The organism is Stutzerimonas tarimensis (genome assembly GCF_042648805.1).
Classification (GTDB): Bacteria; Pseudomonadota; Gammaproteobacteria; order Pseudomonadales; family Pseudomonadaceae; genus Azomonas; species Azomonas tarimensis.
In genome coordinates this window covers 166227-222825 of the sequence record NZ_JBHRXZ010000017.1, presented here as the reverse complement: position 1 = coordinate 222825, position 56599 = coordinate 166227, and the positions used below count along the sequence as shown (strand labels likewise).

At 65.0% G+C, this 56599-nt stretch carries 54 protein-coding genes (2 of these 54 only partly in view); 26 read left to right on the top strand and 28 right to left on the bottom strand.

Annotated features, from left to right (window positions below; all coding sequences use genetic code 11):
* The 6 genes from ACFOMF_RS08005 to nudF all read right to left on the bottom strand — a co-directional run.
* Positions 1-460: the 5' end (the start) of an esterase-like activity of phytase family protein gene (locus ACFOMF_RS08005; RefSeq protein ID WP_386363364.1), read on the bottom strand. It extends 533 nt beyond the left edge of the window; the window shows 460 of its 993 coding nt (coding positions 1-460); it begins with the start codon at positions 458-460; its stop codon lies off the left edge, out of view.
* A complete protein-coding gene (gene parE / locus ACFOMF_RS08000) occupies positions 457-2343 on the bottom strand; it encodes a DNA topoisomerase IV subunit B (RefSeq protein WP_386363362.1) in 1887 nt (628 codons plus the stop codon). Before parE ends, ACFOMF_RS08005 begins: the two co-directional genes overlap by 4 nt.
* A 17-nt stretch (positions 2344-2360) precedes the next feature.
* Complete coding sequence (locus ACFOMF_RS07995) at positions 2361-2978, bottom strand: YqiA/YcfP family alpha/beta fold hydrolase (protein ID WP_386363359.1); 618 nt, start codon at positions 2976-2978, stop codon at positions 2361-2363.
* A gap of 170 nt (positions 2979-3148) precedes the next feature.
* The gene (gene cpdA / locus ACFOMF_RS07990; RefSeq protein ID WP_386363356.1) at positions 3149-3955 is read right to left on the bottom strand and encodes a 3',5'-cyclic-AMP phosphodiesterase; all 807 of its coding nucleotides are present in this window, start codon (positions 3953-3955) and stop codon (positions 3149-3151) included.
* A gap of 125 nt (positions 3956-4080) precedes the next feature.
* Positions 4081-4533 (bottom strand): DUF1249 domain-containing protein, encoded by a 453-nt coding sequence (locus ACFOMF_RS07985; protein WP_386363605.1) that lies wholly within the window; start codon positions 4531-4533, stop codon positions 4081-4083.
* Positions 4524-5141: an ADP-ribose diphosphatase gene (nudF, locus tag ACFOMF_RS07980; protein WP_386363353.1), complete on the bottom strand. Its 618-nt coding sequence runs from the start codon at positions 5139-5141 to the stop codon at positions 4524-4526. The genes ACFOMF_RS07985 and nudF overlap by 10 nt, the downstream gene beginning before the upstream one ends.
* 210 nt (positions 5142-5351) lie before the next feature.
* Here nudF and ACFOMF_RS07975 point away from each other — a divergent pair, with 210 nt between their 5' ends.
* The 11 genes from ACFOMF_RS07975 to ACFOMF_RS07925 all read left to right on the top strand — a co-directional run bounded on the left by ACFOMF_RS07975 (position 5352) and on the right by ACFOMF_RS07925 (position 12580).
* The gene (locus ACFOMF_RS07975) at positions 5352-6089 is read left to right on the top strand and encodes a DUF3298 domain-containing protein (protein WP_386363350.1); all 738 of its coding nucleotides are present in this window, start codon (positions 5352-5354) and stop codon (positions 6087-6089) included.
* 97 nt (positions 6090-6186) lie between these two features.
* Positions 6187-6957, top strand: a complete 771-nt coding sequence (ubiE, locus tag ACFOMF_RS07970; RefSeq protein ID WP_386363347.1) for a bifunctional demethylmenaquinone methyltransferase/2-methoxy-6-polyprenyl-1,4-benzoquinol methylase UbiE — start codon at positions 6187-6189, stop codon at positions 6955-6957.
* Positions 6957-7580 (top strand): ubiquinone biosynthesis accessory factor UbiJ, encoded by a 624-nt coding sequence (locus ACFOMF_RS07965; protein ID WP_386363344.1) that lies wholly within the window; start codon positions 6957-6959, stop codon positions 7578-7580. The genes ubiE and ACFOMF_RS07965 overlap by 1 nt, the downstream gene beginning before the upstream one ends.
* The gene (gene ubiB, locus ACFOMF_RS07960; protein ID WP_386363341.1) at positions 7577-9190 is read left to right on the top strand and encodes a ubiquinone biosynthesis regulatory protein kinase UbiB; all 1614 of its coding nucleotides are present in this window, start codon (positions 7577-7579) and stop codon (positions 9188-9190) included. Before ACFOMF_RS07965 ends, ubiB begins: the two co-directional genes overlap by 4 nt.
* A gap of 49 nt (positions 9191-9239) precedes the next feature.
* Entirely contained in the window at positions 9240-9635 is a 396-nt protein-coding gene (gene hisI, locus ACFOMF_RS07955) for a phosphoribosyl-AMP cyclohydrolase (RefSeq protein ID WP_386363338.1), read from the top strand.
* Positions 9628-9960, top strand: a complete 333-nt coding sequence (locus ACFOMF_RS07950) for a phosphoribosyl-ATP diphosphatase (RefSeq protein WP_386363336.1) — start codon at positions 9628-9630, stop codon at positions 9958-9960. The genes hisI and ACFOMF_RS07950 overlap by 8 nt, the downstream gene beginning before the upstream one ends.
* 18 nt (positions 9961-9978) lie before the next feature.
* The gene (tatA, locus tag ACFOMF_RS07945) at positions 9979-10209 is read left to right on the top strand and encodes a twin-arginine translocase TatA/TatE family subunit (protein WP_386363333.1); all 231 of its coding nucleotides are present in this window, start codon (positions 9979-9981) and stop codon (positions 10207-10209) included.
* Positions 10210-10215: 6 nt separating this feature from the next.
* A complete protein-coding gene (gene tatB / locus ACFOMF_RS07940) occupies positions 10216-10581 on the top strand; it encodes a Sec-independent protein translocase protein TatB (RefSeq protein ID WP_386363331.1) in 366 nt (121 codons plus the stop codon).
* On the top strand, positions 10578-11399 hold the full coding sequence (tatC, locus tag ACFOMF_RS07935; protein ID WP_386363328.1) for a twin-arginine translocase subunit TatC: 822 nt from the start codon (positions 10578-10580) through the stop codon (positions 11397-11399). Before tatB ends, tatC begins: the two co-directional genes overlap by 4 nt.
* Positions 11396-12103 (top strand): 16S rRNA (uracil(1498)-N(3))-methyltransferase, encoded by a 708-nt coding sequence (locus ACFOMF_RS07930; RefSeq protein WP_386363325.1) that lies wholly within the window; start codon positions 11396-11398, stop codon positions 12101-12103. Before tatC ends, ACFOMF_RS07930 begins: the two co-directional genes overlap by 4 nt.
* A 60-nt stretch (positions 12104-12163) precedes the next feature.
* The gene (locus tag ACFOMF_RS07925) at positions 12164-12580 is read left to right on the top strand and encodes a UPF0158 family protein (RefSeq protein ID WP_386363322.1); all 417 of its coding nucleotides are present in this window, start codon (positions 12164-12166) and stop codon (positions 12578-12580) included.
* 3 nt (positions 12581-12583) lie between these two features.
* Here ACFOMF_RS07925 and dtd read toward each other — a convergent pair whose 3' ends face one another.
* The 6 genes from dtd to ACFOMF_RS07895 form a co-directional block, all read right to left on the bottom strand.
* The gene (dtd, locus tag ACFOMF_RS07920) at positions 12584-13021 is read right to left on the bottom strand and encodes a D-aminoacyl-tRNA deacylase (RefSeq protein ID WP_386363319.1); all 438 of its coding nucleotides are present in this window, start codon (positions 13019-13021) and stop codon (positions 12584-12586) included.
* Positions 13021-13992: a prolyl aminopeptidase gene (pip, locus tag ACFOMF_RS07915; RefSeq protein WP_386363316.1), complete on the bottom strand. Its 972-nt coding sequence runs from the start codon at positions 13990-13992 to the stop codon at positions 13021-13023. Before pip ends, dtd begins: the two co-directional genes overlap by 1 nt.
* A gap of 165 nt (positions 13993-14157) precedes the next feature.
* Complete coding sequence (locus ACFOMF_RS07910) at positions 14158-14412, bottom strand: hypothetical protein (RefSeq protein WP_386363313.1); 255 nt, start codon at positions 14410-14412, stop codon at positions 14158-14160.
* 67 nt (positions 14413-14479) lie between these two features.
* Positions 14480-15082, bottom strand: coding sequence for a DUF924 family protein (locus tag ACFOMF_RS07905; protein WP_386363310.1), 603 nt, complete (start codon positions 15080-15082; stop codon positions 14480-14482).
* A 3-nt stretch (positions 15083-15085) separates the two neighbouring features.
* Positions 15086-16099, bottom strand: coding sequence for a class 1 fructose-bisphosphatase (locus tag ACFOMF_RS07900; protein WP_386363307.1), 1014 nt, complete (start codon positions 16097-16099; stop codon positions 15086-15088).
* 105 nt (positions 16100-16204) lie between these two features.
* Positions 16205-18670: a glycogen/starch/alpha-glucan phosphorylase gene (locus tag ACFOMF_RS07895; protein WP_386363304.1), complete on the bottom strand. Its 2466-nt coding sequence runs from the start codon at positions 18668-18670 to the stop codon at positions 16205-16207.
* Between the two features lie 152 nt (positions 18671-18822).
* Here ACFOMF_RS07895 and ACFOMF_RS07890 point away from each other — a divergent pair, with 152 nt between their 5' ends.
* Positions 18823-19218, top strand: a complete 396-nt coding sequence (locus ACFOMF_RS07890) for a YkgJ family cysteine cluster protein (protein ID WP_386363301.1) — start codon at positions 18823-18825, stop codon at positions 19216-19218.
* Positions 19219-19231: 13 nt separating this feature from the next.
* Complete coding sequence (locus ACFOMF_RS07885; protein ID WP_386363298.1) at positions 19232-19681, top strand: YiiD C-terminal domain-containing protein; 450 nt, start codon at positions 19232-19234, stop codon at positions 19679-19681.
* Between the two features lie 14 nt (positions 19682-19695).
* Here the strand turns inward: ACFOMF_RS07885 and cysQ are convergent, their stop codons facing one another.
* Positions 19696-20529 carry a 3'(2'),5'-bisphosphate nucleotidase CysQ gene (gene cysQ / locus ACFOMF_RS07880; RefSeq protein WP_386363295.1) on the bottom strand — a complete coding sequence of 278 codons (834 nt, stop codon included), beginning with the start codon at positions 20527-20529 and terminating at the stop codon, positions 19696-19698.
* Positions 20526-21092: an ADP compounds hydrolase NudE gene (gene nudE, locus ACFOMF_RS07875; RefSeq protein ID WP_386363292.1), complete on the bottom strand. Its 567-nt coding sequence runs from the start codon at positions 21090-21092 to the stop codon at positions 20526-20528. Before nudE ends, cysQ begins: the two co-directional genes overlap by 4 nt.
* 142 nt (positions 21093-21234) lie before the next feature.
* Here nudE and yrfG point away from each other — a divergent pair, with 142 nt between their 5' ends.
* From yrfG to ACFOMF_RS07860, 3 genes are all read left to right on the top strand, one after another.
* Complete coding sequence (yrfG, locus tag ACFOMF_RS07870) at positions 21235-21903, top strand: GMP/IMP nucleotidase (protein ID WP_386363289.1); 669 nt, start codon at positions 21235-21237, stop codon at positions 21901-21903.
* A gap of 84 nt (positions 21904-21987) precedes the next feature.
* On the top strand, positions 21988-24171 hold the full coding sequence (locus ACFOMF_RS07865; RefSeq protein ID WP_386363286.1) for an ATP-binding protein: 2184 nt from the start codon (positions 21988-21990) through the stop codon (positions 24169-24171).
* A gap of 141 nt (positions 24172-24312) precedes the next feature.
* Positions 24313-24780, top strand: coding sequence for a YMGG-like glycine zipper-containing protein (locus ACFOMF_RS07860; protein WP_386363283.1), 468 nt, complete (start codon positions 24313-24315; stop codon positions 24778-24780).
* An 87-nt stretch (positions 24781-24867) separates the two neighbouring features.
* Here the strand turns inward: ACFOMF_RS07860 and ACFOMF_RS07855 are convergent, their stop codons facing one another.
* From ACFOMF_RS07855 to ACFOMF_RS07845, 3 genes are all read right to left on the bottom strand, one after another.
* The gene (locus tag ACFOMF_RS07855) at positions 24868-26412 is read right to left on the bottom strand and encodes a phosphoenolpyruvate carboxykinase (protein WP_386363280.1); all 1545 of its coding nucleotides are present in this window, start codon (positions 26410-26412) and stop codon (positions 24868-24870) included.
* Between the two features lie 174 nt (positions 26413-26586).
* Complete coding sequence (gene hslO, locus ACFOMF_RS07850; RefSeq protein WP_386363277.1) at positions 26587-27474, bottom strand: Hsp33 family molecular chaperone HslO; 888 nt, start codon at positions 27472-27474, stop codon at positions 26587-26589.
* 94 nt (positions 27475-27568) lie between these two features.
* Complete coding sequence (locus ACFOMF_RS07845; RefSeq protein ID WP_386363274.1) at positions 27569-27961, bottom strand: RNA-binding S4 domain-containing protein; 393 nt, start codon at positions 27959-27961, stop codon at positions 27569-27571.
* Between the two features lie 266 nt (positions 27962-28227).
* Between ACFOMF_RS07845 and rimB the strand changes: the two genes are divergently transcribed.
* On the top strand, positions 28228-28683 hold the full coding sequence (rimB, locus tag ACFOMF_RS07840) for a retropepsin-like aspartic endopeptidase RimB (RefSeq protein WP_386363271.1): 456 nt from the start codon (positions 28228-28230) through the stop codon (positions 28681-28683).
* 97 nt (positions 28684-28780) lie between these two features.
* On the top strand, positions 28781-29686 hold the full coding sequence (gene rimK, locus ACFOMF_RS07835; RefSeq protein ID WP_386363268.1) for a 30S ribosomal protein S6--L-glutamate ligase: 906 nt from the start codon (positions 28781-28783) through the stop codon (positions 29684-29686).
* Between the two features lie 2 nt (positions 29687-29688).
* Here rimK and ACFOMF_RS07830 read toward each other — a convergent pair whose 3' ends face one another.
* Positions 29689-30075 (bottom strand): PaaI family thioesterase, encoded by a 387-nt coding sequence (locus ACFOMF_RS07830; RefSeq protein WP_386363265.1) that lies wholly within the window; start codon positions 30073-30075, stop codon positions 29689-29691.
* Entirely contained in the window at positions 30072-32375 is a 2304-nt protein-coding gene (locus ACFOMF_RS07825) for a Tex family protein (RefSeq protein ID WP_386363262.1), read from the bottom strand. The genes ACFOMF_RS07830 and ACFOMF_RS07825 overlap by 4 nt, the downstream gene beginning before the upstream one ends.
* 189 nt (positions 32376-32564) lie before the next feature.
* Here ACFOMF_RS07825 and ompR point away from each other — a divergent pair, with 189 nt between their 5' ends.
* The 3 genes from ompR to gshA all read left to right on the top strand — a co-directional run bounded on the left by ompR (position 32565) and on the right by gshA (position 36390).
* Positions 32565-33296: an osmolarity response regulator transcription factor OmpR gene (ompR, locus tag ACFOMF_RS07820; protein ID WP_386363258.1), complete on the top strand. Its 732-nt coding sequence runs from the start codon at positions 32565-32567 to the stop codon at positions 33294-33296.
* Between the two features lie 93 nt (positions 33297-33389).
* Positions 33390-34703, top strand: a complete 1314-nt coding sequence (locus ACFOMF_RS07815; RefSeq protein WP_386363255.1) for an ATP-binding protein — start codon at positions 33390-33392, stop codon at positions 34701-34703.
* A 109-nt stretch (positions 34704-34812) separates the two neighbouring features.
* Positions 34813-36390: a glutamate--cysteine ligase gene (gene gshA / locus ACFOMF_RS07810; protein ID WP_386363253.1), complete on the top strand. Its 1578-nt coding sequence runs from the start codon at positions 34813-34815 to the stop codon at positions 36388-36390.
* A gap of 63 nt (positions 36391-36453) precedes the next feature.
* Here gshA and argA read toward each other — a convergent pair whose 3' ends face one another.
* The 4 genes from argA to ACFOMF_RS07790 form a co-directional block, all read right to left on the bottom strand.
* Positions 36454-37755 carry an amino-acid N-acetyltransferase gene (gene argA, locus ACFOMF_RS07805; RefSeq protein WP_386363250.1) on the bottom strand — a complete coding sequence of 434 codons (1302 nt, stop codon included), beginning with the start codon at positions 37753-37755 and terminating at the stop codon, positions 36454-36456.
* A gap of 14 nt (positions 37756-37769) precedes the next feature.
* Positions 37770-38930 carry an acetylornithine deacetylase gene (gene argE / locus ACFOMF_RS07800; protein WP_386363246.1) on the bottom strand — a complete coding sequence of 387 codons (1161 nt, stop codon included), beginning with the start codon at positions 38928-38930 and terminating at the stop codon, positions 37770-37772.
* Positions 38931-39035: 105 nt separating this feature from the next.
* Positions 39036-40298, bottom strand: coding sequence for an inorganic phosphate transporter (locus ACFOMF_RS07795; protein WP_386363243.1), 1263 nt, complete (start codon positions 40296-40298; stop codon positions 39036-39038).
* Positions 40299-40334: 36 nt separating this feature from the next.
* A complete protein-coding gene (locus ACFOMF_RS07790; protein ID WP_386363240.1) occupies positions 40335-41012 on the bottom strand; it encodes a TIGR00153 family protein in 678 nt (225 codons plus the stop codon).
* 88 nt (positions 41013-41100) lie between these two features.
* Here ACFOMF_RS07790 and ACFOMF_RS07785 point away from each other — a divergent pair, with 88 nt between their 5' ends.
* Positions 41101-42459, top strand: a complete 1359-nt coding sequence (locus ACFOMF_RS07785) for a CYTH domain-containing protein (RefSeq protein ID WP_386363237.1) — start codon at positions 41101-41103, stop codon at positions 42457-42459.
* 42 nt (positions 42460-42501) lie between these two features.
* Entirely contained in the window at positions 42502-44283 is a 1782-nt protein-coding gene (locus tag ACFOMF_RS07780) for a GspE/PulE family protein (protein ID WP_386363234.1), read from the top strand.
* A 51-nt stretch (positions 44284-44334) separates the two neighbouring features.
* Here ACFOMF_RS07780 and ACFOMF_RS07775 read toward each other — a convergent pair whose 3' ends face one another.
* The gene (locus ACFOMF_RS07775; protein WP_386363231.1) at positions 44335-45024 is read right to left on the bottom strand and encodes a murein L,D-transpeptidase catalytic domain family protein; all 690 of its coding nucleotides are present in this window, start codon (positions 45022-45024) and stop codon (positions 44335-44337) included.
* A 119-nt stretch (positions 45025-45143) separates the two neighbouring features.
* Here ACFOMF_RS07775 and ACFOMF_RS07770 point away from each other — a divergent pair, with 119 nt between their 5' ends.
* From ACFOMF_RS07770 to ACFOMF_RS07760, 3 genes are all read left to right on the top strand, one after another.
* Positions 45144-46730 carry a L,D-transpeptidase family protein gene (locus ACFOMF_RS07770; RefSeq protein ID WP_386363228.1) on the top strand — a complete coding sequence of 529 codons (1587 nt, stop codon included), beginning with the start codon at positions 45144-45146 and terminating at the stop codon, positions 46728-46730.
* Between the two features lie 157 nt (positions 46731-46887).
* Positions 46888-50565, top strand: a complete 3678-nt coding sequence (locus tag ACFOMF_RS07765; protein ID WP_386363225.1) for a PAS domain-containing protein — start codon at positions 46888-46890, stop codon at positions 50563-50565.
* Positions 50566-50579: 14 nt separating this feature from the next.
* Positions 50580-50882, top strand: coding sequence for a DUF2388 domain-containing protein (locus ACFOMF_RS07760; protein WP_386363222.1), 303 nt, complete (start codon positions 50580-50582; stop codon positions 50880-50882).
* 117 nt (positions 50883-50999) lie between these two features.
* Here the strand turns inward: ACFOMF_RS07760 and gcvP are convergent, their stop codons facing one another.
* The 4 genes from gcvP to ACFOMF_RS07740 form a co-directional block, all read right to left on the bottom strand.
* Positions 51000-53873 carry an aminomethyl-transferring glycine dehydrogenase gene (gene gcvP, locus ACFOMF_RS07755; RefSeq protein ID WP_386363219.1) on the bottom strand — a complete coding sequence of 958 codons (2874 nt, stop codon included), beginning with the start codon at positions 53871-53873 and terminating at the stop codon, positions 51000-51002.
* Between the two features lie 81 nt (positions 53874-53954).
* A complete protein-coding gene (gcvH, locus tag ACFOMF_RS07750; RefSeq protein ID WP_386363216.1) occupies positions 53955-54338 on the bottom strand; it encodes a glycine cleavage system protein GcvH in 384 nt (127 codons plus the stop codon).
* Between the two features lie 28 nt (positions 54339-54366).
* Positions 54367-55449 (bottom strand): glycine cleavage system aminomethyltransferase GcvT, encoded by a 1083-nt coding sequence (gcvT, locus tag ACFOMF_RS07745; RefSeq protein ID WP_386363213.1) that lies wholly within the window; start codon positions 55447-55449, stop codon positions 54367-54369.
* A gap of 113 nt (positions 55450-55562) precedes the next feature.
* Positions 55563-56599, bottom strand: the 3' portion of a protein-coding gene (locus ACFOMF_RS07740; RefSeq protein WP_386363210.1) for an ABC transporter permease. 577 nt of this gene lie beyond the right edge of the window; 1037 of the gene's 1614 nt are visible here — the last part of the coding sequence; its start codon lies off the right edge, out of view; it ends in the stop codon at positions 55563-55565.

The window sequence follows — 56599 nt, the reverse complement described above, 5'->3', positions numbered from 1 at the left end:
GCAGCAGGCTCCGCGGGAGATCTAGCCATTGCGCATCACCGGTGGCCGAGACCCGCAGCACCGCCGCGTGACCTTCACTGAGCAGGTAACGATTGCCCAGCGCGTCGCAACTCAAGCCCTCGAAATCCAGGGAGCCACCACGCAACGGCGAGATCGCCAGGGTGCGCATGCGCAGCCCCCAGGGCAGACCGCTGTCAGGTACCGGCGGAGGCTCGAGACGCTCCGCTTCGGCCTGCCAGACTGCTTCTCGCATATCGAGTCGGTACAGATGGTGATCGTCACGATCGGACACGGCCTGCAAGCCGTCGCCGCACCAGGCCAGCCCGGAAAGGTTGCCGCCAGGTATGCCTTCCACCGGATGCTCGCTTACCAGTACCAGCTCGGGTGGTGGCGGCGACGTTTCCGCGGCGCTGTACAGCGGCAGTGCCAGCAAGGCGATAACCCCCAACGCGCGGATCAAATCAGAACCTCGGCGAGGTTACCTTTGGCTTCAAGCCAGCTCTTGCGATCACCGGCGCGCTTTTTCGCCAGAAGCATGTCCATGACCTCGCGGGCCTGGTCGAAGTCGTCCAGCGAAAGTTGCACCAGTCGCCGGGTGTTGGGGTCCATCGTGGTCTCGCGCAACTGCAACGGGTTCATCTCGCCCAGCCCCTTGAAGCGGGTGACCTGCAGCTTGCCGCGCTTCTTCTCGGCCGCCAGTCGCTCGAGAATGCCGTCGCGCTCGGCCTCATCGAGGGCGTAGTGGATGTCCTTGCCCTGGTCGATCCGGTACAGCGGCGGCATCGCCACATGCACGTGCCCGGCCTCCACCAGCGGGCGGAAATGGCGTACGAACAGCGCGCAGAGCAAGGCCGCGATGTGCAAGCCATCGGAGTCGGCATCGGCGAGGATGCAGATCTTTCCGTAGCGCAGCTGGGACAGGTCGCTGGAACCCGGATCGATTCCGATCGCCACGGCGATGTCGTGTACTTCCTGACTGGCGAGCACCTCGCCGCCATCGACCTCCCAGGTGTTCAGGATCTTGCCGCGCAGCGGCATGATCGCCTGGAACTCCTTGTCGCGGGCCTGCTTGGCGCTGCCGCCAGCCGAATCGCCCTCCACCAGAAACAGCTCGGAACGGGCGCTGTCCTGGCCGGCACAATCGGCCAGCTTGCCGGGCAGGGCCGGACCCTGGGTGACGCGCTTGCGCTCGACCTTCTTGCTCGCCTTGAGTCGGCGCCCGGCGTTGCTGATGGCCAGCTCGGCCAGTTGCAGCCCCAGCTCCGGGTGCGCATTGAGCCAGAGACTGAAGGCGTCCTTGACCACCCCGGAGACGAATGCCGCAGCCTCGCGGGACGACAGTCGCTCCTTGGTCTGCCCGGAAAACTGCGGCTCCTGCATCTTCATCGAGAGCACGAAGGCGATGCGCTCCCAGATGTCCTCCGGCGCCAGCTTGACCCCCCGCGGCAGCAGCGTACGGAACTCGCAGAACTCCCGCATGGCATCGAGCAGCCCCTGGCGCAAGCCGTTGACATGGGTGCCGCCCTGCGCCGTCGGGATCAGGTTGACGTAGCTCTCCTGCACCGCTTCGCCGCCTTCAGGCAGCCAGAGTACTGCCCAGTCGACGCCTTCCCGGGTCCCGGCCAGGCTGCCGATGAAGGGCGCCTCGGGCAGGCGAGGAAATTCGCTTACCGCTTCGGCGAGGTAGGAGGTCAGACCCGCCTCGTAATGCCACTCGAGCTTCTCGCCGGCGTTCTTGTCCTCGAAGCTGACCAGCAGACCGGGGCAGAGCACAGCCTTGGCCTTGAGCACATGCTTTAGGCGCGTCACCGAATAGCGGGGCGAATCGAAGTATTTGGGATCTGCCCAGAACTGCACGCTGGTGCCGGTGTTGCGCTTGCCGACGCTGCCGATCACCTCCAACTCGCTGGCCTTGTAGCCATCGACGAAGCTCATGCGGTATTCGCTGCCGTCGCGCCGGACGGTGACCTCGACCCGGGTGGACAGCGCGTTGACCACCGAGATGCCCACCCCATGCAGGCCGCCGGAAAACTGGTAGTTCTTGCTGGAGAACTTGCCGCCCGCGTGCAGCTTGGTGAGGATCAGCTCGATGCCGGAGATCCCCTCCTCGGGATGGATGTCCACCGGCATGCCGCGGCCATCGTCGATCACCTGCAGGGAATTGTCGGCGTGCAGGATTACCTGCACGGCGCGCGCATGACCGGCCAGTGCCTCGTCGACGCTGTTGTCGATGACCTCCTGAGCCAGATGGTTCGGTCGGCTGGTATCGGTGTACATGCCCGGACGCTTGCGCACCGGGTCCAGCCCGGAGAGAACTTCGATGGCTTCTGCGGTGTAAGACATGGCGTCTTGTGCGGTCCTTACAAATCGGAAAAATCGACGTCGCGCCAGCAGGCCGGATCAAAGCCGGCGAATGCCAGCAGCTCTGCCAGCCTGTCGACGAACCCCTGGTAAGCGTGATCCCCGCCCTCTTCGATGCGGAGGGCACAGCCCTGGTAGAAGGTTTCAGCCTCCCGGTAGTCGAGGGTCTCGTCGCCGGTCTGCAACCATACCTGATAGCGCAGGGCGTCGCCGGGTGGTGGGACATCCAGCGCGGCGAGCGCCGCCACGTGCCCCTCGTCGAGATTCCAGACCTCACCGGTATGGAAATTGGTCTGCGGCCCCAGATATGCCCTGAACCGGCGATGCGGCCGTACTGCCGGATTGATCAGCAGCGCCTTCAGGCCATGGCGTTCGGCGAGGCTCGTCGCATAGTAGCCGCCCAGTGAGCTGCCGACCAGCAGAGGCCGGCCCAGCTCGCCCAGCGCGGTCTGCAGTTGCGCCATCGCCTGGGTCGGATGGTGATGCAGGGCGGGCACCCGCAGCTGGTCACCCAGGCCCGCGCGCTGCATGGCGGCAGTCAGCTGGCGAGCCTTGTGCGACCAGGGAGAGCTGTTGAATCCATGGATATAGAGGACGGTCGGCTGATCGTGGAGCATGCTGGCTCGAGACGACAGAGGAAGGGAAAAAGGCTACAGGGCCAATACCTGCCGCGGCAAGCCCGCAACCCAGCGCGCCGCTAGTGGCCTGTTCGGTTAGTCGATTTCGGCGCTCACGGCCCCGATACTGCGTTGCCGCTCCTCGCCATAGCCTAGCCATGACAAGGCCACTAGTAGCCCTTTACGCCATCTTCAGGTTCGAAAACCAGACCGGCGACCCGCGACACCGCGGTCTCGATCTGGCCATCGGGGTGCAACCGCAACCAACGGTAGCCCGGCGCCTCGGCGCCGATCTGGAAATCCTCGCTGCCAGGCTCGAACTGCATGCAGGTTGAAGGGGATGCGAGCAGGCGAACACCCTCGCGCTCGGCATCGAAGGCCTGATGCACGTGTCCCCAGATCAGCCCGCGCACCTGGTGATGCTGCCGAATGACGGCGAACAGCCTGTCGGCGTTGCGCAGGCCGATGGCGTCCATCCAGCGGCTGCCAATGTCGACCGGATGGTGATGCAGGCAGATCAGGCAATGCCGCCCGGCCGCCCCGGTCAGCGCGCTTTCGAGCAGTTGCAACTGGTCGTCCTCGAGCTGGCCGAACACCGCGCCGGGTACCAGCGAATCGAGCAGAATGATCCGCCAGCCGTCGAGATCAACCACCGGCTGCATCAGGTCGCTGCCCCGGGAGGCCTCGAGCATGGCGGCTCGATCGTCGTGATTGCCGGGACACCAGCGCTTCGGCGCCCCGATGCGGCGGGTCTGCTCGCGAAACAGCTCGTAGGAACGGGGTGAACCGTCCTGGGAGAGATCGCCGGTGGCGAGTACCAGGTCGATGCGCGGCCGTTCCACAAGTACCTGATCGACCACCCGCTCGAGGCTGTAGCGGGTCTCGAGACCCAGCAGCTTTTCATGGGCGTCGGCGAACAGGTGGCTATCGGTGATCTGCACCAGTTCCAGTATGCGATTCGCCTTCGACACGGCCATGCTCGCCAAGCCCCTGCCCCCAGATTCGGATATGCCCCGATTATTGACGGCAGCGGCTTATCGGTAAACCAGCGGAAGCGGTAATCCTTCACAAAGCCTGAAGGCGGGCTTGGCACCGCTGGCCTTCAGAGCACCGACTCCATTTCATGCCCGCAAGCCAGGCAATGGCGGAGCCACTCGCCGAGGAACAGGTTGAGCTGGCTTTTCTCGTCGGGTTGGTGCATCAGCGCATTGGGATAGTTGTAGATGCCGAGGAAACGGCGAGCGTTTTCCGTGCCCACGACCTCGGCCATGCGTGCATCATGGTAGACCCGCACCTCGAGGCGCGGCACGGGCAGCCAGGGCATGCACAGCTCCTGGCGGACCTGCAGGGTGGTGGTGTAAGGGCAAAGTTCAAGCACTTCCAGAACCAGCACGCCCAGCAGGCGATCGCCCTGGCTCAGCGCGATGCGTCGCACCTCGGGTCGCTCGCGCATCCCTGGCAGCAGCCGAAACAACAGGGCGTAGTTGGCTTCACAGGCCGCCTGCAATTCCTGCAGATCGACTCGGTAGCGTTCGCGCAGCAACTTCATGACCAGGCCTCACGGACCGCCGTACGGTTGAGCGCCAGCCATTGAAGGGCAATGATGCTGGCGGCATTGTCGATGCGCCCGTCGCCGATCGCCGCCAGGGCCTCGTCGAGGCTCCAGACGTGAACCCGGATGTCCTCACCCTCGTCAGCCAGGCCGAACACGCCACCCGCCCCGTCGCTGTCGCAGCGACCGACATACAGGTAGACCCGCTCGTTGCTGCCGCCCGGCGAAGGGAAATAGCTGGTGACAGGCCAGAGGGCGCCCAGCTCGAGGCCTGCTTCCTCCACCGCTTCGCGGCGGGCCACCTCTTCGGGCTGTTCGTCCTTGTCGATCAGGCCGGCCACCAGCTCGAGCAGCCAGGGATTATCGGACTTGCCGATCGCACCGATGCGGAATTGCTCGATCAGTACGACCTTATCGTTGACCGGGTCATAAGGCAGCACGCACACCGCGTCGTGGCGCAGAAACACCTCGCGATCGATCTCTGCGCCCATGCTGCCATCGAACAGGCGATGGCGCAGATGAAGCCGATCCAGGCTGTAGAAGCCACGAAAGCACTGCTCGCGCCGCAGGATCTCGACGTCGCCCTCGACAGGCTTGAAGGTTTCGCTCATGGATACTCGCTGGGTTGAGCCGTGGGCACTGCCGCCGCACGGAGAAAACTGAAAGACCGCCGCGGCTGAACGCGGGTCGTCTATTAGGCATCCTAACCCGCTGCCGGTTCGGCTGCAGCCCCTGCTCGACAGGCGAGGGTCCATGGAGGACTTGACCTGAGCGCGCCGAACTTGAAGCATCACCCCGCCCCAACCGCCACAAGGTAAACCATGTCATCCAGCCCTTTCATCCCACTTCTCGGCCTGGTGGCCCTGGCGCTCTCGCTGGCGGCCTGCCAACGACCGCCCGCCGACCAGCCCCCCGTCGCCTTTGAGCGCTCGATCAGCGAAACCCGCAGCGAAGGCTGCGACGGAGAACATTGTCCCCTGGTCAATATCGACGTGCTGCGCTTTCCGGGTGAGCCGGAACTGGAAAGGCTGATCGACCGCCGCCTGCGCCAGTTGGCCCGTCACGGCGACGAGCCGATTCCACCTTCGCTGGAGGCTCATCGCCAGGCCTTTCTGGCCAGCGCGCGCGACGACTGGAGCAGTTGGCTACAGGCGGCGATCCGCGACTGGCATGGCCAGGTACTGGTGATCGAACTGTCCAGCTATCGCGACCTGGGCGACACCACAGGTCACCCGGGGCGGGGTTTCATCAACTATGACCGTGCCGCCAAGCGCGAGCTTCGGCTGCAGGACGCCCTGCTGCCAGGCCGCGAAGGCGCCTTCTGGCGATTGGCCGAACAGGCCCATCGTGACTGGGTTCGCCAGCAGCACCCCGAGCGTATCGTCGAGTTCCGCGCGGCGTGGCCTTTCCGGCCGACACCACACATCGCACTGCTGCGTGATCGCGTTCTGCTCAAATACGACGTCAGGCAGATTGCGCCCTACGACAATGGGCATCCGGAAATCAGCGTGCCACACAGCCGCCTCACCGATATTCTGCGGCCTGAATTCCTGCGCTGAGAATGCAGCCCGACCACCTGGAAGCATCGCATCAGGCCGCTTCAGCGGTGTAATTGCGTTTACAATGCCCGGCAGACCTTATCCGGTGGACTTGACCATGACCGACTCTCGCAACGAGCGTGACGCAGAACCGACCACCCACTTCGGTTACCAGAGCGTTCCGGAAAGCCAGAAGGCGCAGAAGGTGGCCGAAGTGTTTCACTCGGTCGCCGCCAAATACGATCTGATGAATGACCTCATGTCGGGTGGCGTACACCGGCTGTGGAAGCGTTTCACCATCGAATTGTCTGCCGCCCGCGCAGGTAATCGCGTGCTTGATATCGCCGGCGGCACAGGCGACCTGACCCGCCAGTTCTCGCGCATCGTCGGCCCCACCGGCGAAGTGGTACTGGCCGACATCAACGCATCGATGCTCAAGGTCGGCCGCGACAGACTGCTGGACCAGGGCATCGCCGGCAACGTCAAGTTCGTTCAGGCCGACGCCGAAAAGCTGCCCTTCCCGGACAACCATTTCGATGTGGTCACCATCGCCTTCGGGCTGCGCAACGTCACCCACAAGGAGGACGCCATTGCGTCCATGCTGCGGGTGCTCAAGCCCGGCGGCCGCCTGCTGGTGCTGGAATTCTCCAAGCCCACCAACACCCTGCTGTCCAAGGCCTACGACAGCTACTCGTTCAGTCTGCTGCCGTTGATGGGCAAGCTGATCACCAACGACGCCGACAGCTACCGCTACCTGGCCGAGTCGATCCGCATGCACCCGGATCAGGAAACCCTCAAGGGCATGATGGAGGCGGCCGGTTTCGAGCGCGTCACCTACCACAACATGACCGGCGGCATTGTCGCCCTGCATCGCGGCATCAAGCCCTGATGCTCACCACTGCCCTGCTGGCCGGCGTGGAACGCGGGCTGAACGCTGCCCTTCGCCTGGACGCCACGGCACTGCCGCGGCTGGCCAGGCTGTCCGGCCAACTCATCGAAGTGAACGCCAGCGCCCCTGCGTGGCGCCTGTTCGTTCTGCCGGACAATGAAGGCCTGCGCCTGGCATTGCATTGGGAGGGTGAAGCCGACTGCGTGTTGCGCTCGCCCTCCGCCAGCCTGGTCCGACTGATGCTCAGCCGGGACAAGCCTGCCGTGCTGCACCGACCCGAGGTGAGCATGGAAGGCGACAGCCAGGTGCTGCTGTCGCTGGTGGGTGTTCTGCAGGATCTCGAACTGGACTGGGAATACGAGCTGTCCCGCTGGCTCGGGCCGGTTGCCACACCGCTCCTGGGCAACTTCCTGCGCAACCAGGCGCGCTGGGCGAAAGACAGCGCCGACAGCATGCGACAGAACCTGATCGACTATCTCAGCGAAGAAGCCCGTGGCCTGATCGGCCAGGCCGAGGCCAACGCCCGCTTCAACGAACTGGACGATCTCAAACTTGCCCTCGACCGACTCGAGGCGCGCGTCCAGCGCCTGGATCGGTCCCCTAGCCTGCCGCCCGCCGCATGAAGCTGTTCGCCGCCTCCGTCCGTCTCCTTCGCATCCTGCTGGTGGTGATCCGCTACCGCATCGACGACCTGCTGCTGGACCTGCCGATGCCCTGGTGGCTGCGCCCTGCTCGCTTTCTCCTTCCCTGGCGCTGGATCCCGCGACGCAAGGCCCGACTCTCCCGCGGAGCGCGGCTGCGCCTGGCGCTGGAGGGGCTGGGTCCCATCTTCATCAAGTTCGGTCAATTGCTGTCCACCCGTCGTGACCTGCTGCCACCGGACATCGCCGATGAGCTGGCGATCCTCCAGGACCGGGTGCCGCCGTTCAGCTCGGACATCGCCACAGCGTTGATCGAGCGCCAGCTCGGCGCACCCATCGACACCCTGTTCGCACGCTTCGATCGCAAGCCGCTGGCCTCCGCGTCGGTGGCTCAGGTCCACGCGGCCCGCCTGCGCACTGGCGAGGAGGTCGTGGTCAAGGTGATCCGGCCAGGCCTCAAACCCATCATCGATCAGGATGTCGCCTGGCTGTACCTGCTGGCCAAGTTTGCCGAGCGTGCCTCGGCCGAAGCACGCCGGCTGCGTCCGGTGGAAGTGGTCGACGACTACGCCAAGACCATCTACGACGAACTGGATCTGCTGCGCGAGGCCGCCAATTCCAGCCAGCTCAAGCGCAACTTCGAGAAATCCCAGTTGCTCTATGTGCCGCAGGTCTACTGGGACTACTGCCGTCCGCAGGTGCTGGTCATGGAGCGCATCTACGGTGTGCCGGTCACCGACCTGAAGGCCCTGGCCGAACAGCAGACCGACATGAAAGTGCTTGCCGAGCGCGGCGTCGAGATCTTCTTCACCCAGGTGTTCCGCGACAGTTTCTTTCACGCCGACATGCACCCGGGCAACATCTTCGTCAGCACCCGCCAGCCCTGGAGCCCCCAATACATCGCAATCGACTGCGGCATCGTCGGCAGCCTGACCCCGGAAGACCAGGACTATCTGGCCCGCAACCTCATGGCTTTCTTCCGCCGCGACTACCGCAAGGTCGCCCAATTGCACATCGACTCGGGCTGGGTGCCGGCGGAGACCAAGGTCAACGAATTCGAGGCGGCGATCCGCACCGTCTGCGAACCGATCTTCGAGAAACCGCTGAAGGATATTTCCTTCGGCCAGTTGCTGGTGCGACTGTTCCAGGTGGCCCGACGCTTCAACATGGAGGTGCAGCCGCAACTGGTGCTGCTGCAGAAGACGTTGCTCAACATCGAAGGCCTCGGCCGGCAGCTCTATCCCGATCTCGACCTGTGGGCCACCGGCCAGCCTTACCTCGAGCGCTGGATGCGCGAGCGGCTGAGCCCCAAGCGACTGCTCAAGGACGTCCAGGCCCAGGTGGAGCAGATCCCCCATCTGGCAGGCATGACCCGCGAGCTGCTCGAACAGATGTCCAATCCCCATCGCGACAATCCGCCCGGACCCTGGCAGCGTGAACGGCGTGATGAATGGCCGCTGCGCCTGGCTGGCGCGGCGCTGCTGGCCGGAGGCGTGGCCCAGGCCGCCGTCGCCGCACCGCTGCTGGCGGTGGAAGCCTGGCCGGCCGGGCTGATGCTGGTGACCGGCTTGTACCTCATCGTGCATAGATAGCCAGCAGGCGGTCAGGCTGGCACACTGGATTGAAGAGGTGGAGAAACCGATGAACTGGCTGGACGAGATCAACTGGAACGAAGACGGGCTGGTGCCGGCAATCGCGCAGGACCACCAGAGCGGGCGTGTGTTGATGATGGCCTGGATGAACCGTGAGTCGCTGGGCCTTACCGTTCAGGAGAACCGTGCCATATATTGGTCACGTTCCCGTGGCAGACTCTGGCGCAAGGGCGAAGAGTCCGGCCATGTGCAGAAACTGCATGAACTGCGGCTGGACTGTGACGCCGACGTGATTATCCTCATGGTGGAGCAACTGGGCGGAATCGCCTGCCACACCGGACGGGAAAGCTGCTTCTATCGCCTTTACCGCGACGGTGGCTGGCAGACGGTGGACGCCGTGATCAAGGACCCACACGCGATTTACAAAGAGCATACCCATGAGTGACACCTTCACCCGCCTGGCCGAGGTGCTCGAAGCCCGCAAGGGCGCCGAGCCGGACAGCTCCTACGTGGCCAGCCTGTACCACAAGGGCCTGAACAAGATTCTCGAGAAGGTCGGCGAAGAATCCGTGGAGACCATCATCGCGGCCAAGGATGCCGCGATCAGCGGCGACTGCGGCGATCTGATCAAGGAGACGGCCGATCTCTGGTTTCACAGTCTGGTGATGCTGGCCAAGCTGGACCAGCACCCGCAGGCAGTACTGGACGAACTGGACCGGCGTTTCGGTCTATCCGGGCACGTGGAAAAAGCCGCGCGCTCCCAATCCTGATTTCTGGAGATTACGACCATGGGTTTCGGCGGTATCAGCATTTGGCAACTGGTCATCATCCTGCTCATCGTAGTCATGCTTTTTGGCACCAAACGGCTGAAAAGCCTGGGCAGTGACCTCGGTGACGCGATCAAGGGTTTCCGCAAGTCCATGGGCACAGAGGAAGAAAAGCCCGGCATCGAGGAAAAGCGCAACCACACCATCGATGCCGAGGCGCGCAAGGTCGACGAACCGGCGAAGAAAGACTGACCCGCGATGTTCGATATCGGTTTTACCGAGCTTCTGCTGACGGGACTGGTGGCCCTGCTCATACTCGGCCCGGATCGCCTGCCTGTGGCTGCGCGGGTTGCTGGCTTGTGGATCGGCCGGCTCAAGCGCAGCTTCAATTCGATCAAGGCTGAGGTGGAGCGTGAGATCGGCGCCGACGAGATTCGCCGCCAGTTGCACAACGAGCGCATCATGGACCTGGAGCGGGAGATGAAGCAGAGCATCCTGCCGCCCACCAAGGCTGACCAGCCCGCAACGATGGACAAGCCCGCCCAGATGACGGATCAGTCCTCCGAAACCACGCCAGCCTCCGAGCAGCCCGCCGCCCCTCGCCAAGACAAGTCCTCCGAATGACCAACCCTTCCCACGACGACCAGGAAATGCCGCTGGTCGGTCACCTCGCCGAGCTGCGCAGCCGCCTGCTTAAAAGCATCGCGGCAGTGCTGGTGGTGTTTGCCGGCCTGTTCTACTTCTCCCAGGAGATCTACACGCTGGTCGCCGCGCCGCTGCGCGTCTACCTGCCGGACGGCGCCAGCATGATCGCCACCGGGGTCGCCTCGCCGTTTCTCACGCCGTTCAAGCTGACCCTCATGGTGAGCCTGTTCATCGCCATGCCGATCCTGCTCTATCAGATCTGGGGCTTCATCGCGCCCGGGCTGTACAAGCACGAGAAGCGCATGGCGGTGCCCCTGCTGATTTCCAGCATCATCCTGTTCTACGCCGGAATGGCGTTCGCCTATTTCGCGGTCTTTCCGATCATGTTCGGCTTTTTCGCCAGCGTGACGCCCGAGGGCGTGGCGATGATGACCGACATCGGCCAGTACCTCGATTTCGTCCTGACGATGTTCTTTGCTTTCGGCCTCGCCTTCGAGATCCCGATCGCCACCTTCCTGCTGATCTGGGTGGGCATCGTCGACGTCAAGGGCCTGCGCAAGAATCGCCCATACATCATCGTCGGCTGCTTTCTGGTGGGCATGGTGCTGACCCCGCCGGACGTGTTCTCCCAGACGCTGCTGGCGGTGCCGATGTGGCTGCTGTTCGAAGCCGGTGTGCTCGCCGGCAGCCTGGTGCGCCGCGAGCAGGTCCAGGAGCAGGACGCTCCAGCCGAGCCGGAGCGCGCTCAGGAATCCGAGCCCCAGGGCGGTAGCCAGCCTCCGACCCAATCTTCGTGAACCTGCTGCTGCTCGAGCCGAGCGACTTTGTCGGCGAGGACCGGGTGATCCTCCGCGACCGGCGCCTGACGCACCTGCAGCAGGTACACCGCGCCGAAGCCGGTGACCGGATCAGGGTCGGGCTGCTCGGCGGGCTGATGGGTGAGGCCAGCCTGCTGCGGCTGGCGGCTGCCGAAGCCGAATTGCAGGTCAGGCTGAGCCAACCTCCGCCGGCCAAGCTTCCGATCACCCTGCTGCTCGCCCTGCCCAGACCGAAGATGCTGCGCCGCGTATTGCAAGGCGTGGCGGCCATGGGCGTGCCGAATCTTGTGCTGCTGAACAGCTACCGCGTGGAGAAGAGCTTCTGGCAGACGCCGTTCCTGGAGCCGGCCAGTGTGCGCGAGCAACTGCTGCTCGGTCTTGAGCAAGCCCGCGACACCGTCCTGCCGCAGGTCAGCATCGAGACCCGCTTCAAGCCTTTCGTCGAAGACCGTCTGCCAGCGATCGCCCGCGACACCCTGGGCCTGGTCGGCCACCCGGGGGAGTTCCCGCCCTGCCCGCGTGCCGTCGATGGCCCGGTGACCCTGGCCATAGGCCCCGAGGGCGGCTGGATTCCCTATGAGGTCGAGAAGCTCGCCGATGCCGGCCTTACCCCAGTGCAACTGGGAGAGCGCATCCTGCGGGTCGAAACGGCGGTCACTGCGCTGCTGGCGCGGCTGTTCTGAGCGCACACTCATCGCGGACCGTGGTCACAGCAATCTGATCAACCGCGGCAGGATCGGCCCATGCAGTCCATGACCATCGACCTCGAGCGCCTTGACCAGGCCCTGAACGCCCCCGACGCCCTGCATTTTCTCGACCTCGACAGCGGCAGAATCCTCGCTGTCGCGCCCGGGCAGGCGTTACCGGGAACGGATGACAAGTACGATATCCAGCCGGATCGTTATCTGCATATCGAGCCGCTGGGACTTTCCGAGGCCATTGCCATGCGCGAGGCCTTCCTGCTCACCCAGCACAATCCGCATGCCCATGCAGTGCTCACCACCGCGCTGGGCAGTCGCCGCCCGCTGCGCACCTTCGATTACGAACTCGAAGCCTTCCCGGACATCCGGGAAGCCTGGCGTCGCTACCAGGCGACTCAGCTCAGGGAGCACGCCTACGCCTGGTTGCTCGACCAGGGCATCGAGCCGTCGCGGCGCTGAGACTCAGCTCTCCAGCAGAAAGGTCACCGGGCCATCGTTCTGCAAGTGCACCTGCATGGCGGCGCCAAAGCGGCCTGCGGCAACCTGTGGATGACGGTCACGGGCCTGTTCCAGCAGATAGCGATACAAGGCTTCGCCCTCCTCGGGCGGGGCAGCACTGGAAAAGCTCGGCCGCAATCCACTGCGGGTATCGGCGGCAAGGGTGAATTGCGAGACCAGCAACAGACCGCCACCGATATCCTGCAAGGACCGGTTCATCTTCCCCGCATCGTCGGCGAACACGCGATAGCGCAACAGCTTGTGCAGCAACTTGTCGGCGCGCGCCCGGTCATCTCCCGCCTCGACCCCCACCAGCACCAGCAATCCCTGATCGATAGCGCCGAGCAATTCGCCGGCGACCTCCACCCGCGCATGGCGTACCCGCTGGATCAGCGCTTTCATCAGGCATCGGCCGGCGGCAGCTCGAGCAGGCGGCTGGCCATCTCCATGGAGGCGCGTACCAGAGCATCGGTGATTCCCGGCTCGCTCGCCGAATGGCCAGCGTCGCGAATGATCTGCAGCTCGCTGTTGGGCCATGCCTGGTGCAACGACCAGGCGTTGTCCAGCGGGCAGATCACGTCATAACGGCCATGTACGATGATGCCCGGCAGGTGGGCGATGCGGTTCATGTCGCGCAAGAGCTGGTTGGGCTCAAGGAACGCGTCGTTGACGAAGTAGTGGCATTCGATGCGCGCAATGGACAGTGCCCGGTGGGCGTCACTGAAACGGTCGACCACCTTCGGATTCGGTCTCAGCGTGGCCGTGCGCCCTTCCCAGCAGGACCATGCCTTGGCCGCGCCCATCTGGGCAATCTGGTCGCTGCCGGTGAGGCGCCGGTGATAGGCCTGCATCAGGTCAGCGCGCTCGTCGGTGGGAATCGGCGCCAGGTAATCCTGCCAGTAATCCGGGAACAGCCGACTGGCGCCCTCCTGATAGAACCAGTGGAACTCTTCCGGCCGGCAGAGGAAGATTCCGCGCAGAATCAGGCCATGCACGCGTTCCGGATGCGCCTGCGCATAGGCCAGCGACAAGGTCGAGCCCCAGGAGCCGCCGAACAGCACCCACTTGTCTATGCCGAGGTGCTGGCGAATGCGCTCCATATCGGCGATCAGGTCCTGGGTGGTGTTGTTCTCCAGGCTGGCATGGGGTACGGAGCGACCGCAGCCGCGCTGGTCGAAGGTCACGATGCGATAGAGCGTCGGATCGAAGTAACGGCGGCTGGCAGCGTCACAGCCGGCCCCCGGGCCGCCATGCACGAACAGCACCGGCAAGCCGTCCGGAGATCCGCTCTCGTCCACATAGAGCACATGCGGCTGATCGACCGCCAGCTCGTGCCGGGCGTAGGGTTTGATCTCCGGATACAAGGTGAACATTGGCAAACTCCTGATCGGCTACCGGGGCTCAAGGGCGAGCGCGAGACATGACCGCATCATAGCGAGGATTCTTGCCGCCGGCATGCTGCAGGTCATGTCGGTGGCAGGCCACCGGATTCGCGCGGACGCGGTCTGTCGCGGCTTTGTGCAGAGGCGGCGGATGGGTCAATCGAGCCCCTTGGCGGAAAACATCATGACCCGATCGTTTTCGAAGTGGACCTGAATGAAGCGCTCGGTATTGCCCCAGCGGCAACTCGGCCGTGTCAGGGCGCCGGCGCACTCGGTGGGCCGACCCAGCAGGGCGATCACCTCGGGGCGCGGCATGCCGACCTCCAACTCGGCCAGGTCTTCCACGCTCACCTGGCCACAGGCGGCCAGCAGCACGGCGGAAGCGATGAGCAGGGCAGGACGCGGCGACATGACAGGATCCTTCGTCAGGAGCAAAAAGCGACGCCTCTATAGAGCCGCAAAATGCCGCTTAGTGCGTTCAGAAGCGCGATCCGGGCTGGGCGAGAAACGCCTGTTCGGCATCGGTCGAAGGGCGGTCGAGTATCTTGTTGCGATGGGGGAAACGACCAAAGCGCGCGATGACATCCCGATGCCGCAGTGCAAAGTCGGCAAAGTCGTCGAAAAGCGGTTGCTCAGCCGGCTCGGCGATATCGCGCAACATGGCGAAGTAGGCCAGCGCCTGCTCCTGGGCGGCCAGGTTCTCGCTGTGCTCCAGCACGAGGTAGACGAAGACGCGCTGGATGGGCGGCAACAGCATATCGCCACCCTGGACCAGGCCATCGCGGACCAGTTGCTGGGCACGCTCGTCTCCGGCAAAGGCAGCCGGCGTCCCGCGATAGATCATGCGTGGCAGTTGATCGAGCAGCAGAATGAGAGCAAGCCAGCCCTGGGGGGCCATGGTCCAGTCATCCAAGCCGCCGGCCAGTGCCTGATCGGTGAGCGCGGCGAAGTGCTCGCGCGCCTCGGCATCCTGCTCGGGCCGGTAGCCAAACCAGAGGCGCTGTTTTTCAGCGGCGATCTCCACCGCCGTGGCACCCTCGCCAAACCACCAATCCAGCAAGGGCTGCCAAGGCGTGAGCACCGGTCAGGCCTGGTTGTGGTAGCCGGTGACGCGTTCGACTTCTTCTTTCGACCCGAGGAACACCGGCACGCGCTGATGCAACGCCTCAGGCTGGACGTCAAGAATCCGCTGGGTGCCGGTAGTGGCCGCCCCGCCGGCCTGCTCGACGATGAAGGCCATCGGGTTGGCTTCGTACATCAGCCGTAGCTTGCCCGCCTTGTCCGGCTCGCGGGCATCGCGGGGATACATGAACAACCCGCCGCGGGTAAGGATACGATGGACGTCGGCCACCATGGAGGCAATCCAGCGCATGTTGTAGTTCTTGCCCAGCGGGCCGTCCGCACCTGCGAGCAATTCGCTGACGTAGCGCGTCACCGGGGGCTCCCAATGGCGCTGGTTGGACATGTTCACAGCAAATTCGGAGGTGCTTGGTGGAACCTGCATGTGCTCGTGAGTCAGAACGAAGCTGCCCAGCTCCCGGTCCAGGGTAAAGCCCTTCACGCCCTCGCCCAGGGTCAGCACCAGGGTGGTCTGCGGCCCGTAGAGGGCATAACCGGCTGCCACCTGACGGTAACCCGGCTGCAGAAATGCCCGCTCGGCCAGGGCATCGTTCTGGCTGAAGCAGTCGTCCGGGCAACGCAGTACCGAGAAGATGGTACCGACAGAGACGTTCACGTCGATATTGGAGGAGCCGTCGAGGGGATCGAACAGCAGCAGGTAGGCGCCCTTGGGATAACGCCCGGGAATCTGGTAGGCCTTGTCCATTTCCTCGGAAGCCATGGCGGCCAGGTGTCCGCCCCATTCATTGGCTTCCAGCAGGATCTCGTTGGACAAGACATCGAGCTTCTTCTGCACCTCGCCCTGAACATTCTCGGTGTCCATGCTGCCAAGTACACCACCAAGCGCGCCCTTGGAAACCGCGTGACTGATCTCCTTGCACGCCCGGGCCACTACCTCGATGAGAAATCGCAGATCCGCAGGGGTATTGTGGCTTCGGGTCTGCTCGATGAGGTAACGGCTGAGGGTTACGCGGGACATGGGGAGGGCTCCGTCAATGGAAATGGGCGCAGTTTAGCGCGTCTCACTAAACAATACCTTTCTCTGACCGGAGCGAGCCGGTCAGAGTTCAGTGCCCTCCGGTCTTCAACCCTCGGTCGGCGGCAACACCTTCCAGATGTCGCTGGCGTACTCCCTGATGGTCCGGTCCGAGGAGAACCAGCCGGTACGGGCGCTATTGAGCACCGAGGAGCGCCACCAGCTGTCCGCATCGCGCCAGCGTGCCTCGACCTCGAGCTGCGCCTGCCAGTAGGCCTCGAAATCGGCGCAGACCAGATAGGTGTCGTGCCAGGTGATGCTGTCCACCAGGCCGGTATAGCGGCCCGGGTCGTCGGCGGAGAACGCGCCGCCACGAATCGCCGAGAGCACCTCGCTCAGCCGCGGCGAACCAATGATGCTCGCCTCGGCATTGAATTCGCCAGCGCGTTTGCGTGCATCGACCTGCTGGGCGGTAAGGCCGAAGATGAACATATGATCGAGTCCGATCTGCTCGCTCATCTCCACGTTGGCGCCGTCCAGTGTCCCGATGGTCAGGGCGCCATTGAGTGCGAACTTCATGTTGCTGGTGCCGGAGGCTTCCAGCCCGGCGGTGGAGATCTGCTCGGACAGGTCGGCCGCCGGAATGATGCGTTCGGCCTTGCTGACATTGTAGTTGGGGATGAACACCACCTTGAGCAAGCCACGTACGGTCGGATCGTCGTTGATGGTCCGCGCGATGTCGTTGGCCAGCTTGATGATGAGCTTGGCCTGGTAGTAGCTTGCCGCCGCCTTGCCGGCAAGTATCTTCACCCGCGGCACCCAGTTTCCGCCCGGATCGGCGCGGATCGCCTGGTACAACGCCACGGTGTGCAACAGATTGAGCAACTGCCGCTTGTATTCGTGGATACGCTTGACCTGCACGTCGAACAGCGCATGGGGGTCGATCTCGATGCCCATGGTGTCCTTGATCTGCGCTGCCAGCAGACGCTTGTTGTGCAACCGCTGGGCGGCGAAGCGGTGCCGGAAGTCGGCGTCCTCGGCGAAAGGCTCGAGATCGCGCAGGCGGTTTTCCGGATCGTCCAGCAATTGAGGCCCCACCGCCTCCACCATCAACGCGGTCAGCTCGGGGTTGGACTGGTAGAGCCAGCGGCGGAAGGTGATGCCGTTGGTCTTGTTGGTGATGCGCTGGGGATACAGGCCGTGCAGATGGGTGAACACGGTCTTGCGCATGAGATCGGTGTGCAACGCCGACACACCATTGACCCGGTGCGAGCCGACAAAGGCAAGGTTGCCCATACGTACCCGGCGACCGTTGTCCTCCTCGATCAGCGACACCGCCCGCAGTAGCTCGAAGTCATGGACCTCGCGCGCGCGCAGGGCGTCGAGGTGGTTGGCGTTGATCATGTAGATGATCTGCATGTGCCGAGGCAGCATGCGCTCCATGAGGCCCACCGGCCAGGTCTCCAGCGCCTCGGGCAACAGGGTGTGGTTGGTGTACGAGAGGGTAGCGACCGTCAGGCGCCAGCCGTGCTCCCAGCCGTAACCATGCACGTCGACCAGCAGCCGCATGAGCTCGGCCACAGCGATTGCCGGGTGGGTATCATTGAGCTGGATGGCGGCGAACTCGGGCAGGTTGTCCAGGGTACCGCGCTGCTTCAGATGCCGGCGCAGCAGATCCTGCAGCGAGGCGGCGACGAAGAAATACTCCTGCCGCAGCCGCAATTCCTGGCCCGCCTCGGTGCTGTCGGCCGGATACAACACTCGCGAAATGCTCTCGGCGCGCGCCAGCTCGCTGAATGCTCCGATATGGTCGCCTGCATTGAAGCGCTCCAGATGGAAGTCCGCCTCCGGCCGCGCCCGCCACAGGCGCAGGGTATTCACGCTGGCGCCGCGCCAGCCGACGATGGGCGTGTCATAGGCGATCGCCCGGACCCCCTCGGCCCAATTCCAGAAATACTGGGGCTTGCCCTGCTCGTCGGGTACCGCGACCACGTTGCCGCCAAACCCGATCAGGTAGCTGACCTCGGGACGCTCGAACTCCCAGGGGTTGCCGAAATCGAGCCAGGTTTCGGTCTGCTCATGTTGCCAGCCATCGACGATCACCTGGCGGAACAGCCCATGCTCGTAGCGGATGCCATAACCGTGAGCGGCAACCCCCAGAGTCGCCATGCTCTCCATGAAGCAGGCGGCCAGACGACCGAGACCGCCGTTGCCCAGCGCCGCGTCGGGCTCCAGCGCACGAATTCGCTCGAGGTCCACGTTCAGCCCATGCAGAGCCTCGCGGGCGATATCGAGGATGCCCAAGTTGCTCAGGCTGTCGATGAGCAGGCGCCCGATGAGAAACTCCAGGGAGAGGTAATAGACCCGCTTCTTGCCCTGTTGGTAGGACTTGCGGGTATGCGCCATCCAGCGGTCGGTGGTCTGATCACGAGCCGCAAGCGCGATGGCCTCGAACCAGTCGTGATCGAAAGCGTGCTCCGGATCCTTGCCCACCGAGTAGGTGAGTTTCGAGAGGACAGCCTCACGAAAGGCCGATACGGCTTCGGGATCGAGAGCGTTGGACTCCTGCGTCATGAATAGACCTCGGGCAAATTGGATCGAGGAGCGGGCGACCCCGCAGCTATGGGCAGCCCAGCGATAATTCTGGTCATTTCGACATCCTTGAGGCTGGAAATTCCGTACACGCTCGCTATCATCCCGCCCCCTGCCTGCAGATGACCAGCATTATGAAGAACCCTGTGATCGCGGCCGCCGACCCGGACCGCCTGGACACCTGGGCACGCTACCATAACGGCCTGTGCCGGGGCTGCCATGCCACCTGTTGCACGCTGCCGGTCGAAGTCCGCCTGGACGATCTGATCCGCATGGAACTGGTCGACCCGTTCGAGCGCGACGAGCCTGCCAAAAGTGTAGCCAAACGGCTGAGCAAGGCGGGCGTTATCGAACGCTTCAATGCAAGGCAGGAGGTTTTCACGCTCGCTCGCGGGAGCAGCGGGGACTGCCTCTACCTGGACCCCAAGACCCGCCTTTGCGGCATCTATTCCAAGCGGCCCGACACCTGCCGCAACCATCCGCACGTCGGCCCGCGCTCCGGGTACTGCGCCTACCGACCCAAAGCCTAGCGAGGAACCATCCGTGACGCCTGCCCAGCAGCTGCAAACCCTCCTGCACCGTGATATTCCACTGACCCGCGCGATGGACCTGCAGGTCGTCGCTTGGCAGGCCGGCGAACTGCGCCTGCGGCTGCCGCTGGCCGGCAATACCAACCACACTGCCAGCATGTTTGGCGGCAGCCTCTACAGCGCGGCAGTGCTGGCGGGATGGGGCTGGTTGCTGCTGCGTCAGTGGGAAGCGGGCATCGACGACGGGCATATCGTGATCCAGGAAGGTAGCATCGAATATCCGCTGCCGGTGTCCGGGGACGCCGTGGCCGTGTGCGCAGCGCCCACCGATGAACGTTGGCAGCGCTTCGAAAAGACCTATCGCCGCAGGGGACGCGCCAGGCTGCAGCTGGAAACTCGCATACTCGACACAGAGGGTGCCGAGGCCGTGCGCTTTCGTGGCAGTTACGTGCTGCACCGCTGAGACAGCGCCTGGGCTCAGCGGCGCGTCCCTTCGGCGCTCTGCGCCACTTGCAGCAGCCTGGCCGCCCAACTGACCCCCTGCGGCAGAGCCACGAAGTTCGGGTTCAGGTAATCGGCGCGCGACTCGTAGCTCAGCGCCCGACCATCGACGCGCAGCAATTCGCCCCCGGCCCCTTCGAGCACCCCCTGAGCGGCCGCAGTATCCCACTGGGAGGTCGGCCCGAGCCGGGGATAGCAGTCCGCGGCGCCTTCGCCGACAAGGCAGATCTTCAATGAACTGCCGACCTGGACCAGCTCCAGGTCGCCAAACGCTTGTTGCAGATCCTCGACCATCCTCTCCTGGGCCGCACTGGAGTGCCGCCGACTGGCGACCATCACCCGTGGCTCGGCCGTTTGCTCGCGCACCCGCAGGGCGACCGGTGGTTCGTCGCGATCCATCCGCCATGCGCCGAGCCCTCGGCCGCCGTAGTAACAGCGGCCGGTCGCCGGTACGCCAACCACGCCGAACACCACCCGCCCGTGCCTGACCAGCGCCACGTTTACGGTGAACTCTTCGCTGCCGACGATGAATTCCTTGGTGCCGTCCAGCGGGTCCACCAGCCACCAGCTGGACCAACCGGCGCGCTGCGCCAGCGGCAGGTCACAGGCCTCCTCGGAGAGTACCGGGATCTGAGGATCCAGCGCCTCCAGGCCAGCCACGAGCACAGCATTGGCCGCCAGGTCCGCCTCGGTAACCGGAGAGTCGTCCTGCTTGCGCTGCACGTCGAGTTCACTTCGCCAGTACGGCAGGATGGCGTCGCCCGCGGCCATGACCAGTTGCCTTACCGCATCGGAATAGGGGTGGATCACAGGGGAAACTCTCCTCGCTGAATGAGCAGGTCACGCGCCAGATAGAGCGCCGCCAGGGCCCGGCCCTCGCTGAACTGGGGGTTCTGCAGCAATTGCGAGAGCTCGCCCAGATTGACCTGGTCGACCCTCAGGGGCTCCGGCTCGTCGCCAGGCAGATGCTCGGGATAGAGATCCTGCGCCAGCACCACCTGAATCTTCTGACTCATGTAGCCAGGCGACAGTGACAATTCACCCAGGTGTTCCAGGCGCCGGGCGCCGAAACCGGCCTCCTCCCTGAGCTCGCGGTTGGCAGCCACCAGCACGTCCTCGCCCGGCTCGACCAGCCCCTTGGGCAGCGACAGCTCGTAGGTGTCGGTGCCGCCGCAGTATTCCTCGACCAGCAGGGCATGTGCGGCATCGGCCAGCGCCACCACCATCACCGCGCCGTAGCCGGAGCCCCGGCTGACCAGACGCTCGTAGGTACGCTCGACGCCGTTGCTGAATCTCAGCTGCAGTTCCTCCACGCGGAACAGCCGGCTGGACGCGACGATTTCACGCGCGAGCACGGTGGGTTTCTGGCGCATGGAGCACCCTCCGACAATAACGAGGCAGGTATCATAGCCTGACTTTGCACAACCGCCGCGCACCACTTACCATCAGTGCAGACCACAGGCAGTCGCCAACTGCCGCGACGTGGGTCCTTCATTTTCGCCTGCCGAGCGTGCCATGACCGTACCCCTGCCCTGGGCCGAGATCGATACCGTCCTGCTCGACATGGACGGCACGCTGCTGGACCTGCATTTCGACAACCATTTCTGGCTGCAATACCTGCCCCAGCGATACGCTCAGCGGCATGGCATCAGCCAGGCGATGGCCGAGATGGAGCTCGCGCCGCTGTTCGAGCGCACCCAGGGCCGACTGGCCTGGTACTGCCTGGACTACTGGACGGCTGAACTGGACCTCCCGCTGCGCGAGATGAAGCGGGAAATAGCCGACCGGATCGCCCTCAGGCCCGGTGTCGACAGCTTCCTTGCGTTCCTCCGTCAGACCGGCAAGCAGGTCGCGCTGATCACCAACGCCCATCCTGATTCGCTGTCACTGAAGCTCGAGCGCATCGAACTGGCACCCTGGTTCGACCGCCTGATCAGCTCTCATGAATACGGATTTCCCAAGGAGGAGCAACAGTTCTGGTTTTGCCTTCGGGAAGACCTGGGCTTCAACCCCGAGCGCGTCCTGTTCATCGACGACAGCCTGCCGATCTTGCGCAGTGCACGCCGCTTTGGTATTCGCCATCTGCTCGCCGTCAGGGAACCCGACAGCCGGCAGGGGGTGAAAGACACCCAGGAGTTCTCCGCCATGGAAGACTATTGTGAATTGACCAATCGCCTGGCGTGAACCGCCAGGCCTAGGTACGACCATGCAATGCACAGGAGCGTCGTCCGAGAATAATCGGCGCCACTCCAGGAAAGGGAATCTCCAATGACATACCAATGGCCGAGCGGTAACGGCGCAATGGCGGAAAGGATTCGCCAGCTCTACCAGGCCAGCCCCGGATCCGTTCCGCTCCTGACCAAGTCAGGCGGACTGGGTCACCTGCTGGATACTGCACTCGAATCCCCCCTGCCGATGTGCATCCTCTGGGGCGACGATGCCCTGCAGCTGTACAATGATGCCCATGCAGACCTGGTCGGCGACCAGCACCCGAACGCCCTCGGCGCACCGGCAGCCCGGTCCTGGGGCCAGGACTGGGCACTTCTGACGGAGGCCTGGCAAGCGGCACTCCGTGGCGAATCATCGCTTCTGCGCCGCTGCAGCCTGCGGATCCGTCGTCGGGGCAAGGGCATCGCCACCTGGTTGGACATGGCCTTCAGCCCCATTCGCCAGGATGGTGTCGTCGCCGGGGTACTGCTCTGCCCTGTCGACGTCACCGAGCAGATGCAGAACGAGGCTCGCCTCAGCGAGGCGGCCTTCCATTACAAGCTCAGCGCCCATAACCACCGCCTCAGCGAGCAGCGACTGCAACTCGCCCTGGAAGCCAGTGACCTGCTGGGCATCTGGGACTGGGACCTGCGCGAAAGCGATTACCGTCAACAGCCTGACTTCTTCAGCCTGGTTCCGATGAACATGCCGGGCGCCACGCCCGGCCTCAGCCTGAAAAGCTTCACTGATCACATCCACCCGAGCGACCGCGAGCGCATGTTGGCGGCCATAGACCATTGCATCCACCACAGCGGGTCACTTGCCGAGCGCTACCGCCTCAACGGTATCGACGAGGAGGTGCGCTGGGCCTTTGCCCGAGGTCGCTGCCATTACGACGACCAGGGGACGCCTCTGCGCTTCCCCGGCGCGATCATGGACATCACCCGTCAGCAAGCCAGCGAAGAAGCCCTGCGCCAGAGCGAGGCGGAGCTGCGCGAACTCAACGAAACGCTGGAAAGCCGTATCCAGGAGCGCACCAGTGCCCTGGCAGAAGTCTACGAGCGACTGCTGGCGGAAATGGCCAAACGCGAACAGGCCCAGGAAGCCCTGCGCCAGGCGCAGAAGATGGAGGCGGTCGGCCAACTTACCGGCGGTATCGCCCATGACTTCAACAACATGCTCACCGGCATCATCGGCGGGCTCGACCTGATCCAGCACTACATCAAGTCGGGGCGGCATAGCGAAACCCAGCGATTCATCGAGGCGGCGACCACCTCGGCCAACCGCGCCGCCGCGCTCACCCACCGCCTGCTGGCGTTTTCCCGCCGGCAACCGCTGGACCTCAAGCGGGTGGACCTGAACGCGCTGATCGAGTCGATGCGCGAGCTCTTCATCCGCACCCTGGGCCCGCACATCCTCATCCAGCCGGACCTCGACCACAGCGCCTGGGCAGCGATCAGCGACGAGAACCAGTTGGAGAGCGCCCTGCTCAATCTGGTCATCAATGCCCGCGATGCGATGCCCGATGGCGGAACCCTGCGCATTGCCACGCGCAACCTGAAACTCGAACCCGGCACTCGCCTTGGCGACCTGCCGCCCGGCCAGTATGTGGTACTCAGCGTCAGCGACAGCGGCTGCGGCATGTCGCCCAAGGTACTGGCCAGCGCCTTCGAACCCTTCTTCACCACCAAGCCGATCGGCCAGGGTACCGGTCTCGGATTGTCGATGATCTACGGTTTTGTCCGCCAGTCCGGCGGCCACGTCCAGCTGACCAGCGAGAGCGATGTGGGCACAGAGGTCAGCCTCTATCTGCCTGTGCACGAAGGCGAACTGCATACCGAGGAAGCACAGGTCCAGCCCGCACGCTCGGCCCTGGCACGCCAGGGCGAGGCTGTGCTCGTGCTTGAAGACGACGCCGCGGTGCGGCTGCTGGTGGTCGAGTTGCTCGCCGAACTGGGCTACGAAGTGCTTGAGGCGGCAGAAGGCGCTGCGGCCCTGGCCCTGCTCGAATCCCCGGCGCGAATCGACCTACTGGTATCCGATGTGGGCCTGCCCGGCATGAACGGCCGCCAGGTAGCGGATCTGGCGCGAGAGCGCCGGCCGGACCTGCGCATCCTGTTCATGACCGGCTATGCGGCTCAGGCCGCCAGCAGTGGCTTTCTGGAACCGGGCATGGATCTCATTAGCAAACCATTCACCGTAGACACCTTGATTCGCCATGTACAAGATGCGCTCGGGCGGTAAGCCCGCCCGAGCGCCCTGGCAACAAGCGAAGCGGAACTCAATCCCGACCAACGGTGTCTGACAGGAGATGTCAACAAGGGTTCGCCCGCCGCGAGAAGGTTCCGACGTCGGGCTTTCAGCGTCTCTTTACAGGAATGATGTATGAAGTATTCGTCTATGCTCCTGTTGTCCTTGAGCCTGGCTGGCGCGTCTGGCGCGATGGCCGGCAATACCACTGAAGCCGCTGTCGGCGGCGCCCTCGGCGGCACCCTCGGAACTGTCGTTGGCGAACACCTCGGCGGTTCGACCGGAGCCACCATTGGTGCCGGTGTCGGCGGTGCAGCCGGCAGCATGATCGGCGCGGACCGCAAGAGCCGCACCGAAGCGGCCATAGGCGGCGGCCTGGGCGCCGCAGGTGGCAATGTGATTGGCCAGCAGACCGGCGGCAGCACTGGCGGCCTGATTGGCGCCGCTGTCGGCGGCGCGGCCGGTGGAGCCCTGGGCAACATTTATGGCGGCGACGGCAAGAGCAGCAGCGACCGCAACCGCCGTCACCATGACAAGCCGCGTCACGCCAAACATCCCGGTAAAGGGCACTACAAGGAACAGTGGCACAAGCACCACCGCTGAAACCTAACCCCCCTGGCGCCCAGCGGCAGGGGGCAACGCCCAAACAAGAAGACCGCCTTTCGGCGGTCTTCTTGTTTCTCCCTCAGCTTACAGCTGCGGGCCTGCATCACGGATGGCGTCAGGTACATCGAACTTGTGGAAATTGTCGATGAACAGCTTGGCGAGCGCCTTGGCGGCTTCGTCGTAGGCGTCCTTGTCTGCCCAGGTATTGCGCGGGTTGAGCAGCTCGGTTTCGACACCCGGCACGCTGACCGGCACGCTCAGGTTGATGATCGGCAGTTGTTCGGTTTCGGTACCGACCAGCGCGCCGCTCTGGATCGCAGCGATGACCGCGCGAGTGGTCGGAATGCTGAAGCGCTTGCCGACACCGTAGCCACCGCCGGTCCAGCCGGTGTTGACCAGATACACCTTGGAACCAAAGCCATTGATGCGCTTGATCAGCAACTCTGCATACTCGCCTGCCGGGCGTGGGAAGAAGGGAGCGCCAAAGCAGGTGGAGAAGGTTGACTTGATGCCGCTGCCCGACCCCATTTCGGTCGAACCCACCAGGGCGGTATAGCCCGACAGGAAGTGGTAGGCCGCCTGTTCTTCGTTGAGGATCGAAACGGGCGGCAGCACGCCGGTCAGGTCGCAGGTGAGGAAGATCACTGCGTTCGGCTCACCGGCACGGTTGGCCTCGACACGCTTCTCGATCAGCTCCAGCGGGTAGGCGGCGCGAGTGTTCTGGGTCAGGCTGTCGTTCGTGTAATCGGGCAGCCGGGTCTTCGGATCGAGCACCACGTTTTCCAGCACGGCACCGAACTGGATCGCCTGCCAGATCACCGGCTCGTTCTTGGCGGACAGGTCGATGCATTTGGCGTAGCAACCGCCCTCGATATTGAATACGCTGCCCACACCCCAGCCGTGCTCGTCATCGCCGATCAGGTAGCGGCTCTGGTCTGCCGAGAGGGTGGTCTTGCCGGTGCCGGACAGGCCGAAGAACAGCGTGACGTCGCCCTCCTCGCCCACGTTGGCAGCGCAGTGCATCGGCAGTACGTCGACTTCCGGGAGCAGGAAGTTCTGTACCGAGAACATGGCCTTCTTCATTTCGCCCGCATAGCGCATGCCTGCGATCAGGACCTTGCGCTCGGCGAAGTTGATGATCACGCAACCATCGGAATTGGTGCCGTCACGCTCCGGATCACACTGAAAGAACGGCGCGTTGAGAATCTGCCATTCGCTGCGATCAGCCGGGTTGTAGGTTTCCGGATTGATGAACAGGCAGCGGCCGAAGAGGTTGTGCCAGGCGGTTTCAGTGGTCATGGAGACCGGCAGGTAATGCTCGGGATCGGCACCGACATGGACATGCGAGACGAAACGTTCGCGCTCGCCGAGATAGGCCTGGACACGCTCCCACAGCGGACCGAAACGGTCGGCCGAGAAAGGACGATTGATGCCACCCCAGGCAATCTTGCCCTGGGTGCCGGGCTCTTCAACGATGAAACGATCTGCAGGGGAGCGTCCAGTGCGGTGGCCGGTCTTGACAACCAAAGAGCCATTGGCAGCCAGCTCACCCTCTCCGCGCCGGACGGCCTCTTCGATCAGTTGAGCGCTGCTGATGTCGGTGTACACGGCGTTAGTGGGTTGCGTCATGAGAGTTCCCGTTCGGCTCCTGGCCGATTCCTCCAAGCAGGTCGTGGCTGAACATCATGTTCGCCACACGTCGAAAAGAGCGCTGAATTATGCCAGAAAAGGCAGCGCGCTGGATATTGAACCTGTGATAGCACAAAGGTTCCGCCCCGTCTGGGGGGCCGGAACCCCGCCGCGTCAGTGGCGCGTGGCCGACGGCGCCTCGCTGCCGCCCCCGGCGAACAGTTGGGCGATATCAGCCGCATCGAAGGCGTAGCGCTGGTTGCAGAATTGGCAATCGATGGTGACCTCACCACCCTGCTCTTCGACCAGCGCCTCGGCATCGGCCTGGCCGAGGCTGACCAGGGCAGTGGCAGAGCGCTCGCGCGAGCAGCTGCAGTGGAAGCGGACCTCGAGCGGGTCGAACAGCCTTACCGGCTCTTGATGGTAGAGACGATGCAGGAGCGTCGGAGCGTCGAGGCTCAGGAGCTCTTCCGCGGTCAGGGTGTCGGCCAGGGTGGTCAGATGCTGCCAGCTGCTTTCGCGTGCCGTCGCGTCCCGAATCCGGTCGGCTGGCAATTGCTGCAGCAGCATCCCACAGGCCTGGCGCCCGTCGGCATTCAGCCAGAAACGGGTCGGCAGCTGCTCGGAAGAGGCGAAATAGCGCGAAAAGCAGGCGGCAAGGCTATGGCCGTCCAGCGCCACGATGCCCTGGTAGCGCTTGCCCTTGGCCGGGTCGACGGTTATCGCCAGCACGCCCTCGGGCATCAGCTCGGCCAGTCCTGCTCCTGGCAGGATCTGGTCGGCCTCGTAGCGGGCGATGCCGCGTATCTCGCGGCCGCTGGAGCATTCGACCATGAGCAACGGTACGGCACCACCGGAACGTGCCTGAAGCACCAGCAGGCCGTCGAATTTCAGCGTGCCGATCAGCAGCCCGGCAGCGGCCATCATCTCGCCAAGCAGCTGGGCAACAGGCTCGGGATAGGGATGCTTGGCCAGCACCTGCGCGTAACTGGCATCGAGCCTGACCATTTCGCCGCGGACGTCGGTGTCTTCGAAGAGAAAGCGCTGAGTATGATCTGACATGCCGGACTCGGGTTGTATGCGGATCGCGGATTCTAGGCAGTTCTGCGGCGCCGACCAAGAGCCGAGCGACGCGGTAATATTCTGTTGGTGCCCATCAGCCGGCGCCCTTGCGCAGGTAGTACAACTGGCGGCGCTGCTTCTTGCTGGGCCGCCCCTCGGTTTCGACCCCAAGCCCACCGGCCTTTCGCAGCGCCGCGGCCTGCTCGCGACGTTCGCGACTTTCGGCGGTTTCCTCATAGAGCGTCTGCGCCTCGGGCGCGCCGCGCCGGACGCCCGATAGCACCAGCACCTTCACCCTGCGCTCGTCAAAGCCGATGCGGATGACGTACTCCTCACCCACCTTCGGCTCCTTGGCGGGCTTGCAGCGCTCGCCCCGGCAATGCACCTTGCCGCCCTCGATCGCTTCCTTGGCCAGCGCCCGCGTCTTGAAAAAGCGCGCCGCCCACAACCATTTATCCAGACGTACCTTGGCGTCGTCACTCATCATCTACTGATTACCTGCCTTGATGCGATGACCTGGTGGCCTGTGCGGTTAGCTGGTTAACTCAAGTTCGGATGATCGTGGTTCCGAGACAAGGAGCGGCAACGCAGCATCGGGGCCGTGAGCGCCGAAACTGGCTAACTGAACCAACCAAACAGGCTACTAGAGTGGCCCAGTGCTCGGGCCTTGTCATGTGCCGGATGATGAACGCGCGGGCCGCTCAGTTTCTCGCCACCCTGCTAGAATGCGCCCAAATCCTGCGGACCCTCCCGATGACGACCGATTCCGACAGACTGATCGGCCTGCGCGAATGGGTGGCGCTGCCCGAACTGGGCGTGGCCGGCCTGCGCGCGAAGATCGACACTGGCGCGTCGACTTCCGTGCTGCACGCCTCGGACATCAGCGAATTCGAGCGCGGCGGCGAGCGCTGGGTACGCTTTACCGCCCACCTGGGCACGCTGGTGCAGCGCCGACACCGCTGCGAGGCACCGCTGGTGACGCGCAAGACGATCAAGAGCTCCAACGGCCAGGTGCAGACCCGCTACGTGATCCGCACCCCGCTGGCACTGGGCGATCGGACCTGGGCGGTGGAGTTCACCCTGACGTGCCGCAAGACCATGCGTTATCGCATGCTGCTCGGCTCCAAGGCACTGGTCACCGGGCGCTGGTTGGTGGACCCGTCGCGCACCTACCTGCAGGACAAGCCCCATAGCCTCACCGGCAACTGAAAAACTGTCGCAGTCCGCCTGGCATGTCTCGGAATGCGCCGGCACTCCACGTAAACTTGAACCTTTCTGCTCCGCTCCCCGAATGGCCTGGTGCTCAATGAAGATCGCAGTGTTGTCACGTAATCCACGCCTGTATTCGACGCGGCGCCTGGTGGAAGCCGGAGAGCAGCGAGGGCACCAGATGCAGGTCATCGATACCCTGCGGGCGTACATGAACATCGCCAGCCACAAGCCGCAGATCCACTACCGCGGCACTGCGCTGGACGGGTTTGACGCGGTGATCCCGCGGATCGGCGCCTCGGTGACCTTCTACGGCTGCGCGGTGCTTCGTCAGTTCGAGATGATGGGCGTTTTCCCGCTCAACGAGTCGGTCGCCATCACCCGCTCCCGCGACAAGCTGCGCTCGCTGCAGTTGCTCTCGCGCAAGGGCATCGGCCTGCCGGTAACCGGTTTCGCCCACTCGCCCGACGACATCCCCGACCTGATCCGCATGGTCAACGGCGCACCGCTGGTGATCAAGGTGCTCGAAGGGACCCAAGGCATCGGCGTGGTCCTTTGCGAAACCGAAAAAGCCGCCGAATCGGTGATCGAGGCCTTCATGGGCCTGAAGCAGGACATCATGGTCCAGGAATACATAGGCGAGGCGGGTGGCGCCGACATTCGCTGCTTCGTGGTGGGCGACAAGGTGATCGCCTCCATGAAACGCCAGGCCGCGCCCGGCGAGTTTCGCTCCAACCTGCACCGGGGCGGCCAGGCCAGCCTGATCAAGATCACCCCCGAAGAGCGCATGACCGCCATTCGTGCCGCCCGGGTCATGGGCCTGAACGTGGCCGGGGTGGACATCCTGCGCTCCAACCACGGCCCGCTGGTCATGGAGGTCAACTCCTCGCCCGGCCTGGAAGGCATCGAAACCACCACCGGCCGCGACGTTGCCTCCATCATCATCCAATATCTGGAGCGCAACGCCGAGCACGGCCTGACCCGCACTCGAGGCAAGGGCTGAGCCTAGAGCCGGGCAAAGGTGGCCTGGGCCTTGGCAACCAGCTTGTCGCCCTGCAGCACCTCAGCCTCCAGCACCTGGGTACGCCGGCCGTTGTGCACCACCCAGGCACGGCAGCGGATCTCGCCCTCGCTGACACTGCGGATATAGTTGATCTTGCTTTCCAGGGTCACGGTGCCCGGCGCCCCGTCGTCGAAGCTGTGGCTGGCCTGTCCCATCGCCGTGTCGATCAGCGAAAACAACGCGCCACCGTGCAGCTTGCCGTGCAGATTGCGCAGCCCGTCATGCATGGCCATCAGCACCACCGCCTCGCCGTCGCCACAACTGACAATCCGCAGACCCAGCAGCCGCCCGAAGGCGCTGCTGCGGCCGACCTCGCCCGCACCGTTCACTTGCGCATCTGCCGGGCGTTGGCGAACAACGCCGCCATGGCCGGATTGGCGGGTGCCGTAGCTGGCGCAGGTCGGGCCGGCTTTGCCTGGCCGCCACGCTTGCCGCCGCCGCGCGGAGCCTCGACCTTTTCGCCTGGGGTATCGGACATGCGCATGGACAGCCCGACGCGGTTGCGTGGAATGTCAACCTCCATCACCTTGACCTTGACGATGTCGCCCGCCTTGACCACTTCGTAGGGGTCCTTGACGAATTTTTCCGACAACGCCGAGATGTGCACCAGGCCGTCCTGATGCACACCGATGTCGACGAACGCGCCGAAGTTGGTGACATTGGTGACCACACCCTCAAGCACCATGCCCGGTTGCAGGTCGGAGAGTTTTTCGATGCCTTCCTGGAAGGCAGCGGTCTTGAATTCCGGACGCGGGTCGCGGCCAGGCTTGTCGAGTTCCTTGAGGATGTCGGTGACGGTTGGCAGACCAAAGGTCTCGTCGGTGAAACGGGCCGGATCCAGACGGCGCAGCAGGGCCGAATCGCCAATCAGCGAGCGCAGGTCACGGTCATTGCTTTCGGCGATGCGCTTGACCACCGGATAGGCCTCCGGATGCACTCCTGAGCGATCCAGCGGATTATCGCTGTTCATCACTCGCAGGAAGCCTGCTGCCTGCTCGAAGGTCTTGTCGCCCAGGCGCGGCACCTTTTTCAGTTCGCTGCGCGAGCGGAAGGCCCCGTTGGCATCGCGGTAGCTGACGATATTCTGCGCCAGGGTCGCGTTGAGGCCGGAGATGCGCGCCAGCAACGCAGCGGAAGCCATGTTCACGTCGACCCCGACCGCGTTCACACAGTCTTCGACCACGGCGTCGAGGCTGCGGGCGAGCTTGAGCTGGGAGACGTCATGCTGGTACTGACCGACGCCGATGGATTTGGGGTCGATCTTGACCAGCTCGGCCAGCGGATCCTGCAGGCGGCGAGCGATGGACACCGCACCGCGCAGCGACACATCTAGGCCGGGAAACTCGCGCGCGGCAAGCTCCGACGCCGAGTAGACCGAGGCGCCCGCCTCGCTGACCATGATCTTGGTCATCTTCAGGGCTGGATACTTCTTGATCAGATCGGCAGCCAGCTTGTCGGTTTCACGGCTGGCCGTACCGTTGCCGATGGCGATCAGATCCACCTCATGACGGGCGCAAAGCCGACCCAGGGTCGCCAGGGTACCGTCCCAGTCGTTTCTCGGCGCATGCGGATAGACGGTGGCGGTGTCGAGCAGTTTGCCGGTGGCATCGACCACGGCGACCTTCACCCCGGTGCGCAGACCCGGATCGAGCCCAAGGGTCGCTCGCGGACCGGCCGGCGCGGCCAGCAGGAGATCGTGCAGGTTGCGTGCGAACACGCCTATCGCCTCGGCCTCGGCCTGCTCGCGCAGCTCGCCGAGCAGGTCGGTTTCCAGGTGAGTATAGAGCTTGACCTTCCAGGTCCAGCGCACCACTTCGGCAAGCCATTTGTCCGCCGGGCGCCCGGCGCTACGGACGCCGAACCGCTCGGCGACCATGCCTTCGCCGGGATGCTGGCTGCCCGGTGCCTCATCGCCCACCTTGAGGCTGGCGCTGAGCACCCCTTCGTTGCGTCCGCGAAAGATCGCCAGGGCGCGGTGCGAGGGCACGCTCTTGAAGGGCTCGTCATGCTCGAAGTAGTCACTGAACTTGGCCCCCTCCTGCTCCTTGCCGGCGACCAGCCGCGCGCTGAGGGTCGCTTCCTGCTTGAGAAAGCCGCGCAGGCGTTCGAGCAGCGTGGCGTCTTCTGCGAAGCGCTCCATGAGGATGTACTTGGCGCCGTCGAGCACGGCCTTGCTGTCGGCGAAGCCTTTTTCGGCATCGACGAAACGCGCGGCCTCCGCTTCCGGGTCCAACGCCGGATCGGCGAACAGCGAATCGGCGAGCTCGCCAAGCCCGGCTTCCAGGGCGATCTGGCCCTTGGTCCGGCGCTTCTGCTTGTAGGGCAGATAGAGGTCCTCGAGACGGGTCTTGGTATCGGCCTCAGCGATCACCCGGGCCAGCTCGGGGGTCAGTTTGCCCTGCTCCTCGATGCTGGCGAGGATCGCCGCGCGCCGGTCATTCAGTTCGCGCAGGTAGCGCAGGCGTTCTTCCAGGTTGCGCAGCTGGGTGTCGTCGAGGCTGCCGGTGACTTCCTTGCGGTAGCGGGCAATGAAGGGGACCGTCGAGCCTTCGTCGAGCAGGGTGACGGCGGCGGCGACCTGTTGCGGGCGCACGCCCAGTTCTTCGGCGATACGGTTGTTGATGTCCATGAAACTACCCGGGTCAGTCGAACTAGCAGGACGGGCCTGCGCGAGGCCGCGATTATAGGGGAAGCGCGCAACAGGAACGCACCCACCAGCCGCACGGCTCATCGGGGCGAAAAATATGCTAACAATGGTTACCCATGGAGGTCGCAACCGGTACGCCATAATGCGCCCCACAATGATTCAGGAGATGCCATGAACACTGCAGCCACCGCGGAAGGCGAAAAGATCCTCATCGTCGACGACGATGCCCGTCTGCGTCGCCTGCTGGAACGCTTTCTCAGTGAACAGGGTTACCGGGTACGCGCGGTGGAGAACACCGAGCAGATGGACCGGCTGCTGGCGCGAGAGCTGTTCAGCCTGCTGGTGCTCGACCTCATGTTGCCCGGCGAGGACGGCCTGACCGCCTGCCACCGGCTGCGCGAGGCGAACAATCAGATGCCGATCATCATGCTCACCGCCAAGGGCGACGAGGCCAGCCGCATCCAGGGCCTCGAGCAGGGTGCCGATGACTACCTGGCCAAGCCGTTCAACCCACGCGAGCTGCTCGCGCGGATCCGCGCCGTGCTGCGCCGCCAGGCTCCGCTCGTACCTGGCGCCCCGGCCAGCGAGGACGAGACCGTCACCTTTGGCGAGTATCGCCTGTCCCTGGCGACCCGCGAGCTGACCAAGGGCGACCAGGTCCACATGCTCACTACCGGCGAATTCGCCGTGCTTCGGGCGCTGGTCCAGCATGCCCGCGAGCCGCTAACCCGCGACAAGCTCATGAACCTTGCCCGCGGCCGCGAATGGGACGCCCTGGAGCGCTCCATCGACGTACAGATTTCCCGTCTGCGCCGGCTGATCGAACCCGACCCGTCCAAGCCGCGCTACATCCAGACGGTATGGGGCGTGGGCTACGTGTTCGTGCCGGATGGGAGCAAATGAGCCAAAAGCCGCAAGTTCCAAGCCGCAAGCGGGGCTGAGCAGTCCGGTCGCTTTCCCCTTCCAGCAGCTTGAAGCTCGAGGCTCGCAGCTTTGATGAAAACCCCCCTCTGGTTTCCACAATCCTTCTTTGCCCGCACCCTTTGGATGGTGCTGGTGGTCGTGCTGTTCTCGAAGGTGCTGACCCTCGTCTACCTGATGATGAACGAGGATGTCATGGTCGATCGCCAGTACAGCCATGGCGCGGCGCTGACCCTACGCGCCTACTGGGCGGTGGACGGCGAGGCGCGCGAGCGCATCGGCGAGGCGGCCGGGCTGCGCCGGCTGGAAGAGCACGAGGTGCCGCTGGGCGAATACCACTGGCCCTATTCGGAAATCTTCCAGGCGCAGATGCAGCGCGAGCTGGGCGAGCAGACTGAAGTCCGGGTGCGCACCCATCCGCTGCCATCGCTGTGGGTCAAGGCGCCGGCGCTCGGGCCCGACTGGGTGGCCCTGCCGCTGTATGCCTTTCCTCTGCGCGGCCAGCACATCTGGAACGTGCTCGCCTGGTTTCTTGGCATCGGTCTGCTTTCCACCGGTGCGGCCTGGATCTTCGTCAGCCAGCTCAATCTACCGCTCAAACGCCTGGTCTATGCCGCCCGGCAGATCGGCCAGGGTCGCAGCGTGCGACTGCCGGTGAGCGACACCCCGAGCGAAATGATGGAGCTGTACCGCGCCTTCAACCAGATGGCCGAAGACGTCGAACAGGCCGGACGCGAGCGCGAGCTGATGCTGGCCGGCGTCTCCCATGACCTGCGCACCCCGCTGACCCGGCTGCGCCTGTCACTGGAGCTGCTGAGCAGCGATGCCGAACTGGGCGAAGACATGATCCGCGACGTGGAAGACATGAACGCCATCCTCGACCAGTTCCTGGCGTTCGTTCGCGATGGCCGTGACGAGCCGGTCGAGGAAGCCGACCTGGCTGCGCTGATTCGCGAAGTCGCTGCCCCCTACAACCAGCACGAGCGACAGGTCCGCCTGAGTCTCGAGCCGCTGCCAGTGATGCCGCTGCGCCGCGTGTCGATCAAGCGGTTGCTGGTGAATCTGATCGAAAACGCCATGCGCTACGCCGGCCCCGATGTGGAGGTGGCCGCCTGTGTCTGTGACGACAGCAGTGCGCCTTACGTGGTCCTTAGTGTGCTCGACCGCGGCAGCGGCATTGCTCCCGGCGAGCTGAACGAAGTCTTCAACCCCTTCATTCGCGGCGACCGTGCTCGCGGCGGCCAGGGGGCTGGGCTAGGCCTGGCGATCGTGAAGCGAATCGCGGCCCTGCACGGCGGCAGCGTCGAGCTGCGCAACCGCGAGGGTGGCGGCCTGGAAGCGCGGGTGCGCCTGCCGCTGGGGCTGATGCTGCCTCGCGACGCGGTCTGATAGCCGCCGGTTGCAGCCAATCGGCCGGCCCGGCGAATTTCGTCATCCCTCTTGTAGAGCCCTTCTCCAGCCCGCATATTGCGGCCACTGTTGAGAAGGAATCCGTAACTTGAGCGACCTCTATTCCCGCCGCCTGGCACTGCTGGCCGAGCCGGCCAACCTCCCCCTGCTCAACGGGTGTCTGCACGGCATCGAGCGGGAGTGCCTGCGCGTCGACACCCAGGGGCAGCTGTCCATGCGGCCACATCCGCCCGAACTGGGCTCGGCCCTGACGCACCCGCTGATCACCACCGATTACTCCGAAGCCCTCCTCGAGTTCATTACCGGCACCTCCACCGCGCCTGACCAGACGCTCCTGGAGCTGGAGCGCATCCACCGCTTCACCTATGCGCGGCTGGCCGGCGAGTACCTGTGGAGCGCCTCGATGCCCTGCCCGCTGCCGGACGAGGCGCAGATCCCCGTCGCCGAATACGGGCGCTCCAATATCGGCCTGCTCAAGCACGTCTATCGCCAGGGCCTGGCGCTGCGCTATGGCAAGACCATGCAGTGCATCGCCGGCATCCATTACAACTTCTCTTTGCCGGAAGCCTTCTGGCCGCTGCTGCAGCATGAAGAAGGCGACGAGCAGCCGCTGCAGGAATTCCGCTCCCAGCGCTACATCGCCCTGATCCGCAATTTCCGTCGCTACAGCTGGCTGCTGATGTACCTGTTCGGCGCCTCCCCGGCGCTCGAGAAAAGCTTCCTGCGCGGTCGCCCACACAGGCTCGAGCAGTGGGATGAGCACACCCTGTACATGCCCTACGCCACCAGCCTGCGCATGAGCGACCTGGGCTACCAGAACAACGCACAGGCCGGGCTGACCCCCTGCTACGACGATCTGGCCAGCTATACCGAAAGTCTGCGCAAGGCCGTGTCAACGCCCTACCCGGCCTATGAACAGGCCGGCAAGAAGCGTGACGGGAAGTGGCTGCAACTCAACACCAACCTGTTGCAGATCGAAAACGAGTACTACTCGAACATCCGCCCGAAGCGGGTGACCCGTACGGGCGAGCGGCCGATCCAGGCCCTGCGCGAACGCGGTATCCAGTACGTCGAGGTCCGCTGCCTGGACATCAACCCCTTCCTGCCGCTGGGCATCGATATCGACCAGGCTCGCTTCATGGACGCCTTCCTGCTGTTCTGCGTCCTTCAGGACAGCCCCACCCTGCCCAGCGGCGACTGCCGCGCCAGCAGCGAAAACTTCCTGACCGTAGTGCGCGAAGGCCGGCGCCCGGGCCTCGAACTGCAACGCTGCGGCGAGCGGGTCGAACTCAAGCGCTGGGCGGGCGAGCTGCTCGACTCGATCCAGCAGGTCGCCAGGTTGCTCGATCGCAGCCATGCCGAGGCCTGCTACAGCGCGACCGTGGTATTGCAGCAGGCCAAGGTCGAGGATCCAGCGCTAACGCCTTCGGCCCAGGTGCTGGCAAGCATGCGCGCCCAGGGCGTCGGCTTTCGCGAGTTCGCCATGGCGCAAAGCCTGGCGCATGCCGACTATTTCCATCGCCAGCCACTGGATGCGGCAGTGCTCGCCGATTTCGACCAGCGCGCCGCTCAGTCGCGCGAACAGCAACTGGCGATGGAAGCCGCCGATGACATGCCGTTCGACCTGTTCGTCGAGCACTACCAGAAGAGCGTGGAGGCCGGCTAGGCGCAGCAGGCAGCGGAGGCGAGTGTGGTGCTCAGCCTCCCTGTCTCAGCGCCTTGCCCACGGTCAGAGCTTCTTCTCGAATATCTTCGAGTTGCGCTGGAAGTTGTACATCGACGCCCTGGCGGCAGGCAGCCGGTCCACGCTGCTGGGCTCGAAGCCTCGCTCGCGAAACCAGTGGGCGGTCCGCGTCGTAAGCACGATCAGGCTGTTCAGGCCAAGCCGACGGGCGCGCTGTTCGATGTGCTCGAGCAACTCGTCGCCCCGCCCGCCGTGCCGATATTCGGAACTCACCGCCAGGCAGGCCAGCTCCCCGGCGCTGGAGCCGGCGATGGGATAGAGCGCGGCGCAGGCGACGATCAGTCCGTCGCGCTCGACGATGCTGAATTGTCCGATCTCGCGCTCCAGCACTTCTCTCGATCGACGGACCAGGATCCCCTGTTCTTCCAGCGGGGTGATCAGATCGATGAGGCCGCCGACGTCCTCGATGGTTGCCTCACGCAACTGCTCGAACTGCTCCTGGGCCACCAGGGTACCGCCGCCGTCGCGGGTGAACAGCTCGTTGAGCAGCGCCCCGTCGTCGACATAGCTCACCAGATGACTGCGGCGCACCCCGGCACGACAGGCCTGGGCCGCAGCATCGAGCAGTTCGGCCTGGTAGTTGCTGACGCCCAGCCGGGCCACATGCACCGGCACTTGTTGCGGCCTGAGTTCGCGGATCAGTTGCCCGTCCTCGCCGATCAGGCCCCGCTCGCCGCCGTAGAGCACCAGCTTGTCGGCCTTCAGATCGATGGCGGCGCGGGTCGCCACGTCCTCGCAGGCAAGGTTGAAGATCTCACCGGTCGGCGAATAACCCAGCGGGGAAAGCAGCACTATGGTGCGCTCGTCGAGCAACCGGGCGATGCCCTTGCGATCGATCCGTCGCACCTCGCCCGTGTGGTGATAGTCCACCCCGTCGACCACGCCGATGGGCCGCGCCGTGACGAAATTGCCGCTGGCCACACGCAACCGCGCGCCCTGCATCGGCGAGGCGGCCATGTCCATCGACAGCCGTGCCTCCAGCGCGACGCGCAGACTGCCCACCGCGTCGATCACGCACTCCAGGGTATCGGCATCGGTGATTCGCAGGTCCTTGTGGTAGCGCGGCTCGATCCCCCGGGCCGCCAGCCGCGCAGCGATCTGCGGGCGTGAGCCGAACACCACGACCAGACGCACGCCCAGGCTGTGGAGCAGCACCAGGTCATGGACGATATTGGTGAAGTTGGCGTGCTCGAGACCATCGCCGGGCAACATGACCACAAAGGTGCCATCGCGATGGGCATTGATGTAGGGCGAGGAATGGCGAAGCCAGGTGACGTAGTCGTGCATGCGGAGCGCCTTGCTCAAGCCTGGCCGTGATGACTGGTCAGGCAATAGTGTTGGATCAGGTTGCGCAGGATGCGAACGCCAGGCTCGATCCGCGAGAGCTCGAGGTATTCGTCGGGTTGATGGGCGCAGGCGATATCGCCTGGGCCAAGCACCAGGGTTTCGCAGCCCAACTGCTGAAGATAGGGCGCTTCGGTGCCGAATGCCACCGCCTCGGCCGCCTGACCTGTGAGCTTTTCGGCGACCCGGACCAGCTCGCTGGTAGCCGGCTCCTCGAACGGCGGCACCGCCGGAAACAGCGGCGCATAGTCGATGCGTACCCCATGCTGCTCGGCTACCGGGCGAAGCTTCTCGCGGATCGCCGCGCGCAACTGCTCCGGCTCCATGCCCGGCAGGGGCCGCAGGTCGAACTCCAGGGCGCACTGGCCGCAGATGCGGTTGGGGTTGTCGCCACCATGGATGCAGCCGAGGTTCAGGGTGGGCTGGGGCACGTTGAACATCGGGTTGCGGTATTGCTGCTGCCACTGCGCGCGCAGCGCCATCAGCTCCCCCATGGCCCCATGCATCGCCTCGAGGGCGCTGCGCCCGTAGGCCGGGTTGGACGAATGGCCGCTCTGCCCCTCGATGTCGATGCGTTCCATCATCACGCCCTTGTGCAGGCGGATCGGCTTGAGTCCGGTCGGCTCGCCGATCACCGCGGCGCGCCCCAGCGGACGCCCGGCGGCGGCAAGGGCCCGCGCACCGCTCATGGAGCTCTCCTCGTCACAGGTGGCGAGAATCAGCAGGGGCTGGCGGAAATCATGCTCCAGCAGCGGCCGTACGGCCTCGATGACCAGCGGGAAGAAACCCTTCATGTCGCAGCTGCCCAGGCCGTACCAGCGGTCATCCGCTTCGCGCAGCAGCAACGGGTTGGCGGTCCAGCGCGCGGCGTCGAAAGGAACGGTATCGCTGTGGCCCGCCAGCACCAGTCCGCCGGGACCACTGCCATAGGAGGCCAGCAGATTGAACTTGCCCGGGGCGATCTCCTGAGTCTCGCAGCGAAACCCGAGGTCCCCCAGCCACTGGGCCAGACGCTCGATCACCAGATGGTTGCTCTGGTCCCAGTCGGGCTGGGTGCAACTTACCGAGGGCGCGGCGATCAGCGCCGCGAACTGCTCCTTGAGGGAAGGAAAGGTCACCGGTGTCCTCCAGAGGCAGAAATCTGCAGTCAGGGAAACACGAAAGGGGCAGCTTTCCAAGGCCCGCAAACACGAACCCCGCCGGAGGGCGGGGTTCGGCAGGCATCAGAGGAAGATCGCCTGGAGTATGAAGAAGTAGAGGATCGAGAGACCTGCGCCGGCCGGCAGGGTGATCAGCCAGGACATGAAGATCGACCCCACCACCCCCAGGTTCAGTGCCCCGATGCCCCGGGCGATGCCGATACCGAGCACCGCGCCGACCAGCGTATGGGTGGTGGAGACAGGCAGGCCGATGGCGGAGGCCCCGACCACGGTGGTCGCGGTGGCCAGTTCGGCGGCAAAGCCGCGGCTCGGGGTCAGCTCGGTAATGCCCTTGCCGATGGTCGCGATCACCTTGTAGCCGTAGGTGCCAAGGCCGACGACGATGCCGATGGCACCGAGCAGCAGCACCCACGGCGGCAGCACGGCCTGGGCACCCACGGCCTCGCCACCGGACTGGATCACCTCCACCACCGCCGCCAGCGGACCGACGGCGTTGGCCACGTCGTTGGAGCCGTGGGCAAAGGCCATCGAGCAGGCGGTGAAGATCATGAGGACGGCAAAGACCTTCTCCACGCTGGCGTAGTGAAAGCTCTTGTCCGCCTCGGCATCGATGCGAATGCGGCTGAGCAGCGCGATGCCGAGCAGCATCACCAGCACGCCCACTCCCATCGACAGCACGAAGCTCTGGGCGGGGCTGAGATCCAGCCCGACATGCTTGAGACCCCGGGAGATGGTCATGACGGCGACCATGAAGCCCGTGGCGAACATGTACAGCGGCACGAAGCGCTTGGCGTTGCGGAACGGCTCCTCGGTATCGATGATCAGCTTCTGCACGCTCATGAACAGCAGAAAGGACACCACCCCAGACAGCACTGGCGACACCACCCAACTCGCGGCGATCGGCCCCAGCCCGGCCCAGTGCACCGCCTCCATGGACACGCCGACGGCGGCAAAGCCCACCACGGCGCCGATGATCGAATGGGTGGTGGATACCGGCCAGCCCTTCAGCGAGGCGATGAACAACCAGGTGCCGGCGGCCAGCAGCGCCGACATCATCCCCAGCACCATCAGGTCAGGGGAGATCACGTTGGCGTCGACCAGGCCGCCCTTGATCGTCTGGGTGACCTCGCCACCGGCCAGATAGGCACCCAGGAACTCGAACACCATGGCGATCAGGATCGCCTGCTTGATGGTCAGCGCACGCGAGCCAACCGAGGTGCCCATGGCGTTGGCGACATCGTTGGCCCCCACACCCCAGGCCATGAAGAAACCAAAGAGACAGGCCAACGCCAGAAGCAGAAAGCCGTAATCCGCAATCATAGACATAAGAACAATCCGTGAGGGCTACAGGACGGCCGGCGCTCAGCGCGCCAGCAATTGCTCGAGTCGGTTGCCGACGCGTTCGGCCCGATCAGCCACGTCACCGATCCATTCGATGATCGTGTAGAGGAAGATGACGTCCACAGGCGGCAGCTCCTTTTCCAGCTTGTAGAGCTCACGGCGCACCTCGATCTGCATCCGGTCGGTTTCCCGCTCGATCTCGCTGACCTCCTGCACCATCGCCTCCACCAGCGAGGCTTCGCGCCCGCTGAAGCCGGTCTCGAGCAGCTCGTCCAGTTCGTTCAGCGCCTTCAGCGCCTGTGCGCTGGCGTCGACGCTGCGCTGCACGAACGCCAGCATCAGGGGCTGAATGCCAGCGGGAACCGTCATGCAACGGCCCAGGATCAGCCCGGCGATATCCTTGGCACGATTGGCGACTTTGTCCTGTACACTCAGCAAATCCAGCAGATCCGAGCGCGGCACCGGTAGGAACAGACTTTTCGGCAGGTGCTGTCGCACGTTCTTCTTGAGCTTGTCCGCCTCGTTTTCCAGGTCGGCCATTTCCCGCTGAATCCGTTCGACCTGCTGCCAGTCCTCGGCAATCACCGCTTCGAATAGCGGAACCAGATTGGCGGCGCACTCGTGGGCCTTGGCCATGTGCTGTTGCATCGGACCGATCGGCGAGCGGCCGAACAGGCTGACAAAGGAATTGATCGGCATAGCGAAATGACTCCGGACGTCAAGAACTTGGCTGTGGTCCTGTAAGGGACGCGGATTCTATCAGAACGATTCTAGGCCCACCCGGCACATGCACAAAGAAACCGAAATCAAGCTACGCGCCAGCCGCGATACCCTCTCTGCCCTGCGTCAGCACCCGCTACTCAAGAAACGCAGCAAGAGCGGCTGGCAACGGCACGAACTCTTCAATCAGTACTACGACACGCCTGACCGCGAATTATCCGCGGCATGCGTCGCCCTGCGCCTGCGGCGCGATGGCGAGACCTCCATCCAGACCCTCAAGAGCCGCGGCCAGAGCGTCGCCGGACTGTCCGAGCGCAACGAGTGGGACTGGTATCTGGAGCGCCCGGAACTGGACCTGTCGAAGCTGGACGACAGCTGCTGGCCGGCAGCCCTGGCGACGCTGGACAAAAACCGCCTGGCACCGATCTTTCGCACCGACTTCGTTCGAGAAAAGGCCGACATCGCCTGGGGCCGCGGCAAGGCCCGGGTGGTTATCGAAGCGGCGCTGGACCTGGGCCGGGTGGTCTCTGGCGATAGCGAGGAAGAGATCTGCGAACTCGAACTGGAGCTGCGCCAGGGGGAGCCGGTGGCACTGCTGGAGCTGGCTATCGAACTGGCCGCTGACCTGCCGCTGATGCCCTGCGACATCAGCAAGGCCGAACGCGGCTACCGCCTGCATGATCCAGCAGGCTACAGGCTGCGTCCGGCGCCTGTCGCCCCAGGACCCGGCGACTCCCTTGACCGGGTTTTCGCCACCCTCGCCTGGCAGTTGCTCGGCACGAGCCAGCGACTGGCCGAGCAGTATCGCTTCAACGGGCACTGGACGCTGCTGGTCGACTGGCTGCAACAGCTCATCGACCTGCGTGCCCTGCTCGCCAGCCTGGGTTCTGCCGCGCCGCGCGCCAGCAGCCGTGCGCTACGCGAAGGCCTGGATGCGCTGATCCTGGAGTGGCGGCCGATCGTGGTGGCCGGCCAGGGGGACGACGCCATACGCCAGAGCGCCCCGCAACGCTTCGCCGGCGAACTGGAGCAGCCGCGCTGGGGCCTGCTGTCCCTGCAGATTGCCCACTGGCTGCTTACCCGCGGCTGGACCATTGGACGCAATGCACGTGGCGATCGCCAGGGCGAGGCGGTGATCGGCAAATGGCTACCCCGTACGCTCGCCGAAGAAGCCCAGGCGCTGCGCCTGGATCGCTACGGGCATCAGCCCGAGCAGCTACAGTCAGAGCAACTGCCGCGCTTGGAACGCATGCTCGTCTGGCTGCGCCTGGCGCGCAGTACGCTGGTGCTGAGCGAAGCCGATCGCCTGTTCGGCGAGCTGGCCAAGCTCCACGCGCTGGCCGAGCAGGGCGTTCAGTTCGAAGCCCTGGCCGAACAGGCAAGGACCCTGTGGACGCTCAAGGCATTCCGGGAACTGATGAAATAACCTCGTCGGGCGCCGACCACTCCGTCACCGCCAAGGGAATCCATGTCCAGCCAAGTCTCGTACGCCGACCGCAGCCTCGAACTCGCCGATCTGCTGAGGGCCCTGGTCGCCGACGGAAGGATCGACCAGGAAACCGCCGAGCATTGCCACGCGGTTCGCCGCAGCGCGGTCCACAATCAGCAGCATCCCCTGGAGTTTCTCGCTGGACAGCAGCTCGAGGACCGTCACCATCCGGGCCGCAAGCTGGACCTGGAAACCCTGAGCCGGTGGCTGGCCGAATTTGCCGGCCAGCCCTACCTGCGCATCGACCCCCTGAAGATCGACGTCGCCGCCGTCACTCCGCTGATGTCCTTTGCCTTTGCCCAGCGGCACCGCATTCTCGCCGTGGCAGCGACCCCGGACGCCGTGACCATTGCCAGTGCCCAGCCCTTCGTCAACAGCTGGGAAGCGAACCTGACTCATGTATTGAAGCGACCGATCAAGCGGGTGATCGCCAATCCGGTCGACATCCAGCGCTTCACCGTCGAGTTCTACCGTTTGGCCCGCTCGGTCAGGGGCGCCAGTGCCTCCGGCGAGAAGATCAGCGGGGTCGGCAACTTCGAGCAGCTCACCAGCCTCGGTGCCAGCGATCAGGAGCCCGACGCCAACGACGCGCACATCGTCAATATCGTCGACTGGCTGTTCCAGTACGCCTATCAGCAACGCGCCAGCGACATCCACATCGAGCCGCGCCGGGAGGCGGGCACCGTACGCTTTCGCATCGACGGGGTGCTGCACAACGTCTATCAGTTCCCGCCGCAGGTGACCATGGCGGTCATCAGCCGCCTGAAGACCCTTGGCCGGATGAACGTGGCGGAAAAGCGCAAGCCCCAGGATGGCCGGATCAAGACCCGCACCCCGGATGGCGGCGAGGTGGAGCTGCGCCTGTCGACCCTGCCCACCGCCTTTGGCGAGAAGATGGTGATGCGCATCTTCGACCCGGAAGTGTTGCTGAAAAGCTTCGACCAGCTGGGCTTTTCCGCCGACGACCTGCGTCGCTGGCGGCAGATGACAAGCCAGCCCAACGGCATCATTCTCGTCACCGGGCCCACCGGCTCGGGCAAGACCACCACCCTCTACACCACACTCAAGCAGCTCGCCACCAGCGAGGTGAACGTCTGCACCATCGAAGACCCCATCGAGATGATCGAGCCGGCCTTCAACCAGATGCAGGTTCAGCACAACATCGACCTGACCTTCGCCAGCGGCGTGCGCGCCCTGATGCGCCAGGACCCGGACATCATCATGGTGGGCGAGATCCGCGACCTGGAAACCGCCGAGATGGCCGTCCAGGCCGCCCTGACCGGGCATCTGGTGCTCTCGACCCTGCACACCAACGATGCGCCCAGCGCCATCAGCCGGCTGCTGGAGCTCGGCGTGCCGCACTACCTGATCAAGGCGACCCTGCTCGGGGTGATGGCGCAGCGGCTGGTCCGCACCTTCTGCCCGCACTGCAAGGCACCCACCGAACTGGCCGAAGACGCCTGGCACGACCTCACCCGCCCCTGGAGCGCGCCGCTGCCGACCCAGGCGCATCGGCCGGTCGGCTGCAGCGAGTGCCGCGACACGGGTTATCGCGGACGTGCCGGGGTCTACGAGATCATGCTGATGGACGACGCGCTCAAGCCGCTGATCACCGCCGACACCGACCTCCTCGCCCTACGCCGCCAGGCGTTCAAGGACGGCATGCGCAGCCTGCGCCTGTCGGGCGCGCAAAAGGTCGCCGCCGGACAGACCAGCATCGACGAAGTCCTGCGGGTAACGCCCATGAGCGAGCAGCGCTAGGCGACGGTCAGGCCATTGCAGCGACCGAACAGCCCAGGGATTGCTGCCAGCCTATGACCCGCGCACCAGACTTGCCACGCGCTGGGCATCGCAATTGAGAAAGACCGAGGTTTCCAGCCAGTGCGGGTCGGGGTACCAGGAAAACAGGAACTGCCCGTCCTTCAGGTTGTCGACCACCGTCTCGGCAATCCCCCGGCGCACCGCGGGGCAGCCCTGGCTACGGCCGATGCGGCCCTGGCGAGGAATCCAGTCCGGATCGACGTAGTCCGCACCATGGATGACGATGGCTCGCTCCCGGGCGCGGTCGTTGACCCCCGGTTCCATGCCATCCATGCGCAACGAATAGCCGTGACGGCCCTGGTAGCTTTCCGCGGTGCGGAACAGGCCCAGGCTGGTCTGGTGGCTGCCGAGGATGTTGGAAAAACGTTCGGCCAGGTTCTCGCCCGACTTCGAGCCGTGGGCGACAAATTCCTCGAGCAGCAGACGGCGCTCGTTCAGATCGAAGATCCACAGACGCGGCTCCGAAGAGGGCCGGGAATAGTCCACCACCGCCAGCCGCGCCGCCGGGCTGGCGCCGTTGCGGACCGCGCACTGCATGGCCGACACGGCCTGTTGCAACACCCGGGTATCCAGCGAGGGTGCGACCCGTGCGAGACTGTCGGTCAGTGCGGACGCGATAGAGGAATGGGACCAGAGCAACAGGCCGAACGCCAGGCAGATTCGCCCGAAGAAATGCCGCATGGGGAAACAGACTCCGTGTGTCACAGGCTCCTGGCCGCAGTCTCGCTCGAGAGGGCTCCCGGCACCGCAGCCGCGTATCGCCCGAGTCTACCAGCGCGAGACCAACCTGGAGCCTAGCCTTGCCCGATCCACGAACCATCTGTCTGATCGCCAGCCTGGGCCTGGCCTCGCTGGGCGCTCATGCCACCGGATTGCAACAGGTCCTCGACGACCCGGCGCAGTCCTGCCCGCCTCTGTTGCATACAGGCTACGCGGGCAACGCAGAGCTGCTGGCGTCGCTCTACGGGACGAGTGAAGGTCGCCCGCTCTGGAGCGATCCGGGCCGCCTCCAGGCGCTGCGTAGCGCGTTCGAGGCGCTGGCTGACGATGGTCTCGAACCCGCCGAATACCTGCCAGACCCATTTCCCGCCCCGAGTCTCGACCAGCCCGCCGCTACAGCGGCCTGTCAGGACCTGCTGCTCACCCGTGGCTATCTCGATGCCCTGCGCCACCTGGCACGCGGCCGCCTGGCGCAGCGCGATTACGAACCGCTCTGGCGCGAACGCGAGCACACCGGCGATGAAATCAGGGCCACCCTTGCGCTGGCCAAGGCCGGGCTTGCCGACCCGGCGCGCGCTTTCGAGCAGGCCCGCCCAGCCGCAGAGCAATACCGGCATCTGCGCCTCGCCTATGCACGGGCGCGCCAAGAGCCGCTGGCAGACTGGTTCGCCCTCGCCTCCGGCCCCCTGCTTCGCCCGGGCATGAGCGACCCACGGGTTGCAGGGCTCGAAGCGCGACTGCAGATGGCCGGCTACCTGCCGCCCGCGAGCGAACCGGCGACCCACCACCACCCGGCGCTGGTCAATGCGCTGCGGGCGTTTCAGCAGGATCACGGTCTGCAGGCCGACGGCATACTCGGCCCGGCCACCTTGCACGAGCTGAACATCAGCCCTGCTTCACGCCTCCACGGGCTGCGCGCCAATCTCGAACGCTGGCGCTGGCTTGCCAGGGATCTCGAGCCCGACCTGCTGCTGGTGGACATCGCTGGCGCGCAGCTGGCGCTGTACCGTGACGGCCAGGCGGTCTGGCAGACCCGCGCCCAGGTGGGCCGTGCAGGCCGCGCCACGCCCCAGCTCAAGTCCACGATCACCCGCCTGACATTGAACCCTACCTGGACAGTGCCACCGACCATCCTGCGCGAGGACAAGCTGCCGCAGATTCGCCAGGACCCCGAGTACCTGACGCGCAGCCGGCTGCAGGTGCTCGACTTCCAAGGGCACCCGGTCGATCCGGCCACAGTGGACTGGAACGCGCCCTCCGGGGTGATGCTACGCCAGGAGGCGGGCCCCGATAATCCGCTGGGCCAGGTCGCGGTGCGCTTTGCCAATCCCTTCGCCATCTACCTGCACGACACACCCAGCCAGCGCCTCTTCGCCTCGGCCGAACGCGCCACCAGCTCCGGCTGCGTCCGCGTCGAGGCGGCCCTGGGCCTGGTCGAGCAGTTGCTGACCGAGGCCGAGCGTGACACGGTCGAGCGACGTCTGGCGCTCGGCCGGACCTACGAGTATCGGCTGCAACGCCCGACGCCGGTTCTGCTGGGCTACTGGACCGCCGAAGCCGATGCGCTGGGCACAGCCCATTACCGCCCCGACATCTATCGCCAGGACGCGGCACTGATCGCTGCGCTGAATCGCGCCATGAGCGAGGGGCGATCCATCGCCCGCTGAACTCGGCGTCTTCCGCAGCGTCCAAAGGCCATGAAAAGCCTTGGGACGTTTTCCGCTCTGGCGCGGTCGTTCCCTTATCAGGCCAGGGAAAGCCAAGTGGATACCTTTGAACCAGACACCCAGTCCAGCTTCATGGAACGAAGCGGATCGACAGGCCGTGCCGGCCCCTAGTTGCCCATCCTTCCTTCCCCTCGATGCGGAGTTGCAGCGCTTCGCCGAATTGGCCGCCGCGCTTTGCGAGATGCCCTGCGCCGCCATCCACTTGTTCTATCAGGGCCAGCGCCGGGCCGCAGCAAGCCTGGGGTTGTCGGCCGAAGCCGTGCCGTGGCAGCGGTCGCTTTCGGCCCAGGCGATGGAACGCCCAGGGCTGTATGAGATACCCGACCTTGACCTGGTCACCGGCGCTGACCAGAGCCTCGAGCAGGCGCAGGGCATCCGTGCCTATGCCGGCGTCGCGCTCATCAGCGACACCGGGGAGGCAGTGGGCGTACTCTGCGTGATGGATCGCCAGCCGCACGCCCTTTCCGATGCGCAGCGGACTCAACTGGTCGGGATGGCCCGCCAGGTGGTCCACTACCTCGAACTGCTTCAACTGCGCAACGCTCGGCAGGCGCAGGCTGCCTGCGAACTGCTGTCGAGCCCCGATGGTACGCCGTTGCCGGTGGAGTACCGGGTACCCCCCATCCATGCCGACGGTGTATTGCAAGGCGCCGCCTGCACCTTCACCGATATCAGTGAGTGTGCCCGCGCCGAGGCACTGCGTAGCTTCATGCTCGACCTCAGCGATCACCTGCAGAAATCGGTGGTCCGGGTCGACCTGGACCTGCTGCTCAGTCAGCGTCTCGGCCGTTTGCTCGGGGTCGATCGCATCGCCCACGGTTTCCTGCACCCCGACAGCGGTGAACTGGAGATCGACGCCGAATGGCGGGCTCCTGAACTGGCCGAAGCCAAGGGCCGGCTCGCGCTTGGCGAGGGGGCACAGGCGCTGGCTGAACGGCTTGAAGAGGACGCCGCGGTTCCCCTGGACATCCCCGGCAGCACCGGGCTTCAGGCGCTATGGCAACGGCTCGAATGCCAGGACCTGTTATTCGCGCCCTTGCATGAGCCACGTCAGGCGTTGTTGCTGCTGGGCTGCCGAGGCCCACGCAGCTGGACCCAGGCGGAACGTTCGCTGGTTCGCGAGATCGTCATCAGGCTGCGTGCCGCGCGGGTGCGAACCCGTGTTACCCGCGAACTGCATGATGCCGAACAGCGCATCAGCCTGGCCAATGCCATTGCCGCGATCGGCATTTGGGAGTTCGATCCGAAGCACAACAGCCTGCACTGGGACACCCAGACCAAGGCGCTGGCGGGCATGGCACCGGAGGCGCCTGCGCCGAGTCTCGAGCAATTGCTCAAGCACATCCATCCAGAGGACCGCCCCCGGCTCAGCGCGGCGCTGGCCGATGCGCTCGATGCCAGGCATGACGGTCAGCTCAACCTGGACTACCGCACGCTCGACGGGCGCTGGCTGACCATTCGCGGACGCCGGGTAGACGACGAGCCGGTGCGCATCCTTGGCACCATCCGCGAAATCACCGCCGAGCGCAACGCCGCCGACGACCTCAGACGGATGAACCTGCTGCTCGAAGAACAGATCGAGGAACGCCGCCAGGCCGAGCGCCGCCAGGCGGCGCATATCGAACTCGGCGACCTGCTGCGCGGGCAACTCGACAGCGACACCATCGACCGGGAAACGGTACGCATCCTGGCCAGCACGCTGCGCCTGACACGGGTGCTGATGGCGCGCCTGGGCGCGACTGACGAGCGGGCAGCGATCTGTCACCAGTGGCCGGAGCAACCTCCCTGCCCCGAACGACGCCTGGCGCTCGCCAACCATCCCGGCCTCGCCCTGGAGCTGCGTCACGGCGCACTGGTGGTGATCGAGGACATCCGTCACGACCGCCGTACCGCAACCCACGCCACCCGCTATGCGCGGTTCGGCCTGTGCAGCCTGGTCTGCGTTCCACGCATGGAATATGGCCGGCTCAGTGCGATCCTGATTCTCATGCACGAGAGCCCGAGAGCATGGCCGGACGAGGATATCTTCTTTGTCCGCGATGTCGCCGACCGCGCCTGGACGGCCGATGAACGCATGCATGCCGAACAGGCGCTGCGCGACAGCGAAGAGCAGTTTCGCACCCTTGCCGACAACATGAGCCAACTGGCCTGGATGGCCGACTCGACAGGCCAGATCTACTGGTACAACAAACGCTGGTACGATTTAACCGGCACCTGTCCGGATACCATGCGCGCGTTGGGCATCGGCTCGGTCCACCACCCCCAGCACAGGGAGCGCGCGACCACCTCGCTGCAGCAGGCCTTCAGCCGCGGCCAGGTCTGGGAGGACACCCATCCCCTGCAGGGTCGCGACGGCCGCTATCGCTGGTTTCTGTCATGCGCCCTGCCGATCAGCAATGCCTCCGGCGAGGTGATCCGCTGGTTTGGCACCCATACCGACATCACCGCCCAGGTCCAGGCCGAAGAGGCGCTGCGCGAGCTCAACAACAGCCTGGAGCGGCGCGTAACCGAGCGTACCCACGAACTGGCCGATACCAACCGCCGCCTGCAGGTGGAGATGAGTGAGCGCGAGCGTGCCGAGGAAGCGCTGCGCCATGCGCAGAAAATGGAAGCCATCGGCCAGCTGACCGGCGGCCTGGCGCATGACTTCAACAACATGCTGACCGGCGTACTGGGGGCGCTCGACCTCATCCAGCGTCGCCTCGACCCGCTGCACAATGCCGACCTGCAGCGTTATCTGGATGCCGCGACGAGTTCGGCCAATCGCGCCGCCGCCCTCACCCACCGCCTGCTCGCCTTTGCCCGCCGCCAGGCGCTAGATACCCAGCCGGTGGATGTGAACGAGTTGGTGCTGTCGATGGAGGACATGCTGCGGCGCACTATCGGCGAGCACATCCAGCTGCATACCGACCTGCGACAGCGGCTCTGGCCGGCCTACACCGATGCCCATCAGCTCGAGAACGCCCTGCTCAACCTGGTGATCAATGCCCGCGACGCGATGCCCGAGGGCGGACGGCTGGTCATCCAGACCCGCGCGCTGACCTTGCGCGGCCCGCAGCCTGACAGCCTGGAGCCGGGCGACTACCTGGTGCTAAGTGTCGAGGACAGCGGCTGCGGCATGCCGGCAGAGGTGATCGCGAAGGCCTTCGACCCCTTCTTCACCACCAAGCCCATCGGCCAGGGCACCGGCCTGGGTCTGTCGATGGTCTACGGTTTCGTCCTCCAGACCGGCGGCGGCATCCGTATCGACAGCGAACCCGCCAGAGGTACGCGCATGACCCTGCTGCTGCCGCGCGACCATCAATCGCTGACGGCGAAGAGCGAGCACGAGCCCCACGGCGCAGCTGGCGAAGTCCCGCGCGCGGGGGCAGGGGAAACCGTGCTGGTGGTCGAGGACGAAGCGGCGGTGCGCATGCTGGTGGTGGAAGTCTTGCGCGAGCTGGGCTATGAGGTACTGGAAGCGGTGGATGGCGACAGTGCGCTCGCCTTGTTGCAGGGCAACCGGCGCATCGACCTCATGGTCAGCGACGTCGGTCTGCCGGGCATCAACGGTCGGCAACTGTCAGCGCTGGCCCGCCAGCTCCGCCCGGCCTTGAAGGTCCTGTTCATAACAGGCTACGCACCCGATGCAGAAAATCGCTGCGATTACCTGTCCAACGGTACGGAGATGCTCACCAAGCCGTTCAACCTCGATCTGCTGGCAAGCCGCATTCGCCAGATGATGGAGGCGGAACAGCCTACAGGGCATCCCACTTCCGACCCGCCGGGTCCCTGACAAGAGGAAGATCCATGCGCCTGACGAAAATCATCGCCCTGAGCAGCCTCATCGTCCTTCCCGCCGCCGCGATGGCAGACGGCTTCGTTCGAAGCATCCTGTCCTCGGGCATCACGACCGGCACCACCTATCTCACCTTCCGCGGCGATGACAAGCAGGTCGTGGCGACCCGCGAAGACGCCAGCAGCTTCGTCGCCAGCGAAGGCGCCATTCGCGGCCCCTACCTCGAGGCTTGGCTCCGGGAGATGCGCAGCGAGCATTCCGGGCTGAATGCCAGCGACATGGAACTCGCCACGGCAGTCCTGACCGCGCAATAACCGGCAGACCGGCCGCTGAGCGCTGGCGTGCCGGCGTTCAGCGGCCGGCGCATCAATGCTGGCTAAATGAGGCCGCTACTCCCCGCCCAGCATCCAGCGCTCTGCCCGGCTCTCGGCTTACCGATAAGCCTCCACCGGCACGCAGGAGCAGAACAGGTTGCGGTCTCCAAACACGTTGTCGACCCGATTCGCCGCGGGCCAGTACTTGTGCTCGCGGGTGTGGGCCGTCGGCGTGACGGCTTCGGCAATACTGTAAGGGCGGCTCCACTCGCCGGTCACGTCGGCCAAGGTGTGAGGCGCATTGACCAGCGGGTTGTTTTCAGCCGGCCACTCGCCGTTTTTCACCCGGTCGATCTCGACACGAATGGCCAGCATCGCCTCGACGAAACGGTCCAGCTCCACCTGGGGTTCGCTCTCGGTGGGCTCGATCATCAGCGTGCCAGGCACCGGGAAGGACATGGTCGGGGCATGGAAGCCGTAATCCATCAGGCGTTTGGCCACGTCCTCCTCGCTGATACCGGTCTCGGCCTTGAGCGGGCGCAGGTCGATGATGCACTCGTGCGCTACCCAGCCGTTGCGGCCGCAGTAGAGCACGGGGAAGGCACCGCCCAGGCGCCGGGCCAGGTAGTTGGCACTCAGAATCGCCACTTCCGAAGCCTCGCGCAGTCCCGGGCCCATCATCGCGATGTACATCCAGCTGATCGGTAGGATGCTGGCGCTGCCCCATGGCGCCGCGCTGACCGCGCCGTTGCCGGGGTTCGGCCCATCCAGATCCACCACCGGGTGACCGGCCACGAAGGGCGCCAGGTGCGCTTTCACCCCGATCGGCCCCATGCCCGGGCCGCCGCCGCCGTGGGGAATGCAGAACGTCTTGTGCAGGTTCATGTGCGAGACGTCCGCGCCGATGTCGGCCGGCTGCGCCAGGCCCACCAGGGCGTTGAGGTTGGCGCCGTCCATGTAGACCTGGCCGCCGTGCTCATGGATGACCTGGCAGATCTCGCGTATGCCCTCTTCGTACACGCCGTGGGTCGAGGGATAGGTGATCATCAGGCAGGACAGCCTATCGCCGGCTTGCGCCGCCTTGCGCTTGAGATCCTCGATATCGACATTGCCGGAGCGGTCGCAGTCGACGATCACCACCTTCATGCCCGTCATCTGCGCGGTGGCCGGGTTGGTGCCATGGGCCGACGAGGGAATCAGGCAGATGTCCCGCTGCGCCTCACCACGACTCTCGTGATACTTGCGGATCGCCAGCAGGCCGGCATACTCGCCCTGAGCACCCGAATTAGGCTGCATGCTGATGGCGTCGAAGCCGGTGATGGCGCACAACCAGCTTTCCAGCTCGTCGATCATCGCCTTGTAGCCGGCCGCCTGCTCGCGGGGCGCGAAGGGGTGCAGATTGGCGAATTCGGGCCAGGTGATGGGGATCATTTCGCTCGTGGCGTTGAGTTTCATGGTGCAGGAACCCAGCGGGATCATCGCCTTGTTCAGCGCCAGATCGCGGCTCTCGAGCCGGTTCAGGTAGCGCAGCATCTCGGTTTCGCTGTGGTGGGTATTGAATACCGGGTGCGTCAGCACCGGCGAGGTGCGCAGCAGCTCGGCCGGTATGCCCTCTATGAGATCCTCGGCATCCAGCGCCGCCACCGACAGGTCATGATCGGCCCCAAGGAAAACGGCGAACAGCCGCTCCACCGTTTCGGCGGTGCAAGTCTCGTCCAGGCTCACCCCGAGCCGCCCGCGCCCGAGGATCCGCAGATTGACCCGCGCCGCCCTGGCACTATCGATGATGGCGCTCTGGGCACCGTCCACCTGCAGGGTCAGGGTATCGAAGAAATGCCGGTTGAGCCGCACCATGCCCTTGCGCGCCAGGCCAGCAGCAAGGATGGCGGTGAGTCGATGGGTACGCCCGGCAATGCGCTTCAAGCCATCCGGGCCATGGTAGACCGCGTAGAAGCCGGCAATGTTGGCCAATAGCACCTGGGCGGTGCAGATGTTGGAGTTGGCCTTCTCGCGGCGGATGTGCTGTTCACGGGTCTGCAGCGCCATGCGCAGGGCGACATTGCCACGGCTGTCCTTGGACACACCGATGATCCGCCCGGGCATGGCCCGCTTGAACTCATCGCGAGTGGCAAAGTAGGCGGCGTGGGGCCCACCGTAGCCCATGGGCACGCCAAAGCGTTGGGTACTGCCAAGCACCACGTCGGCACCCAGTTCGCCCGGCGGGGTCAGCAGCACCAGGCTCAGCAGGTCGGCGGCCACGCAGGCCAGTGCCTTCTGATTGTGCAGGGTCTCGATCAGCGGCCTGAGATCCCGGATGTCGCCGTGGGTATCGGGGTACTGCAGCAGCGCACCGAACACCTCCCGCTCGCCGAGCTGTTCCAGCGGCGCCACCTGGGTCTCGAAGCCGAACGCCGCGGCGCGGGTGCAGACCACCGAGATCGTCTGCGGGTGGCAATTCTCGTCGATGAAGAACAGGTTGCTCTTGCTCTTGGCGACCCGCTTGGCCAGCGCCATGGCTTCCGCCGCGGCGGTGGCTTCGTCGAGCAGCGAGGCGTTGGCCAGGTCCAGTCCGGTCAGGTCGATGGTCAGCTGCTGGAAGTTCAGCAGCGCCTCCAGCCGGCCCTGGGCGATTTCCGGCTGGTAAGGCGTATAGGCGGTGTACCAGCCCGGGTTTTCCAGCACGTTGCGCAGGATCACCGGCGGGGTGACGGTGCCGTGGTAGCCCATGCCGATCAGGCTGGTCCACAACTCGTTGCGCTGGGCATGACCGCGCAGCTTCGCCAGCGCCTCACCCTCGCTCAGTGCAGCTGGAAGCACCAGCTCGCCCTGCATCCGAATCGCCGGGGGAACGGTCTGCTCGATGAGCTGATCACGACTGGCCAGCCCCAGCGCCGCCAGAAGCGCCTGCTGCTCGGTGGCGTCCGGGCCGAGGTGGCGTGGAAGAAAGGCTTCGGCTTGCTGCAACTGTGAAAGGCGAGGGGTTTGCGACACGGGATTGTCTCCAAGGACAAAAAACCCCGAACCGGCAGGCGGCGGGGCTTTCTGGGAACACGCTAAATCGTTGGGTGCGGGTCAGGCTTCGCTGACAGCCTTGTAGGCCTCGGCGTCGAGCAGCTTGTCCAGCTCGGCAGGATCGTTCGGCTTGAGACGGAAGAACCAGCTGCCGTAGGGATCGCCATTGACCTGCTCCGGGGAATCGGTGAGCAACGCGTTGATGGCGATCACTTCGCCGGAAACCGGCGCGTAGATGTCCGAGGCGGCCTTGACCGACTCCACCACCCCGGCGTCCTCGCCGGCGCCCAGCTGACGACCCATCTCCGGCAGTTCGACGAACACCACGTCGCCCAGCGCCTCCTGCGCATGGTCGGAAATACCCACGGTCACGCTGCCATCTTCTTCGAGCCGAGCCCATTCGTGGCTAGGGGCGTATCGAAGTTCGCTGGGAATATTGCTCATGCCTGTGTCCTCAAGACTGTGGGCTCAATTAAACAAGGATCTTGCCGTGCCGCACGAAGGTCGGTTGCACCACGCGAACGGGAAACCACTTGCCGCGAATTTCCACCTCCGCCCGGTCGGCGGTAGCGGCGGGTACTCGCGCCAGGGCGATGGACTTGCCCAGGGTCGGGGAGAAGCTGCCGCTGGTGATCTCGCCGTCGCCAAGCCCGGCGACCCGCACCACCTGATGGGCGCGCAGCACACCGCGCTCCTCCAGCACCAGCCCGACCAGGCGCGGCAGCGTGGCGCTGTCGCGCTGCGCCTCGAGCGCGGCGCGGCCGACGAACTGCCGCTCGCCTGGCTCCCAGGCGATGGTCCAGCCCATGTTGGCCGCCAGTGGTGAAACCTCTTCGGTCATGTCCTGGCCGTAAAGATTCATTCCCGCTTCCAGGCGCAGGGTGTCACGCGCACCCAGGCCGATCGGCGCAATGCCGGCGCCCACCAGCTCATTGTAGAAGGTCGGTGCCTCGCTCGACGGCAGAATGATCTCCAGGCCGTCCTCGCCGGTGTAGCCGGTACGCGCGATGAACCAGCCACCATCGGGCAGACCCTGGAACGGCTTGAGCTCGTGGATCAGCGAGGCGCGCGACGCGGTCACCAGCTCGGCGACCTTCTGCCGTGCGTGCGGACCCTGGATCGCCAGCATCGCCTGCTCGCGACGCTCGTGCAGAACCACCTCGTAGCCCTCCGCCTGGGCCTGCAGCCAGGCCAGATCCTTTTCCCGGGTGGCGGCATTGACCACCATCCGGTAGCCATAGTCGGTCAGGTAGACGATGAGGTCGTCGATCACGCCGCCCTGCTCGTTGAGCATGCCGCTGTACAGCGCCTTGCCGGGCGAGGTAAGCCGCGCCACGTCATTGGCCAGCAGGTGCTGCAGATAGGCACGGGCGTCGCCACCTTCGATGTCCACGACGGTCATGTGCGAGACGTCGAACACGCCGCAGTCGCGCCGGACCTGATGATGCTCTTCGACCTGGGAACCGTAATGCAGCGGCATGTCCCAGCCGCCAAAGTCCACCATTTTCGCGCCAAAGGCGAGGTGCTGATCATAGAGCGGGGTACGTTGACCCATGGACTTCTCCTACCCGACAAGGCGGCACGGCCGGCGGCCGGTTGCACGAATGGCGCATTGTAGCCGCAAGGTCGGGCAAGGTCACGGCGAGGCGCATGAGCCAGTAAGGAGGGCTAGCGCCGCCCGGCCGAGCGGTGGATCAGCAGGATCACCGGCAGCAGCCCCACCAGCACCAGCGTGACCGCCGGAAGCGCCGCTCGCGCCCACTCGCCCTCGCTGGTCATCTCGAAGATGCGCACCGCCAGCGTGTCCCAACCGAAGGGCCGCATCAGCAGGGTCGCGGGCATTTCCTTGAGCACGTCGACAAACACCAGCAACGCCGCGCTCAGGGTGCCAGGCACCAGCAGCGGCAGGTAGACCCGGAAGAACAGCGCCGGCCCGCCCACACCAAGGCTGCGCGCGGCCTGGGGAAGCGAGGGCCGAATGCGCGCCAGGGCATTCTCCAGAGGTCCGAAGGCGACCGCCATGAAGCGGATCAGATAAGCCAGCAGCAGCGCTGCCAGGCTGCCCAGCAGAAGGGGACGCCCGGCTCCGCCCAGCCAGCCTGACAGGGGAATCACCAATTCGCGGTCGAGAAAGCTGAACGCCAGCATGATGGCCACTGCCAGCACCGACCCAGGCAGGGCATAGCCCAGGTTGCCCAGGCCGACAGCTGCCTTGACCGGGCGCACCGGTGCCATCCGCCGGGCGAAGGCGAGCAGCAGGGCCACGGCGACGGTCAGCAGCGCAGCGATCCCGCCGAGGGTCAGCGAACGGGAGATCAACGAGAAGTAGCGCTCATCGAGATCGAAGCGACCCCGCGCCCAGACCCACACCAGCAATTGCAGCATGGGGATGATGAAGGCGCAGAGAAAAACCAGCAGGCACCAGCCGCTGGCGGCAAGGGCCTTGATACCCCTTAGCCGATACAAGGGCTCGCCCCGTGGTCGTTCGATGGCCGGTCGCGAGGCGCCGCGTGCACGCCGCTCTCCATAGAGCACCAGCATCACCCCGAGCAACAGCAGGCTGGCCAGCTGCGTTGCGCTGGTGAGACTGAAGAAGCCGTACCAGGTCTTGTAGATCGCGGTGGTGAAGGTATCGTAGTTGAAGGCGGCCACGGCGCCGAAATCGGCCAGGGTTTCCATCATCGCCAGCGCCAGGCCCGCGCCGA

Coding starts and splice junctions, on each gene's coding strand:
- dtd (WP_386363319.1), bottom strand. CDS start 13,021: ATGAAAGCGCTGATCCAGCGGGTACGCCATGCGCGGGTGGAGGTCGCC.
- ACFOMF_RS07965 (WP_386363344.1), top strand. CDS start 6,957: ATGCTCACCACTGCCCTGCTGGCCGGCGTGGAACGCGGGCTGAACGCT.
- nudE (WP_386363292.1), bottom strand. CDS start 21,092: ATGCGCCAGAAACCCACCGTGCTCGCGCGTGAAATCGTCGCGTCCAGC.
- ACFOMF_RS07910 (WP_386363313.1), bottom strand. CDS start 14,412: ATGTCGCCGCGTCCTGCCCTGCTCATCGCTTCCGCCGTGCTGCTGGCC.
- ACFOMF_RS07865 (WP_386363286.1), top strand. CDS start 21,988: ATGACATACCAATGGCCGAGCGGTAACGGCGCAATGGCGGAAAGGATT.
- ACFOMF_RS07785 (WP_386363237.1), top strand. CDS start 41,101: ATGCACAAAGAAACCGAAATCAAGCTACGCGCCAGCCGCGATACCCTC.
- ACFOMF_RS07790 (WP_386363240.1), bottom strand. CDS start 41,012: ATGCCGATCAATTCCTTTGTCAGCCTGTTCGGCCGCTCGCCGATCGGT.
- tatC (WP_386363328.1), top strand. CDS start 10,578: ATGACCAACCCTTCCCACGACGACCAGGAAATGCCGCTGGTCGGTCAC.
- ACFOMF_RS07900 (WP_386363307.1), bottom strand. CDS start 16,099: ATGTCCCGCGTAACCCTCAGCCGTTACCTCATCGAGCAGACCCGAAGC.
- rimB (WP_386363271.1), top strand. CDS start 28,228: ATGACGACCGATTCCGACAGACTGATCGGCCTGCGCGAATGGGTGGCG.
- ACFOMF_RS07925 (WP_386363322.1), top strand. CDS start 12,164: ATGCAGTCCATGACCATCGACCTCGAGCGCCTTGACCAGGCCCTGAAC.
- ACFOMF_RS07950 (WP_386363336.1), top strand. CDS start 9,628: ATGAGTGACACCTTCACCCGCCTGGCCGAGGTGCTCGAAGCCCGCAAG.
- ACFOMF_RS07775 (WP_386363231.1), bottom strand. CDS start 45,024: ATGCGGCATTTCTTCGGGCGAATCTGCCTGGCGTTCGGCCTGTTGCTC.
- cpdA (WP_386363356.1), bottom strand. CDS start 3,955: ATGGCCGTGTCGAAGGCGAATCGCATACTGGAACTGGTGCAGATCACC.
- parE (WP_386363362.1), bottom strand. CDS start 2,343: ATGTCTTACACCGCAGAAGCCATCGAAGTTCTCTCCGGGCTGGACCCG.
- ACFOMF_RS07825 (WP_386363262.1), bottom strand. CDS start 32,375: ATGGACATCAACAACCGTATCGCCGAAGAACTGGGCGTGCGCCCGCAA.
- ACFOMF_RS07890 (WP_386363301.1), top strand. CDS start 18,823: ATGAAGAACCCTGTGATCGCGGCCGCCGACCCGGACCGCCTGGACACC.
- ACFOMF_RS07995 (WP_386363359.1), bottom strand. CDS start 2,978: ATGCTCCACGATCAGCCGACCGTCCTCTATATCCATGGATTCAACAGC.
- ACFOMF_RS07780 (WP_386363234.1), top strand. CDS start 42,502: ATGTCCAGCCAAGTCTCGTACGCCGACCGCAGCCTCGAACTCGCCGAT.
- yrfG (WP_386363289.1), top strand. CDS start 21,235: ATGACCGTACCCCTGCCCTGGGCCGAGATCGATACCGTCCTGCTCGAC.
- pip (WP_386363316.1), bottom strand. CDS start 13,992: ATGTTCACCTTGTATCCGGAGATCAAACCCTACGCCCGGCACGAGCTG.
- tatA (WP_386363333.1), top strand. CDS start 9,979: ATGGGTTTCGGCGGTATCAGCATTTGGCAACTGGTCATCATCCTGCTC.
- ubiB (WP_386363341.1), top strand. CDS start 7,577: ATGAAGCTGTTCGCCGCCTCCGTCCGTCTCCTTCGCATCCTGCTGGTG.
- ompR (WP_386363258.1), top strand. CDS start 32,565: ATGAACACTGCAGCCACCGCGGAAGGCGAAAAGATCCTCATCGTCGAC.
- argA (WP_386363250.1), bottom strand. CDS start 37,755: ATGCACGACTACGTCACCTGGCTTCGCCATTCCTCGCCCTACATCAAT.
- nudF (WP_386363353.1), bottom strand. CDS start 5,141: ATGAGCGAAACCTTCAAGCCTGTCGAGGGCGACGTCGAGATCCTGCGG.
- ACFOMF_RS07855 (WP_386363280.1), bottom strand. CDS start 26,412: ATGACGCAACCCACTAACGCCGTGTACACCGACATCAGCAGCGCTCAA.
- hslO (WP_386363277.1), bottom strand. CDS start 27,474: ATGTCAGATCATACTCAGCGCTTTCTCTTCGAAGACACCGACGTCCGC.
- ACFOMF_RS07895 (WP_386363304.1), bottom strand. CDS start 18,670: ATGACGCAGGAGTCCAACGCTCTCGATCCCGAAGCCGTATCGGCCTTT.
- rimK (WP_386363268.1), top strand. CDS start 28,781: ATGAAGATCGCAGTGTTGTCACGTAATCCACGCCTGTATTCGACGCGG.
- ACFOMF_RS07975 (WP_386363350.1), top strand. CDS start 5,352: ATGTCATCCAGCCCTTTCATCCCACTTCTCGGCCTGGTGGCCCTGGCG.
- hisI (WP_386363338.1), top strand. CDS start 9,240: ATGAACTGGCTGGACGAGATCAACTGGAACGAAGACGGGCTGGTGCCG.
- ACFOMF_RS07795 (WP_386363243.1), bottom strand. CDS start 40,298: ATGTCTATGATTGCGGATTACGGCTTTCTGCTTCTGGCGTTGGCCTGT.
- gcvT (WP_386363213.1), bottom strand. CDS start 55,449: ATGGGTCAACGTACCCCGCTCTATGATCAGCACCTCGCCTTTGGCGCG.
- ACFOMF_RS07860 (WP_386363283.1), top strand. CDS start 24,313: ATGAAGTATTCGTCTATGCTCCTGTTGTCCTTGAGCCTGGCTGGCGCG.
- ubiE (WP_386363347.1), top strand. CDS start 6,187: ATGACCGACTCTCGCAACGAGCGTGACGCAGAACCGACCACCCACTTC.
- gcvH (WP_386363216.1), bottom strand. CDS start 54,338: ATGAGCAATATTCCCAGCGAACTTCGATACGCCCCTAGCCACGAATGG.
- tatB (WP_386363331.1), top strand. CDS start 10,216: ATGTTCGATATCGGTTTTACCGAGCTTCTGCTGACGGGACTGGTGGCC.
- ACFOMF_RS07815 (WP_386363255.1), top strand. CDS start 33,390: ATGAAAACCCCCCTCTGGTTTCCACAATCCTTCTTTGCCCGCACCCTT.
- ACFOMF_RS07845 (WP_386363274.1), bottom strand. CDS start 27,961: ATGATGAGTGACGACGCCAAGGTACGTCTGGATAAATGGTTGTGGGCG.
- ACFOMF_RS07760 (WP_386363222.1), top strand. CDS start 50,580: ATGCGCCTGACGAAAATCATCGCCCTGAGCAGCCTCATCGTCCTTCCC.